The sequence below is a fragment of the Micromonospora sp. NPDC049645 genome (assembly GCF_040675155.1).
Taxonomy (GTDB): domain Bacteria; phylum Actinomycetota; class Actinomycetes; order Mycobacteriales; family Micromonosporaceae; genus Micromonospora.
This window is the reverse complement of sequence record NZ_JBFAOI010000019.1, coordinates 1-56,619: the sequence shown is the minus strand read 5'-3', so window position 1 is coordinate 56,619 and position 56,619 is coordinate 1. Positions and strand designations below refer to the sequence as shown.

The window sequence follows — 56,619 nt, the reverse complement described above, 5'->3', positions numbered from 1 at the left end:
GACTCACTGACCAGCAGCAGCCGGGCGATGTCGGCGGTCGGCACGCCGCAGACGGTGCGCAGCGTCAACGCCACCCGGGGTGAGCAGCGCCAGGTCGTGCAGCTTGCGGCGCTCGACGCGGGCCCGGCGCAGCACATCCATCGGCATGACGATCGGCCGGAGGCGTTCCGGACACCCTGCCCCGAGAAACTGCGGTCAGTCTCCGCTGGCGGCGCGGCGGCGGGCCTCGCGGGTCTTCATGGCGTGCTCCATCAGCGTGACCAGCACCTCCTTGCTGGACTCCCGCTGCCGGGCGTCGCAGAGCAGCACCGGCACGCCCGGGTCCAGGTTGAGCGCGGCCTGCACCTCGTCGAGGCGGTACGTCCGAGCGCCCTGGAAGCAGTTCACCGCCACCACGAAGGGCGTGCCCCGACCCTCGAAGTAGTCGATCGAGGGGAAGCAGTCGGCAAGCCGGCGGGTGTCGGCCAGCACCACGGCGCCGATCGCGCCCAACGCCAGCTCGTCCCAGACGAACCAGAACCGGTCCTGCCCGGGCGTACCGAACAGGTACAGCACCAGGTCGTCGCTGATGGTGATCCGGCCGAAGTCCATGGCCACGGTGGTGGTGGTCTTGCCCTCCACCCCGGACAGGTCGTCGATGCCGACGCCCGACTCGGTCAAGACCTCCTCGGTACGCAACGGCCGGGTCTCGCTGACCGCGCCGACCATGGTCGTCTTGCCCACACCGAAGCCACCCGCGACCAGAATCTTGATCGCGGTGGGCAGTGGGGTCGCTCCCGCCGGCCGGTCAGAGTGCCCGTAGTCCATTGATTACCGCCTCGAAGATGCTGTTGTCGGGAAGACCGGCCGTGGTCTGCGGCTCGCGGACCTGCACCAGGCTGCGGGCCGCCAGATCACCGAGAAGCACCCGGATGGTGCCCACCGGCAGGTCGAGATGGGCGGCGATCTCGGCGACGGACTGTATGCGCTGGCACAGCCCGACGATCGCCAAATGCTCGGGGCCGAGACCGACCTCGGGCGTGACCTCGGCTCGGGTCGCGGTGACCAGGGAGATCAGGTCGAAAGTGCCGGTGACCGGGCGGGCCCGACCGCGCGTCACCGCGTACGGGCGCACCACCGGACCCGCATGGTCATCCACCCACTGGTGGTCTGCGGACTCCCCCTGGACCGTCATCGCCGTTACCTCTCGCCGACCTGCTGGTCGGCGCCGCGCGACGGCGATGCGACGTACTTGCCGACGCGGGTGACCAGCATCGCCATCTCGTAGGCGATCAGACCGACGTCGGCGTCCTCGGTGGCAAGCACCGCCAGGCAGGCGTTACGGCCGGCCGCGGTGACGAACAGGAACGACGACTGCATCTCGATGATGGTCTGTTGCACCTGTCCACCACCGAAACGCTTACCGGCGCCTCGGGCGAGGCTCTGGATGCCGGCCGCCATCGCCGCGAGGTGCTCGCCGTCGTCCCGGCTCAACCCCTGGGAGGAGGCCATCAACAGGCCGTCGGTGGAGAGCGCGACCGCGTGCTCGGCCTGCTTCACCCGGCCCACCAGGTCATCCAGCAACCACGTCAGGTCGGCGCTCGAAGCCGTCTTCTGGGTCACTTCGTCGTCCTCTTCTCGCCCGGCTGTGCGCCGCGTTCGTCTGGGGCTTGACCGTCATATCGCGGGGAACCCGCGTCACCAGTACTCGGTCAGGTCGCTTGTGGATCCTCGTCGGTCGACTCGGACGGCGTCGCCGCCGGGGCGCCGGAGGCGCCGCCGAGCAGCCGGGCCGCGTCGGTTCGCCCACGACGGGTGCCGGTCTGGTAGGAGCTCATCATCCGGCGAACCTGCTCCGGTGGGCGCACCACATCCTCGTCCTCGGTCTCCGACACCGCCGGGTCGTCTCGCAACTCGGGAACGATGTTCGCTTGGCGGATCCGGACGGGCAGGCCGGAGTCGGTCCGTTCCGCCTCGGCGCGGGCGGGCACCGGACCACCGTCGCCGGCCACGACCGGCTCGCCGTCGCGTTGCTCCGGGCGGGCGCGGTCGACGGCGGGAAGGCCGGTGGGCACGGTCGGGGCTTCCAGGGCTGGCTGGCCCGGGCCCCGCCGGGCGCGAGTGGGCAGATCGGGTGTGCCGGTGGCCGGGGTCGTCCGCTGACGGGTGGGCAGGACGGTGTCGGCCTCGGGCTCCTCGGCCGTCGTCGGGGTGGTGGTGTCGGTCGACATCGGAAGCGCCTTCAGCGCCGGTGCGTCCGTAGCGGTGCTCGTCGGTGCGGCGAGCGCGACCGGCGCGAGGGAGGCCGGACGGCCGGTGTCCGTGGCGGGCGCCGACGGCATCGGGATGGCCGTGCCGGCCCGGAACGAACCCGAGTCCTCCGGGGACGCGTCGGCCTCGGTGACCAGCTCCAGCGGGATCAGCACGACCGCCGTGGTGCCGCCGTACGCGGACTCCTTGAGCCGTACCCGCACGCCGTGCCGTTCGGTCAGCCGGCTCACCACGTAGAGGCCGAGGCGGGCGGCGTTGGCGAGGTTCAGCTCGGACTGGTCGACGATCCGGTGGTTCGCCGCGGCCAGGTCCTCCTCGCTCATGCCGAGGCCCCGGTCCTCGATCTCGATGGCGAACCCGTTGGAGACCAACTGGCCGCGGACCTCGACGGTCGTGTGCGGCGGGGAGAACGACAGGCCGTTCTCGATCAGCTCGGCGAGCAGGTGGATGATGTCGCCGACCGCGCGGCCGGCGAGGGAGACCGGGCCGAGCGGCAGCACGTTGACCCGGGTGTAGTCCTCCACCTCGGCCACCGCGCCGCGCACCACGTCGACCATGGGGACGTTGCGCCGCCAGGCCCGACCGGGGGTGGAGCCGGAGAGCACGATCAGGTTTTCCGCGTTACGCCGCATCCGGGTGGCCAGGTGGTCGACCCGGAACAGGTCCTCCAGCTCCTCCGCGTCGTGTTCCCGGCGCTCCATGGCGTCGAGCAGGGTGAGCTGGCGGTGCACGAGCGCCTGCGTACGTCGGGCCAGGCTGAGGAAGACCTCACGGACGTTGCGGCGCAGGTCGGCCTGCTCGACGGCGGTCCGCAGGGCGGTCTCCTGAACGGCGTTGAACGCCTTGCCGACCTGGCCGATCTCGTCGGTGCCGAATTCCAGCGGGGGCGCCTCGGTGGCCACGTCGACCTCCTCGCCGCGCCCGAGGCGCTCCACCACCCGGGGCAGCCGCTCGTCGGCGAGCTGCCAGGCGGCCTGACGCAGCCGGTCCAGCTGGCGCAGCAGGTTCCGCGCGGTGGTGATGGAGACGACCACGGAGGCGATGACGGCGAGCAGGCCCAGGCCGGTGGCGAGCACCAGTCGCACGACGACCATCACGGCCACGCCGGTGGCCCGGCCCACGATGCCCTCGCCGCCTGCGGTGACGGCATCGTTCACCTCGGCCAGCACCGGCTCGACCGTGCCGCGCCACTGCTCGGAGCCGATCGGCAGCTGGGTCGACGGCCGGCCCTCACGGATGATGCTGTCCTGCACGGCGCGCAGCCTGGTGAACGCCTCACCCTCGACGAGCTGCTGGTAGCGGCGCTGGTCAGCGTCGGCGAGCCGGACGCGGGTCTCCTCACCGAGGAACCGCTCCGAGCCGACCAGTGCGACATAGCGGGCGTACTCGGCGCCGCTCATCCGGCCGTTGCCGAAGAGGCCGCTGAGCAGCGCGTCCTCCTGGGAGATGAGTTCCTTCATCCGGTTGAGCTGGATCAGGGCCGCCGCTTCGGCGGCGATCTGCTTGTCGTCCAGGCTGCCCGTCACGTCGTAGATCTGGAAGATCGACTCGATCGCGCCGGTGTACGCCTCCGCGGCGGCGATCCGGTCGATCTTGCGGTCCAGCACCTCGGCGCGGGTCTGCTCCAGCGCGTTGATCTGGGCGATCGTCGCGTCGAGCTGGGTGTCCAGGGCGGAGCTGCCGGCGACGTCGACCTGCCAGTTGCGGACCGAGTCACCGAAGTCGCCGGCCAGCTCGGCGGCCTTGCGCTGCTCGGCTTCCAGCGCCGACCGCTGCGCCGCATCGGGGTTGCTCAGGTACGCCTGGGTCAACCGTCGCTCCAGCTGGAGCTCCTGCAGCAGCGGCTCGCTCGGGCTGTAGACCTTACTGTTGAGCAACTGGACACCGAGCAGGTTGAAGCCGTCCCGCAGGGTCACCCACGCCGCGAACATCCACAGCGCGACCAGGGAGAGCAGCAGGGCGACAACCTTGGTGCGGATACTCGTACCGCGAGAACGCATTGAACCGTCCCAGGCCGGGCGTTGACTCAGCTCATCAACGGGTGATCAGAGGGGGCGACGTCCCACCGCAGCGGGGCATACGGGGCTGAGGCTCTGCGTACGCTAGCAGTGTCCACACAACCCCTCAAGTCGCTGTTTTTGTTGCCTGGTAACCGCAATCCACCACCGAACGGTCGGCGCCGCCGGTGCGGAGGCCGACCAGACGGCAGGCGGCCAGCACCGCGGCGCGAACGATGACGGTCGGACAGTACAGTTCCTTGCCGTACCACAGTGGAGGGTGTTCCCGGTCGGCGGCTTCGTGCAGGTAGGCGTGCCCCCGGGCCAGGGCGTCGTCGACCCGTGGCACCGTCGTCGGCACCGCCAGCAGCACCTGCAGGGCGTAGGCGGTCTCCTCGGCGGTGCCGTCCCACCGCCCCCACGAGCCGTCCGCGCGTTGACTGTTCAGCACCCAGCCGGCGGCCCGGTCGACCGCCTCGGCGGCTGCCGCGCCCCGCCCGAACTCCGCCAGCGCCAGCACGCAGCAGGCGGTGGCGTAGTACGGCGAGGCGTGCCAGCGGTCCTGCCAGGTGCCGTCCGCGCTCTGGTGCCGGGGCAGCACCTCGCTGAGCCGCTCGACCGCCCGGTGGTAGCGCGCGTCCGCGTCCGGGTGCCGGGTCAGGTGCTGACCGAAGGCGTCCAGCACGTGGGCGTTGGTGGTGACGGAGAAGCCGTCCTCTCCCGGCCAGGTGCAGAAGCCGTCCGCCGTCTCGTACGCCCACAGGCTGCCGGGGTCGGCCGGGCGGCCGAGCCGGGCCAGCGCGTCGAGTGACACCGACGTGGTGTCGGCGTCCGTCGGTAGGCCGTCGCCGGTGGCGATGCCCTGGCCGGTGGTGGCGGCGGTCAGGCTTTCCAGGACGGAGTTCGGCGGGTTGACCGCGATCCCGGCCCGGTGCAGGCCGCTCAGCACCCAGGCCCGCTCGAAGACGGTGATCGGGGCCGGGCAGGGCACCGGGCCGCCGCCCTCGCGCACCAACGTCTGCAGGAAGGCGTACGCGGTGGGACCGGCGGCCGGACCGGCCGCGCTCAGCCAGGCCGCCGTCGCGGCGGGCGAGGCGCCGACCGCGGTGAGCGTCGGACCCGCGTCCGGGGGTGTCGCGTCCAGGATCTCGTAGAAGTGGGTCAGTTTCGGCGGCAGCGCCGCCCCGGCGGCCACCGCGGCGCGCACCGCGCGCAGCCGGTCTACGGTGAGCCCGACGGGTAGCGGCAACGGCGGGCGGGGCAGCCGGTCGGCGGTGGCCCGCCCCAGGCCGGCGAGCCGGCCGTTGATCCGGTCGACCAACGCCGGGACGATGAGGTCCAGCGCGGGGGTGTCCGGCAGCGTCCGCGCGTCGGTGCGGAGCAGAGTGCCGACGAGAGCGTCGAGTCCACGGGCCACCGGGGCGAGCAGAGCCGTCCGGGGCTCCCCGTCGGCCAGCGCGGCGAGCAACGCTTCGGTGGCGCTCAACGTCGGCACCAGCGCGTACCCCTCGGGCGGGCCCCACGCCCCGTCCGGGCGCTGGCCGCGCAGCAGGAACGCGATCCGTTGGTGGTGCCCGTCCAGCCAGGGGGCGTCGGCGACCAGCCGCCCGGTCTCGTACACCGATGCGGCGACCTGCCCCCACGGCCGTAGGGCAAGGCCGGCGATCAGCTCGCGGGCGGCGTCGGCGGTCGGGTCGCCGGTGGTCTCCGTGTCGGCGAGCACCCGCGTGGCGCCGTCACTCATCACGCTCCCCCCAGAAGTCCGACAGTTGGTAGAAGCCGCCGGTGAAGGAGATCTGCCGGTTGAGGTAGTCCGCCTGCCGGGGGCACCGTTCGGCGAGGGCGGCCAGGTCCCCCCGGGACCGGGCGGTCAGTTCGGCCAGCCGGTCGTGCACCTGCGCCGGGTCGTCGACCAGCGACAGGGCGTTCAGGTCACCCCATTCGGTGTCCCGGCCGTGCGTGGCCAGGTCGTTGACCAGCCGCAGCACGCGTTGCACGCCCCGGCCGGCGTCGAGCAGGTCGGTCAGCTGGGCGAGCGTCCGGTCGTCCCCGGTGGCGATCCAGTGGGTGACGTTGACGAAGGAGCAGGCGAGGTTGTCGGCGTTGTCCAGGTAGCGGTCCAGGTCCGGCAGACGCCGCCCGGTGGTCGGATCGGTCGGCAGGTTCTTCCAGTCCCACTCCCGGGCCACGGCGGCGAGCATCCGGGCCAACTCGTCGCGCCAGATCGGCCGCAACCGGGCGAACGCCGGCACGGTCGCCAGTTCGTCACGCAGGTCGGCCAGCAGCCGGGCCAGGTGTCGCCCCGGTGGCGGCGCGGCGCCGTCGGCCACCGCGAGGCAGTCGGCCACCACCTCCCGGACGTCGTCGACCGACCGCGCGAGGTAGTCGACCTGCCAGTCCGCCGCGAAGACCCAGAGCAGGGTACGGGTGGTGACCCGCAGCTCCGCGGCGGTGTGCCACGGCGCGGTGAAGGCGATCGCGGTGGCCACCGAGCTGAGCAGAGCCGGGTCGAACGGCGCGGCGTCGAACAGCTCGGGGTGGGCGGCGGTGACCTTCTGCAGGTCGCGTACGCCGCGCACGGCGAGTGCGCACACCCGACCCTGCTCGGCGACCGCGTCCTGACCGGCCCGCGCCGGTCGCGGGGTCTCGGTCACGACGCGACCGGACGCTCGACCGGGGTGAGGATGAGCTCGGAGCGCTGCTTGGGTTGCAGCGAGGCGCCCACCCGGGGGGTGAGGTCGGCCGGTTCGCGGAGCCGGAAGCGGTAACGGCTCAACACGGTGCTGACGATGAGCTGGGCCTCCAGCAGGAACAGGTACTGCCCGAGGCACTGGTGCGGGCCTCCACCGAACGGGAAGTACGAGTAGCGGTAGCGCCGCCGGGGCGCCTCCGGCGCGAACCGCTCCGGGTCGAAGAGCGCCGGGTCGTCCCAGAACATCGACATCCGCTGGGTGACGTACGGGCTGACCAGCACCGTGCCGCCGGCCTTGATCCGCACCCCGCCCAGCACGTCGTCGCCGACCGCCGTGCGGGGGATCATCCAGCCGGCCGGGTAGAGCCGCAGCATCTCGTCGAGCACCATCCGCCCGTAGCGCAGCTGGGGCAGGTGCTCACGACCGACCCGTTCGCCGCCGACCACCCGCTCGATCTCGTCGGTCATCCGCTCGGCCACGTCGGGCCGGGACGCCAGCACCGGCCAGAGCCAGGAGAGCAGGGCGATGGTGGTCTCGGTGGCGGTGGAGAACATCGCGACCACGTCGCCGCGGATCGCGTACTCGTCGGGTTCGCTGCCGTCGGCGCGCGGTCGGCAGAGGGTGGAGATGATGTCGTCGCCGTCGGTGGGGCGGGCCCGGGCCTCCCGGATGATCGGCAGCACCACCTCGTCGATGGTGCGCACCGCCTCGCGGAAGCGCCGGTCGCCGGGCATCGGCACCGCGTACGGCACGGCGGGCATCAGCAGCCGTGGGAGCATCGCGGTGGTGACGGTGTCCAGCGCGGCGCTGATCCGCAGGGCGTCGGGCACCGAGATGCGGTCGGCGAAGAGCACCCGCATGGTGGTCCGCAGGACGATCTGGGTCAGCTCGGCGCCGCCGTCGATCGGGCGACCCTCGCGGACCGGTTCGAGCCACTCGTCGACCGCCTCGTTGATCGCCTCGGCCATCTTGTCGACGAGCGTCTCGGCCCGCTTGGCGGTGAACAACGGTTGCAGGGCGCCGCGGCTGGACTCCCAGATCGCGCCTTCGGCGACCAGGATGGCGTCACCGACGATCCGACGAACCGGTCGCCAGAGCAAGCCGTCGCCGTCGCGGGTGTAGTTGGCAACGTTGTCCCTGAGCACGCGTTGCAGGTGCTCGGGATGGCTGACGAGATAGGGGCGGAACGAGCCGAGGTTCAGCCGGATGACCTCGCCGTCGGCGGCCTGCGCGAAGTCGACGAGCGCACCGAGCGGATCGCGGACGAGCGCGGGCAGAGCGCGCCGCAGGGGGATCGTCCGGGGTTCGGTGCTGACGGTGGCGGGGCCTGCCTCGAACACCTGCGACATCGAACCACGTCTCCTCGTCGTCCCGGCGACCGTAGCGATCCACTTCGGTCGGGCAGGTTGATGAAACTTTCACCTTCTGGGCAGACGGAAGCATCTCACCAAACGCGGGGCACCTCCAGACTTGCGGACGGTGCAATTTCCATCCACATTCACGCACCTGCATCAATGTCCCGGTGCAAGCAATTCCTGAATGGATAGTCAGACAAGGCACCGTCGACCGGGCGAGGGCGCGGTGCCGGCGAACGGCCCGGCATCGCCGGGCGGGGCGGGGCGGCCGACAGGTCCACCGATCGGCGACGTCGGACCAACCGGCGCCCTCCGGTGACCGGGAACGCACCGGTACCCCCGAATCCGGGCGATGCCCGGCACCCTGTGCCAGGCTCTACGGCATGGACGACAAGACCATCCTGAACCGGATCTCCGAGCTGGTCGACGAGGAACACAAGCTGCGGGCCGAGGCCCAGGCCCACGAGTCGGGCACCGAGGGCGAGGCCAGCGAGCGACTGCGCGCCCTGGAGGAGTCCCTCGACCAGTGCTGGGACCTGCTACGCCGCCGCCGGGCCGCCCGGGAGACCCACGGCGACCCGGACGCCCAGGGTGAGCGCCCCAAGCCCGAGGTGGAGCGTTACCTGCAATAGCCGGCGCAGCGGGTCGGGCGGTTCTCCGCCCGACCCGCTCCGCTCAGCGGATGCCCGCCTCGCGCAGCAGCTCGGCGGTCAACGTGGCCGGGTCGACCTGCTCGGGAGGCAGACCACGAGCCGCGAACCAGGTCCCGACCACCCGCACGTCGCGGGCCAGAAACTCCGGCCCCTGCGGGTTCGCCACCACGTCGACCACCTGCGGCAGGTCGATCACGACCAGCCGGCCCTGGTGCACGAGCAGGTTGTACGGCGACAGGTCGCCGTGCGCGTAGCCGGCCCGAGCCAGCACCCGTAGCGCCTCCACCAGTTGGGCCCACAGGTCCCGCAGCTCGGTCGGGTCGGGCCGCAGCTGGGCCAGCCGGGGTGCCGCCTCCCCCGACTCGGCGTCACCGACGAACTCCAGCATCAGCTCGGTGCCCCGCAACTGCACCGGGTACGGCACGGCGATCCGGTCGTGTCCGGCGCCGATCTCCCAGAGCCGGGCCAGGGCGGCGAACTCCGCTGCGGCCCACTGCCCGGCGATCATCTGCCGGCCGAACGCCGTCCGGCTGGCCATCGCCCGGTTCTCCCGGGACCGGCGCACCCGACGGCCCTCCAGGTAGCCGGCATCCCGGTGGAACAGCCGGTGCTCGGGGTCGCGGTAGCGCTTCACCGCGAGCAGGCAGGACCGGTCGGTGTCGGGCACGGCCCGCCGGACCAGGTGGACGTCCGCCTCCTTGCCGGTCTTCAGCACACCCAGCTCGGTGTCCTTGGCGGCCAACTCGGTGATCAGCCAGGCCGGGTGCGGCTGCGGCCCGTGCTCGGCGTCGTCCCAGGACGACCAGCGCTCGCCGGTGTCCGGGTCGGGTTCGCTGTCCGGGTCTGCGAGCGGCTCGGTGGGCCGCCCGCGCTTCAGAAACCGCGGTTCGTCGTCGTCGAAGCGGCTCTTGCCGCGGCTCCGGCGCTCCAGCGCCGGAAGGTCGTGATCGCGCACTGTGGTGAGGTTCCCTTGGTCGAGGCTGAGATAGGCAGCTGGAAGCGACCTGCGAAGACGGCCATGACCGACCTCCTCTCCTCGACCGGGCGCACGCCCGGATGCACGATGCGCGGACAATGTTGGTGGCCGCACGGCTGCCGGTCAACCGAATAACCGCACCACCGCCCGCGGGCGACAGCCGACGCGGTGAACCTCAGCGGGCGAGCACGGTGGCGACCGCGGCGATCAACCCGTCCGCGGTGCGGCTCGGCGCGAACCGGACGTCCGACCAGGTGCGCCCCCGGTGCAACCAGACGCTGGGCAGCCCGACGGCGGCGGCGCCGCCGATGTCCGCCTCCGGGCTGTCGCCGATCACCCACGCGCCGCGTAGTGGCATCCGGACCCGCTGGGCGGCCAGCGCGAAGATCCTCGGGTTGGGTTTGCTCACGCCGGCCTCTTCGGAGATCACCCAGTCCGCGACGTACTGGTCCAGCCCGGTCCGGCGGATCTTGGCGTCCTCGACGCGTACCGTGCCGTTGCAGACCACCACCGGCACCCACCCGGCGTCGTCGGCGATCCGCAGCGCGCAGGCGGTCAGTGGGTCGAGCCTGGTCTGCGCCACCACTCCGTCGTGCAGCTCCTCGACCAGGTCGATCGAGGGGATGCGCAGCTCGTAGCGGTCCCGGATGGCGTCGGCGAGGTCCCAGCGGTCGGTCAGCCCGTCGGCGTCGATCGAGACAAGCCAGTCGATGTCGGTGTGGGGGGCGCCGATGCTGTCCAGGAAGCGCTCACCCCAGCGGCGGAACGGCCCAGCCCGATCCAGCAGGGTGTTGTCCAGGTCCAGCAGGAGCAGTGGCACTCGGGCACCCTACGGGACCGACGTGTCCGCCAACAGATCCAGCGGGTATCGGGCTGACGACGGGCTCAGCCAGGCATCGACGCCCGAGGGCCGCCCTGGTCCGGCAACCGATCGGCGAGCATCGAGTGGGCCGCCCGGGTGCTCGCGAGCACGGCGGGATCCAGCGTCGCCACGAGCACCGCCGTACCGTCGTCGGCGCCGCGGGCCAGCACCCGCCCCTCGGGGTCGTAGACGGCCGCGCCGCCGTTGAAGCGCCACGGGTCGACGCCCCCGACCGCGTTGGCGAAGACCACGAACATCGTGTTGTCCAGGGCCCGCGCCGCGTAGTAGAGATCCCGACGGTGCTCGGAGCCGGTCAGGTAGCCGCTGGGGCACAGGTAACCGTGTGCGCCGTCGAGGGCCGCGGCCCGGCCGTGCTCGGGGAAACAGCCGTCATAGCAGATGCCCAACCCGAGCCGCCAGTCGTCGACGAGCAGGGTGGCACCCCGATCGCCGGGGGTGAACAGGTCGCGCTCGTCGCCCCACAGCTGCTGCTTGTCGTACCCGACCCGGACCTCCCCGGACCGGTCGATGACCAGGGCGGCGATGGTCCGCCGGCCGTCCGGGTGCCGGGCGGCGGCGCCGACCAGCGCGGTGACGCCAGCCTCGCGCGCGGCGGCCCGCAGCGGGTCGAGCCGGGGATCCGCGACCATCCCGGCCGGATCGGCCGCGACGTCCGTGCCGGCCGGGTCGGCGGCGAGGGTTGGCGGGTGGTACGCGCAGAGGAACAGCTCCGGCAGGACGACCACCCGGGCGCCCTGCTCACCGGCTCGACGGACCAGGTCGGCCCCGGCGACCGCGTTGCCGGCGACGTCGCCGGGCGTGGGGGTGGCCTGAACGGTGGCCACGGTCAACGGCGAGCTGGGCAGGGTGCGGGGCGGAGTCACCGGGCGATGGTAAACGGCCAGGTCCCAAGCCGTACGTACGGTTTGCATGCCCCGGGGTGACCTGCGACGATCGACGTGTGCCCAGAGTAAGCCAGGACCAGCTCGACGCGCGCCGGCAGGAGATCCTCGCCGCGGCCCGGGCGTGTTTCGCCCGGCTCGGCTACGAGGGGGCGACCGTACGCCGCCTCGAGGAGGCCACCGGCCTGTCCCGTGGCGCGATCTTCCACCACTTCCGCGACAAGGACTCGCTCTTCCTGGCCGTCGCCGAGGACGACGCCGCGGCGATGGTCGAGACGGTGGCCCGCAACGGTCTGGTGCAGGTGATGCGGGACCTGCTCGCCCGCGCCGTCTCCCCGGACACCACCGGCTGGCTGGGCAGCCAACTGGAGGTCTCCCGGCGGCTGCGCACCGACCCGGCGTTCGCCAAACGGTGGGCGGAACGGTCCGCCGCGATCGCCGAGGCGACCCGGGACCGGCTGGCCCGCCAGCGCGACGCCGGGGTGCTGCGCGAGGACGTCCCGATCGACGTGCTGGCCCAGTTCCTGGAACTGGCCTACGACGGCCTGGTGCTGCACCTGGCCATGGGCCGACCCGCCGGTGACCTGGGCCCGGTGCTCGACCTGGTCGAGGAGGCGGTCCGCCGCCACTGACCACCGGGACGCCGGTCGATCAACCGTGGCGGGGCTGCTCCACAATGGGGCCGCCGATCCCCTCCGGTGACAGGAGCAGTCGATGATCGTCTACACCGCGTCCGGCGACACCTGGGGCATCCCCGGCCCGACCTTCCTTCGGTTCTACCTCGTGGCCGCCGCGGTGGTGCTGACCTTCGCGGTGTACGAGCGAGTCCGGATGGCGGCCGGGTCGAACGCTGCCATGACCGCCGACCCGCTCGGGCCGCAGCAGGTGGCGTACCTCAATGGTGGCCCCCAACTCGCCGTACACGCCGCGCTCGGCGGGCTGCGTGGCAGCGGCACGGTCGGCGTACGACCGGACCGCCGGCTGACCACAGTCGGCGCCGCGCCGTCCGGGCTCACCCCGTTGGACCAGGCCATCCACTGGGCCGCTCACCAGCACGCTCGCGTCCGGGACCTGCCGAAGGACGACCGGGTACGCGTCGCGTTGCACCAGATCCGCAACGGCCTGGAGCAGCGCGGGCTGTTGACGAACGACTCGCAGCGCGCCCGCGCCCGGTTCTGGAACAAGGTGCTGATCGCCCTGCTGGGCCTCGGCGTGCTCCGGCTGTTCTTCGGCTTGGCGAACGGCCACCCGGTGGGCTACCTGCTGCTCACCCTGGCCGTGCTCCTGTGCATCGCGCTGCTGATGGGCCGGGCACCCGTACGCACCCGGGCCGGGCGGGCGGCGCTGCGCGGTGTCCGCCGCGAACACGCCCACCTCGCCCCGGCCTCCGCGCCCGCGTACGCCACCTACGGGGCTGCCGGCGCGGCGATGGGCGTGGCCCTGTACGGCACCGCCGCGCTCTGGGCGCTCGACCCGGGCTTCGCCGAGCAGGCCGAGATCCAGCGCCAGGCGATCTCCAGCAGCGGCGGCTGGACGGGCGGCTCCGACGGTTCGTCCGGTGGCGGCGACAGCTCCGGTGGAGACGGCGGCGGCAGCTCCTGCGGCGGCGGAGGCGGTTGCGGCGGCGGGGGGTGCGGCGGATGACCGGCCCGTCCGGCGTGGGCATCGGCTGGCGTCCGGAGATCACCGGGTTCGTGGCCGAACTACCCGGCCTGCGCTTCGTCGAGGTGGTCGCCGAGGGAGTGCCCGCGTCCGGGCCGCTGCCGCTCGGTCTGGCGCAGCTGCGCGAACGCGCGGTGACGGTGGTACCCCACGGGGTGCGGCTCAACCTCGGCGGCGCCGAGCCGGTCGAATCGGCCCGGGTCGCCCACCTGGCCACCGTGGCGCAACGCCTGGACGCACCGCTGGTCAGCGAGCACATCGCGTTCGTCCGGGCCGGCGGCCTGGAGGCCGGCCACCTGCTGCCGCTGCCGCGCAGCCGGGAGGCCGTGGACGCGGTCTGCGCCAACGTGGCACGGGCACAGGCCGAACTTCCGGTGCCGATCGCGCTGGAACCGATCGCCGCGCTGCTCGACTGGCCCGACGACGAGCTGGACGAGGCGGACTTCCTCACCGAGATCCTCGACCGGACCGGGGCTCTGCTGCTGCTGGACGTGGCGAACGTGCACGCCAACGCCCGTAACCGGGGCGCCGACCCGCTCGCGTTGCTGGACCGCCTGCCGCTGGAACGGATCGCGTACGCCCACGTGGCGGGTGGCGCGGAACACGGCGGTTTCTACCACGACACCCACACCGACCCGGTGCCGAAAGCGGTGCTGGAGCTGGTCGGCGCGCTCTGTGCCCGACGGCGACCACCGGCTCTGCTGCTGGAACGCGACGGGCACTACCCGCCGGCCGCCGAACTCCGCGCCGAACTGGACGCCCTGGCCGCCGCCGCGGGCTTCCCGGCCGTGACATGACTGGCGCAGCCGAGCGCCACGCCGTGCCCGCGCCACACGCCGGGCCCGCGCCTCACGGCGGGCTCGCGCCACACGCCGGGCCCGCGCCACACGCCGGGCCCGCGCCACACGCCGGGCCCGCGCCACACGCCGGGCCCGCGCCGCGCGGCGGGCTCGCCGAGCGGCAGGCCGAACTGGTCGCGGCGCTTGTCGCCGGGGGTGCGCCACCGGCGGGGTTCGCCCCGGGCCCGCTCGCCGCCACCCGGGCGGCCCTGCTGCGCAAGCGGGCCAGTGAGGTGGCCCGACAATGGCCACTGCTCGCCGCCGGTCTCGGTGCCGGGTGGTCGAGGACCTTCGCCGACTGGGCCGCTCGGAGACCCACCGCCGGGTCGCTGCGCGACGGCTGGGACCTGGCCCGCGCGCTGCACGACCGGCGGGCGCTCCCCCCGGCCGCCGCCGAGGAGCTGGCCGTCCGGGAGGCACGCCTGCGCTACGACGGGCGTCGGGCGCCGCGTCCGCGCCGGTTGCCGGCGGTGGGCCGCGCCGCCGGCGCCGTGGCGGTCCAGATCGCCGGTCGGGTACGCCTGCTGCGCCCCGCCCCACGTCCACCGGCACCACCCACCTCTGCTGGCGACGGCACACCCGATGCGGCAGGATCGCCGTTATGGATCTCGGACTGAGCGACCGCGTCTACGTCCTCACCGGCGCCTCCCGCGGCCTGGGTTACGCGACCGCGCAGAGCCTGGTCGCCGACGGCGCACGGGTGGTGCTCTCCGCCCGGGACCAGGACGCGGTGGCCGCCGCCGCGCAGCGACTGGGCGGCCCGGAGCACGCCGTCGGGCTGACCGCCGACCTGGCCGACCCGGAGACCCCGGGGCAGCTCGTCGCCGCCGCCCAGGAACACTTCGGCCGGCTCGACGGCGCGCTGATCTCGGTCGGCGGTCCACCGGCGGGCAACGCCGCGGCGATCACGGACGAGCAGTGGCGGCTCTCCTTCGAAACCGTCTTCCTGGGCACCATCCGCGCGGTCCGCACGATCGCCGGCGTGCTGGGCGAGGGCGGCGCGATCGGGCTGGTGCTCTCCACCTCGGCCCGCGGCCCGGTGCCCGGCCTGGGCATCTCCAACGGTCTGCGGCCCGGTCTGGTCGGCGCGGCCAAGGACATCGCCGACGACTACGGCCCGCGCGGGGTCCGGGTGGTCGGGCTGCTGCCCGGCCGGATCCTGACCGACCGCAACCGGGAACTCTTCGCCGCCACCGGCGACCCGGACCGCGCCCGCACCGACGCGGAGGCCAGCATCCCGCTGCGCCGCCTCGGCGACCCCGCCGAGTTCGGCCGGGTGGCCGCGTTCGTGCTCTCCCCCGCCGCCAGCTACCTCACCGGGATCACGCTGCCGGTCGACGGCGGCGCGCTGCGCGGGCTGTGACCCCCGACGAGCGCCGACGATCCGCCCGCGCGGCGACGCCCCATGACCCCCGACCCGCCCACGCGGTGACGCCGCCCGAGCCGGCCGGGGCCGACTCCCCGGCCGTTGATCGACTCGACATCAAGAAAGTCGGGCTGTCGACGCGCCCAGGACACCCCGACTTCCAGGAACCCGAGTCGATCAGGGCGCGGCGTCCCGCGCCGACCCGGCCGACCCGGCGGGACGGACCGGCCCGCGCGGACAGCACGGCCCGGCCGGACGAACCGACCCGCGCGGACGAACCGACCCGCGCGGACAAACCGACCCGGCCGGACGGACCAGCCCGCGCGGACAGACCAGCCCGCGCGGACAAACCGACCCGACCGGACGGACCAGCCCGCGCGGACAAACCGACCCGGCCGGACGGACCGGCCCGCGCGGACAAACCGACCCGGCCGGACGGACCAGCCCGCGCGGACAAACCGACCCGACCGGACGGACCAGCCCGCGCGGACGGACCAGCCCGCGCGGACAAACCGACCCGGCGGGACGGACCGGCCCTGGCGGACGGGCCAGCCCGCGCGGACAGACCAGCCCGCGCGGACAGACCAGCCCGCGCGGACAGACCAGCCCGCGCGAACGGACCGGCCCGCGCGAACGGACCGGCCCGGCCGAACGAACCGGGCCCAGCCGGACTGGCCCGCACGGACAGAACAGCGCGGCCGAGCCGGGCGGAGCTGGCGGCGGCTGTGGACCGGACCATCCCCGATGTGCTCGCGCCAGGGCTGGCGGTGCTCTTCGTCGGAATCAACCCGGGCCTGTGGTCGGCCGCTACCGGATGGCACTTCGCCCGGCCCGGCAACCGGTTCTGGCCCGCCCTGCACCGGGGCGGGTTCACCCCGCGGCTGCTGCACCCCAGCGAGCAGGACGAGTTGCCGGCGCTCGGGCTCGGCATCACCAACATGGCCGCCCGGGCCAGCGCCCGCGCGGATGAGCTGAGCACCGAGGAATTCCTCGACGGCGCGGCGATTTTGACCGACAAGGTAGCCCGGTACCGGCCGCGCTGGGTGGCCGTGGTGGGGGTGACCGCGTACCGGATCGGTTTTCAGCGGCCGAAAGCCACCTTCGGGCCGCAGCCGGAGTCGCTGGCCGGCGCCCGGCTGTGGGTGCTGCCCAACCCGAGCGGCCTGAACGCGCATTTCACCCCGGTCGCCCTGGGCCTGGCCTTCGCCGAACTGCGGGCGGCGACCGATCTGCCGGACCGTCGAACCGTCGGACCATCCGACCGATGATCGACTCGGCTTCCAGGAAGTCGGGCTGTCAACGTGACCATGACACAGCGACTTTCAGGAACCCGAGTCGATCAACCCGCGTGGCCGTCAGTTGGCGGCGGCGGGCGGCAGCACCTCGTCGGCGCGGTAGGTGCCCAACGGCATGACCACCGGCTCGGGCCCGGTCGCGTCGACGAACGGGGTGGGCGAGTCGGCGACCGCGAACTGGGTCCGGTACAGCTCGGCGTAGAGCCCACCGACCGCGACCAGCTCGTCGTGCCGCCCCCGCTCGACGATCCGCCCGTCGTCGAGCACGAGGATCTGGTCGGCGTCGCGCACGGTGGAGAGCCGGTGCGCGATCACCAGGGCGGTACGCCCGGCCAGCGCCACCGACAGCGCCCGCTGCACCGCCGCCTCGCTCTCCGAATCCAGGTGTGCGGTCGCCTCGTCGAGGATCACGATCGACGGGGCCTTGAGCAGCAGGCGTGCGATGGCGATGCGCTGTTTCTCGCCACCGGAGAACCGGTAGCCGCGCTCCCCCACCGTGGTGTCCAGACCGTCGGGCAGCGCCCGCACCAGGTCGGCCACCTGCGCCCCGGCCAGTGCGGCCCAGATCTCGTCGTCGGTGGCGTCCGGCTTGGCGTAGCGGAGATTCTCGGCGATCGTCTCGTGGAACAGGTGCGAATCCTGGGTGACCACACCGATCTCGTCCCGCAGGGAGGCGAGCGTCGCGTCGCGCACGTCCACCCCGCCGACGAGGACCTGACCGTCGCTGACGTCGTAGATCCGGGAGATGAGCATCGACAGGGTCGACTTGCCCGCGCCGGACGGGCCGACCAACGCGACCATCTGCCCCGGCTCGACGCTGAACGACACTCCCTTGAGCACCGGCTCGTTGACCGTCCGGTCGAGGGTGGCGACCTCTTCCAGCGAGGCGAGGGAGACCTCGGCGGCGCTCGGGTAGCGGAATCGCACGTCGCGGAAGTCGACCCGACCGGCGTTCCGGGGCACCGGCACCGCGTCGGGCTTCTCCACGATGCCCGGCGTCAGGTCGAGCACCTCGAAGACGCGGTCGAAGGAGACCAGCGCGCTCATCACGTCCACCCGGACGTTCGAGAGCGCGGTGAGCGGCCCGTACAGGCGGGTGAGCAGCAGCGCCAGCGTCACCACGGTGCCGGCGCTGACGCCGCCGGTCACCGCGAGCCAGCCGCCGAGGCCGTAGGTGAGCGCCTGCGCCAGTGAGGCGACCAGCAGCATCGCCACGAAGAACGTGCGGGAGTACATCGCGGACTGGATGCCGATGTCGCGGACCCGCTCGGCCCGGCCGGCGAACCGGCGTGCCTCGATCTCGGGCTGGCCGAAGAGCTTCACCAGCAGCGCGCCGGCCACCCCGAACCGCTCGGTCATGGTGGCGTTCATCTTGGCGTCGAGGTTGTACGCCTCGCGGGTGATGTCCGCCAGCCGTCGACCGACCCGGCGGGCCGGAATGATGAAGATCGGCAGCAGCACCAGGGAGAGCGCGGTGATCTGCCAGGAGAGGGTGAACATCACCGCCGCGGTGAGCACCAACTGGATGACGTTGCTGACCACACCGGACAGGGTCGAGGTGAACGCCCGCTGGGCGCCGAGCACGTCGTTGTTGAGCCGGCTGACCAGCGCGCCGGTCTGGGTACGGGTGAAGAACTGCAACGGCATCCGCTGCACGTGGTCGTAGACCCGGGTGCGCAGGTTGAAGATGATGCCCTCGCCGATGCGGGCGGAATACCACCGCTGGGCCAGCGAGAGCAGCGCGTCGGCGACCGCCAGCGCGGCGATGAACAGGGCCAGCCGCACCACGAGTCGGCCGGCCTCGGTGCCGCCCCGGTTGATCGCGTTGATCACGTCGCCGGCGAGCACCGGGGTGGCCACGCCGATGACGGCGGCCAACACCACGGTGGCCAGGAAGACGACGATGTCGCGCCGGTAGGGCTGCGCGAAGGCGACGATGCGGCGGGCCACGCCGCGCTTGAGCCGGTGGGTGGAGACCTCGTCGCGGTTGCGCATCGACCGGAGCATGCTCCACCCGGCCATGCCACCGCCGGACATCGGGTTGGACATCGCTCACCTCCGGGTTGTCGGGCAGACCGCACCGTCAGGCCAATTCTCCCGACGAGTGTGACAACCTCAGTCGTAACCCGGATCTTCCCGTGCGGTCCTTACCTATTCTCCGCTGCCGGCGAGGTCGCGCAGCCGACGGGTCTGCGCCTCCCGCTCGGCACGCTGCTGGTCGGCGTGCGACCGGCCGGCCGCACCGGCAAGCAAAGCCTTGATCTCCACCACCGCGTCGCGGGCCCCGGAGAGCAGACCGGCGGTCAGATCCCGGACCGCGCCGTCCAACTCGGCCGGCGGCACGACCAGGGTGGCCAGCCCGATCCGGTCCGCCTCGGCGGCGTCCAACCGGCGGCCGGTGGCACAGATCTCCAGCGCCCGCGAGTAGCCGATTAGCTCGACGAGACGCTTCGTGCCGGCCAGGTCGGGCACCAGGCCGAGGGTCACCTCGGCCATCGACAGCTTCGCGTCCGTGGACAACACCCGCAGGTCACAGGCGAGCGCGAGCTGGAAGCCGGCCCCGATCGCGTGGCCCTGCACCGCCGCCACCGAGACCACATCCGGCCGGTGCAGCCAGGTGAAACCGGCCTGGAACTCCGCGATGCGCTCGGCGCACTCCTGCTCGGGCAGCGTGGCCAACTCGGCGAACGACCCCGGGCCGGAGGCGCCAGCCACCGCGAGATCGAGGCCGGCGGAGAACGCGCGGCCCTCACCGCGGACCACCACCACCCGCACGTCGCCGGGAAGGTCACGGGAGAAGTCGCTCATCGCTCGCCACATCGCGGGCGTCTGGGCGTTGAGCACGTCGGGCCGGCACAACGTCACCGTGGCGACCGGCCCGTCGCAAGTCAGCCGAACCCCGGTCGCCTCGGTGGTCACCGGACGTCCCGGGGAGCGGAGCTGGTGCACGACGCTGAGGGGCGGGTCACGCCTTCTTGCGGCGCCGGGCACCACCGCGCTGACGCAGCTGCACCCCGGACTCGGTGAGCACTCGATGGATGAACCCGTAGGAACGGCCGGTCGAGGCCGCCAACGCGCGGATGCTCTCCCCCGAGGTGTACCGCTTTACCAGGTCCTTGGCGAGCGTCTGACGCTCGGCTCCGACGATCCGGCGACCCTTCTCAGTGCTGGTGGCTGTGCCAGTGGCTGCCATGCTGTGTCCTCACGTCCCAGACTGTGCGGTTCGGATACGGTCCCACCTATTAGACCGCCTCGAACGATCATGCGCCAGATATCAACTCTTCGCCAACCGACACGCTATGCAATGTCAGTTTCCCGATAGAGTGATCCTGACGATCGGGCCCCGTCGTGGCGTCCGGGCGTACCACCGCTCGGCGCTCGCGGGCTGCCGACCCGTAGCCTTCGGTCGTGATCGACCTGCTGAGCACCGGAGCTGCGGCGGCCGTGGTCTTCGCCGCCACCGACATCGACGACATCGTCATCCTGACGCTGTTCTTCGTCGCGGCCCGCACCGCTGGCCGACCCCGCACCTGGGAAATTGTCGCCGGACAATACCTCGGCATCGGCGCGCTCGCGTTAGCGAGTGCGGTGATAGCGGGCGGACTCCTGGTGGTGCCGGACCCGTGGACCGGGCTGCTCGGCCTGCTGCCGATCGCGCTGGGCGTACGCGCGCTGCGCGGCTCGGGTGAGGAGGAGGCCCCGGCGGTCGTCACCGGAGCGCTGGGCGTGGCCGGGGTGACGATCGCGAACGGCGCCGACAACGTGGCCGTCTACGTACCCGTATTCCGGGCCCTCGGTGTGGCCGACAGCGCGGTGTTCCTGCTGGTCTTCGTGCTGCTGATCGCGCTGTGGTGCGCCGTCGGGGCATGGCTGGGCGGGCACCGGAGGGTGGTCCGGCTGGTCGAGCGCGCCGGCGCCTGGCTGGTGCCGGCGATCTTCATCGCCATCGGCGTGGTGATCCTGGTCAGCTCCGGCGTGCTCGGCCGACTGGTCGACCTGCTCGGCTGAACGCAGGCCGAGACCGGCGGGCGAGCCCGAACCGGACTCGGTCAGGCCAGCTTGAACCGAACCGGACTCGGTCAGGCCAGCTCGACCAGCTCGAGCAGGTCGTCGCTCCAGGCGTCCTCGTCGCCGTCGGGCAACAGGATGGCCCGGTCCGGCTTGAGCGCCAGCACGGCACCCGGGTCGTGGGTGACCAGGACGATCGCACCGGGGTAGTTGGCGATCGCGTCGAGGACCTGCTCCCGGCTGACCGGGTCGAGGTTGTTCGTCGGCTCGTCGAGCAGCAGCACGTTGGCGCCGGAACAGACCAGGGTGGACAGGGCCAGCCGGGTCTTCTCACCACCGGAGAGCACACCGGCCGGCTTGTTCACGTCGTCACCGGAGAAGAGGAACGCGCCCAGGATCTTGCGCAGGTCGGTGTCGGACTGCTCGACGGCGGCGGCCCGCATGTTCTCCAGCACGGTCCGCTCCACGTCCAGCGTCTCGTGCTCCTGGGCGTAGTAGCCCAGCCGCAGGCCGTGACCGGCGTGCACCTCGCCGGTGTCCGGGGTGAGCAGCCCGCCGAGCATCCGCAGCAGGGTCGTCTTGCCCGCGCCGTTGAGACCGAGGATGGCCACCCGGGAGCCCCGGTCGACCGCCACGTTGACGTCGGTGAAGATCTCCAGTGAGCCGTACGACTTGGACAGGCCGGTCGCCGTGAGCGGGGTCTTGCCGCACGGCGCGGGGCTGGGGAAGCGGACCTTGGCAACCCGGTCGGCGACCCGTACCTCCTCCAGGCCGGAGATCAGCTTCTCGGCACGACGGGCCATGTTCTGCGCGGCCACGGTCTTGGTGGCCTTGGCCCGCATCTTGTCGGCCTGCGCCATCAACGCGCCGGCCTTCTTCTCCGCGTTGGCCCGCTCCCGGCGACGGCGTCGCTCGTCGGTCTCGCGGGCCTCCAGGTACGCCTTCCAGCCCAGGTTGTACACGTCGATCACGGAACGGGTGGCGTCGAGGAACCAGACCTTGTTGACCACCGACTCCAACAGCGCGCCGTCGTGGGAGATCACGATCAGGCCGCCCTTGTGGTTGGCGAGGAAGCCGCGCAGCCAGGTGATCGAGTCGGCGTCCAGGTGGTTCGTCGGCTCGTCGAGCAGCAGGATGCCGCCGCCGTTCTCGCCCGCGTCGCGGAACAGGATCCGGGCCAGCTCGATGCGCCGACGCTGACCACCGGAGAGGGTGCCGATGGTCTGCGCGAGCGCCCGGTCCGGTAAACCGAGGTTGGCGCAGATGCGCGCTGCCTCGGCCTCGGCCGCGTACCCGCCCAGGGCGGCGAACTGGTCCTCCAGGGCGCCGTAGCGACGGACCAGCTTCTCGTCGGTGTCCTCGGCGAGGCGCGCCTCGATCTCCTGCATCTGCGCCATCAGGACGTCCAGGCCGCGGGCGGAGAGCACCCGGTCGCGTCCGGTCACCTCAAGGTCGCCGGTGCGCGGGTCCTGCGGCAGGTAGCCGATGGCGCTGCGCTGGTCGATCTGGCCGCCGTACGGCTGCCCCTCGCCGGCAAGCACCTTCAGCGTGGTGGTCTTGCCGGCGCCGTTGCGACCGACCAGGCCGATCCGGTCACCGGGCTGGACGCGCAGAGTGGTGTCGGACAGCAGGATGCGGGAACCGGCACGCAGTTCCAGGCCGGTGGCAGTGATCATGTTGGCGGGCTCGCTCTCGGGGTCTGGAAGGCTGACTCGGGGCACGCGAAACGGCCGGCGGGCTCGAGGGGCCCGACGGCGCGGGGCGGTTCAGCCTTCGCAGCGCAGCACCCGACAAGTGTACCGGGCGCCTCCGGACGGTCCGCCCGGATTACCGATCAAGATCATCGGGTACCGAACGGCTGTCCGGACCCCCTCCGGCAACTACGCGACGAACCGACACACAGACGACATTCACACCGGCATACGGCGATCGGGGTCAGCATGGAACTCAACGAGCGGGCCGAGCTCGACACCTCCCAGGCCAACGACCTGGGTCGGGGCGGCGGATCGGGCGGCGGCGGCATGGGCATCCCCATCCCCGGCGGTGGCGGCCGAGGCGGCATCATCGGCATCGTGGTCGCCGTCCTCGTCGCCCTGCTGGGCGGCGGGTTCGGCCTCAACGCCATGACCAACGGCGACGAGGGCGGGCAGGCCGGGGGCACCGACCTGGAGCAGCTGTGCTCCACCGCGAACCCCGACCGGCTCGACGACGCGCGCTGCCGCAACCTGCTCTACGTCAACAGCATCCAGGGATACTGGCAGAAGGCGTACCCGGAGCTGGGCGACGGGAAGTACGAGCCGACCGACACCAACTTCTTCCAGGCCGCCGTGAACACCGGTTGTGGCCAGGCCGACTCGGGTGTCGGGCCGTTCTACTGCCCCGCCGACAAGCAGGTGTACATCGACCTGAGCTTCTACGACGAGCTGGCGTCCCGGTTCGGGGCGAAGGGCGAGTTCGCCCAGCCGTACGTGCTCGCCCACGAGTACGGCCACCACATCCAGAACCTGCTCGGCACCAACGCGAAGGCCGGCCAGGGCGATCAGAGCGGCCCCCGCTCGGCGTCCGTACGACTGGAGTTGCAGGCCGACTGCTACGCCGGCGCCTGGGCCAAGCACGCCACCGAGAGCAAGGACAAGACCGGTCAGGAGCCGCTGTTCAAGTCGATCACCCAGACCGACATCAGCGAGGCCGTGCAGGCCGCCGAGGCGATCGGCGACGACAGCATCCAGGAACGCTCCGGCGGGCAGGTCAACCCGGACCAGTTCACCCACGGTACGTCCGAGCAGCGCAAGCGCTGGTTCACCCAGGGCTACGGCGGCGGTGACCCGAAGACCTGCGACACCTTCGGCACCGACCAGCTCTGACGTCGTGAACGATCGTGGCAGGCCCCTCGGCGGGCCTGCCACGACGTGCTTCGTGAGGTGCCCTTCCCGCCACCGTCGCCATCCGTACCGCCCGGGGCGAGCGGGGCGGACGGGTCAGGCGAGCCGCGAGACCTGGTAGTGGCCGATCAGCCAGTCGTCGTCGATCCGCCGCAGCAGGACGCCGAGGTTGACCATCAGGGCCGGCCGGTCGGTGAAGCCGAACTCCACCTCCAGGTAGCCGAGGACCAGGTCGTCCGCGAGACGGCGGATCTCCCGGATGTCGTACGCGGCGGTCAGGCCGAGCGGCTGGTGGGCGTAGTACGCGGCCACACCGGCACGACCGACGGTGTACGGCTGCAACCCCTGGAAGATCGCGTCGTCGGTGAAGCACGCCGCGACCCGATCGGGTTCGTGGGCGTCGACCGCCGACTTCCACCGGTCGAGGACGGTACGCAGAATCTGCGCCTCGGACATGACGATCTCCTTGCTGACGGCGGGTCCTTCCGGGCTCAACGAGGCGGCTGACCCGGGTCGTTCGGGTGCGGCGTCAACGGTGTCACGCTCTCGCGCCGCCATCCGCGCAGCGGCATCGACGCGAGGACGGCGTCCAACTCATCGGCGCCGTCGGCCTGGAACAGCCCCCAGGTACGCCACTCCCCCGGCGCCAGCGGCGGCCGCCACAGCCGCAGCAGACTGCCCTGCGCCGTCAGCTCGGCCGAGCGCGCCGCCTCACGCGCGCGCATGTCGGCGACCTCGTCCTCCGACGTGCCCGGCGGCACCGTCGTCACCATGTCCACCAGAAACTCCACGTGCCCATCCTCCGACCACCGGCGGGGCAACAGGCCGGGAACCCCGTTTCGGGTGGCGGTCGTCTCCCCGCCGACCCCGCCGACCACGCCGGGACCGCCGAGGTCAGTCGGGGTCGCGCACCAGGATCCGTACCGCGCGGGCGGCGCTCACCGCCGCGACCAGCACCGCGTGCCGGGGCTCCGGCACGTCGAGCAACCGCTGCGCCCGCAACGGCACGAGCGGGGCCAACCGCCGGTCGGCCAGCACCCCGTCCACCGCCCGCCGGTCACCACCGCAGACCAGCGCGGCCATCGTCGCCGCCTCCGGCAACAGCAGCCGTACGGCCAGGTCCGCCGCATCACCCAGGGCTGCCTTCGCCTGGTTGTCGCGTCGGCGGGCGAACCGGTGCTGCGACCATCCCCCCGCGGCGGTGCGCCCCTGCACGTACCGGGTGTCCACCTTGGAGACCACGAGATCGGCGCCCTCGGCCACCCCGAGAGCCACCGCGCCCTTGCGGGCCAGCAGCAGGCCGATTCGGCGGGGCAGCACGGCGGCGGCCACGAACCCGGCCACGTCCGTGCCGGCCGGCGCACCGGGTGGGGCGTACAGCTCGGCGGTTGCCCCGTCCGGGGCGGCCAGCAACAGGCCGTCCTCCCGCGCGCTGGTGGTGGGCGGGCCATGCCGGTCGGCGAAACCCTCGACCCAGCGGCCGACGCGGGCCGGGTCGACCTCGACCCACCGCCCTCCGCCGGCTGCGGGTCGACTGGTCACCGCCCGACCGTACGGCACGGCGGGCCGACTCGGGCCCCCGGGCAGCCTCCCGGGCCGACCTGGGGCCGCCGGGCAGCATCCCGGACCGACCTGGGGCGCCGCGCCGCATCCCGGACCGCCTTGACGCCGCCGGGCGGCACTCCGGGCCGGCTCGGGGGCCGCCGGGCGGCACCCGGGCCGGCTCGGGTCGCCCGGCGGCACCGCGCGGCCGCTCGGACCCGTCCGGGTGGTGGCCGCTCAGCCCGGCAGCAGCGCGACCACCGCCAGCGCGGCGATGAGCGCGCTGGAGACCAGGCCGGTGACCAGCCGACCACGCGGTCCGGTCAGCGCTCGACCGACGACCGTGCCTCCCCCGGCGATGAGCAGCTGCCAGCTCGCCGACGCCAGGAACACCCCGGCCACGAACAGCGCCACCGGAACCGCGCCCGGATCCGCCGTGTCCCGGCGGCCGAGCACCAGCGCGGTGAAGTACAGCACCGTCGTCGGGTTCAGCAGGGTCAACCCGAGCAGCGCCGCGTAAGCCCGCGCCGGAGTGCCCATGCCCTGCCCGGTCCGGGTCGTCGGCGGCAGCTGCGAGCGGTGCGCGGACCAGGTCCGCCAGAGGCCGTGGCCGGCAAGCCCCAACAGGACCACGGCAGCGGCCACCCGCAGCGGCCCGGCGGCCGGCGCGATGACATCGGCGAGGCCAGCCCCGCCGAGCGCGGCGACCGCGGCGTAGAGCCCGTCGGCCGTGGCAACGGCGAGCGCCGCGGCCGCACCGACCCGGAACGAGGTACGGGCACTGAGCCCGAGAATGAGGATGGCGATCGCTCCGACCGGAATGGCGACGCCGTAGCCGGCGACCAGGCCGGCGAGAAACGCCCCGCTCACGGTCGTCGGTGCCGGGTCGAGGCGCGTCCACGAATCGGCCGCTGTCGGCGCACGGCAGTCGCCGCACGGACAGGGACCTGCATCGGGTACGCCTCAATCACCCGCGCATCCTGCGCGCCGAACCTCGCCCCCGCCACCGAATTTCCCGCGCCCCGCGCCAAGATCGTGCTCGAACAATGATGTAGTGGCCTCGGCGACGCATCGAGGCCACTACATCAATGATCGAGCGCGATCTTGGGTGGTGCGGGGGTCGGTCGGCCGGTCAGGACCGCGCTCCGGACCACTGGGGGTCGCGACCGAGGTAGGAGAGCAGGGCACTGACGTCGTCGGCCTCCGCGCCGGCGTCGAGCGCCGGGGCGTACGCGCCGTAGTCGCGCAACGGTTCGACGATCCGTCGGGCGACCTCCAGCAGAGGGCGGGCCAGGTCGTGCAGCGGGGACGGTTGCCCGGTGGCCACCGCGATGTCCCAGGCGTGCACCGCCGCGTCGAGGGCGCACGCGACCGCTGCCACCTGCGCCGACAGCGCACCCAGGGGCAGCGGCGTACGCACCTGCGGGTCGTCGTCGGCGACGCCCGCCCAGGCGCGGGCGGACGCGTCGAGGGCGGCGCGCAGGCCGATCAGCTTGTCACCGTCGATCCGACCGGAGGGTGCGAACGGGTCCTCCTGCGGGCCTGCCCCGCCGACGATCGCCGCCGTGAAGGCGATCTGGTCGCCGGTCGCGTGCTGGAGGACCTGGGTGACGGTCCACCGGTCGCACGGGGTGGGCAGGTCCCAGCCGTCGGACGGGATTGCCTCGGCGGTCGTCCGGAGCGCAGTGTGCGCCTCGTCGAGCACGATCCGCCACTGCCCGGCTGCCATCTCGCTCATTGTCGCGACCCTCTCCGCCGACCCGGTCGAATGAGCGACTCCACCCACTCGTGAAACGGAATGTTCCGCTCCGTTCTGCAACCAGACTAGCAGACCGGAACGATCCGTTCCACCACTGATTCACGTCAACGTTCAACAGGACGTACAACAGATCGAGCGCGGCGCCCGAACGGGCACCGCGCTCGACGAACCGGGATCGGGTCAGACGTTGAAGCCGAGGGAACGGAGCTGGTCCCGCCCCTCGTCGGTGATCTTGTCCGGACCCCACGGCGGGAGCCACACCCAGTTGATCCGGATGTCGTTCACCAGGCCACCACCGGGGCCGGTGGTGAGCGCCTGCCGGGTCTGGTCCTCGATCACGTCGGTCAGCGGGCAGGCCGCCGAGGTGAGCGTCATGTCCAGGGTGGCGACGTTCTCGTCGTCGACGTGCACGCCGTACACGAGACCCAGGTCGACCACGTTGATGCCGAGCTCCGGGTCGACGACGTCCTTCATCGCCTCCTCGATGTCGGCGATCATCGCCTTGCTGACGCCGCCCGCAGGGGCGGCGGCGTCACCGGCGCCATCGGTCGTCGCGGCGTCGGTCTGCGGCACCGCGGTGGTGTCACCGGCCTCCGGCGTCGCCTCGGTAGCGGTGTTCTCGCTCATGCCGTCCCTCCGCTTCGCTCCGTGACGCCATGAGGCACCAACGCGTTGAACCACTGATTCACTCGCTGACGCTCGCTCATGCCGTCCCTCCGCATCGCTTCGTGATGCCACCAGGCACCACGGTGTCATTCGCTCGCTGACGCACGCTCACGCCTTCACCTCCGGGCTCACGCCCACCCCGGCGCGTGCCGCGGCGTCCTTGAACGCCATCCACGGCAGCAGCGCGCACTTCACCCGGGCGGGGTAACGGGCCACACCCGCGAAAGCAACCCCGTCACCGAGCACGTCCTCGTCCGGCGTGACCTGGCCACGTCCGGACATCAACTCCACGAACGCCTCGTGCACCTCGAATGCTTCCCCGGCGCCCCGACCGCGCAGCAACTCGTGCAGCACGCTCGCCGAGGCCTGGCTGATCGAACAGCCCATCCCGTCGTACGAGATGTCGTGCAGCACGGTGCCGTCGGTGGCCACCCGGACGGTGACCTCGTCACCGCAGGTGGGGTTGACGTGGTGCGCCTCCGCGACCTGGTCGCCCGGGTCGTCGGCGTCGCGTAGGCCACGCCCGTGCGGGCGCTTGTAGTGGTCCAGGATGATCTCCTGGTAGAGCTGGTCGAGTTGCACCATCAGTCGAACACCTTCCGCACCTGCTCCAGACCGGCCACCAGAGCGTCGATCTCCTCCGTGGTGGTGTAGAGGTAGAACGAGGCCCGGGTCATGGCCGGGACGCCGAACCGGCTGCACACCGGCTTGGCACAGTGGTGGCCCACCCGCACCTGCACGCCGAGCGAGTCGAGCACCTGACCCACGTCGTGCGGGTGTACGTCACCCAGCGCGAACGAGATGGTGCCGCCACGGCCGACGGGCACGGTCGGGCCGAAGATCCGCAGGTCGGGCACCGAGCCGAGGGCGTCCAGCGCGTACGCCGTCAGCTCCTTCTCGTGCCACTGGACGGCCCGCATCCCGATGCCGGTCAGGTAGTCGACCGCCGCGCCGAGCGCGACCGCCTCGGCGATCGGCGGGGTGCCCGCCTCGAACCGGGCCGGGGGCGCGGCGAACGTCGAGCGGGCCATGGTGACCGTCTCGATCATCGAGCCGCCGCCGAAGACCGGCGGCATGGCCGCCAGCAGCTCGCCCCGGCCCCAGAGCACACCGATGCCGGTCGGGCCGCACATCTTGTGCCCGGTGAACACGATGTAGTCGGCGTCCAGGTCGACCACGTCGATGGGCAGGTGCGGCACCGACTGCGAGCAGTCCAGCAGCAGCAGCGCGCCCACCTCGCGGGCCCGCGCGGTGATCCGGGAGGTGGCGTTGACCGTGCCGAGGATGTTGGACATGTGCACCAGCGAGACGATCTTCGTCCGTTCGGTGACCAGATCCTCCAGGCCCGACTCGTCCAGCCGCCCCTGGTCGGTGACCGGGAACCAGCGCAGGGTCGCGCCGGTCCGCTCGCAGAGCAACTGCCACGGGACGATGTTCGAGTGGTGCTCCATTTCGGAGATCACCACCTCGTCGCCGGGGCCGAGCCGGAACCGGGGGTCGGCGTCCGGACGCAGCGAGGCGTTCGAGAAGGCGTACGCCACGATGTTGATCGCCTCGGTGGAGTTCTTCGTGAACACCACCTCGTCGACGCTCGGCGCGTTGATGAACGCGGCGACCTTCGCCCGCGCCCCCTCGTACGCCTCGGTGGCCTCGGTGCCCAGGGTGTGCACCGAGCGCGACACGTTGGCGTTGTGCCGCGCGTAGTGCTCGTCGAGCACGTCGAGCACCTGCCGGGGCTTGTGCGAGGTGTTGGCGCTGTCGAGGTAGACCAGCGGGTGCCCGTTGATCTCCCGATCGAGGATCGGGAAGTCGGCGCGCACCCGGGCCACGTCGAAACGCGGCACGTCGTCGTACTGCGGCATCCCCGAGGGGATCGCGATGCTGGTCATCTCGGCAGCGCCTCTCTCGGTCAGGCCCGGGCCGTGCCGGCTCCGGCGGCGTACCGCTCGTAGCCCTCGGCCTCAAGCTTGTCGGCCAGCTCCGGGCCGCCCTGCTCGACGATCCGGCCGGCCACGAAGACGTGCACGAAGTCCGGCTTGATGTAACGCAGGATCCGGGTGTAGTGGGTGATCAGCAGCACGCCGGTGTCACCGGTGTCGCGGACCCGGTTGACGCCCTCGCTGACCACGCGCAGCGCGTCCACGTCGAGGCCGGAGTCGGTCTCGTCGAGGATGGCGATCTTCGGCTTGAGCAGCTCCAGCTGGACGATCTCGTGCCGCTTCTTCTCGCCGCCGGAGAAGCCCTCGTTGACGTTGCGCTGGGCGAACGCCGGGTCCATCTGGAGGCGCTCCATCGCGCCGCGCAGCTCGCCGCCCCAGGTGCGCAGCTTCGGCGCCTCGCCGTCGATGGCGGTCTTCGCGGTACGCAGGAAGTTCGCCACCGAGACGCCGGGCACCTCGACCGGGTACTGCATGGCCAGGAAGAGGCCGGCGCGGGCGCGCTCGTCGACCGTCATGGCCAGCACGTCCTCGCCGTCGAGGGTCACCGTGCCGCCGGTGATCTCGTACTTGGGGTGACCGGCGATCGAGTACGCCAGGGTGGACTTGCCGGAACCGTTCGGGCCCATGATCGCGTGGGTCTCGCCCGACTTCACGGTCAGGTCGACGCCGGCCAGGATCGGCTTGAGCTCACCCTCGGGCAGCTTGACCGACACCTTCAGGTCGCGGATCTCCAGGGTGCTCATTATCGGGTCACTCCATTACTCGGCGTCAGGCTGAGGTAGATGTCGCCGTCGCGGACTTCGACGGGGTAAACGGGAACGGGTTCGGTGGCGGGCAGCCCGGTCGGCTCACCGGTGCGCAGGTCGAAGCGCGAGCCGTGCAGCCAACACTCGAGCGTGCAGCCGTCGACCTCCCCCTCGGAGAGCGCGACCGAGGCGTGCGAGCACTCGTCGTACGCGGCGTAGAAGTTGCCGTCCTCGCCGTGCACCAGGGCGATCGGAGTGCCGTCGACGTCCGCGCTGATCGCGGTGCCCTTCGGCACGTCCTCGGTGGAGCAGAGTCGGATCATCAGGCGCCCGCCTTGGTCAGCCGGGCCTCGATCGCGTCGCCGAGGCGCTCACGCAGCGCCTCCACCGGGATCTTGTTGATCAGCTCGGCGAAGAAACCGCGGACCACCAGCCGGCGGGCCTCACTCTCCGGAATGCCCCGGGCCATCAGGTAGAACAGCTGCTCGTCGTCGAAGCGGCCGGTCGCGCTGGCGTGGCCGGCGCCGGCGATCTCGCCGGTCTCGATCTCCAGATTGGGTACGGAGTCCGCCCGCGCGCCGTCGGTGAGCAGCAGGTTCCGGTTGATCTCGTACGTGTCGGTGCCGGTCGCCTCGGCCCGGATCAGCACGTCGCCCACCCAGACGGTGTGCGCGCTCTCGCCCTGCAGGGCGCCCCGGTAACCGACGTAGCTGCGGCAGTCCGACACGGAGTGGTCGACCAGCTGCCGATGCTCCAGGTGCTGCCCGGAGTCGGCGAAGTAGACGCCGTACAGCTCGGCCTCGCCACCCCGACCGGTGTATTCCACGCTGGTGAACTGCCGGACCAGGTCGCCACCCAGGGACACCTGGATGTGGATGACCTTGGCGTCCCGGCCCAGCTTGATCTTCAGGTGCTGAGCCTGGACCGCGTCGTCGGCCCAGTCGGCGATGGTGACCAGCGTCAGCTTCGCGCCGTCGGCCACGGCCACCTCGACGTTGTCGGCCAACGTGGCCGACCCGACGTGCTCCAGGACCAGGGTCGTCTCGGCGAACCGACCCACCTCGACGAAGGTGTGACCGAACGCCGGCTGCCCGGCTCCCGTACCGACCACGCGCAGGCGCACAGCCTCGCCGACCACCGCGTCGGACGCCACCCGCACCAGCAGGGCGTCGGCGGCGGCGCCGTACGCCAGCGCGCTGACCCGGTCGACCGGGGTCAGCACACTGCCGAGCCGCTCGTCGTCGCGGCCGATCCGGGTGATGGCCACGCCCTCGGGCAGGTCGCCGTACTCGTGCCGGACCGCGCCGGTGCTGGCCGGCACGTCACCGGTCAGGCCGCGGAGGCGCTTGAGTGGGGTGAAACGCCACTCCTCCTCCAGGCCGGTGAGGGCCGGGAAGTCGGCGACGTCGTACGAGCGCAGCGCCTGCGACTTGGTGCTGGGCGGCGCGGAAGCCTGGGTAGTCATTTCTTCCTTGGTCTGTCTGTTCCGTGACGACGAGGTTGGGGCTGGTGTGGCGGACCGGCGTTCCGGCCCGCCACCTGGGAGCGGCGGCGTCAGCCGACCGCGCCCTCCATCTGAAGCTCGATCAGGCGGTTGAGCTCCAGGGCGTACTCCATCGGGAGCTCCTTGGCGATCGGCTCGATGAAGCCGCGCACGATCATGGCCATCGCCTCGTCCTCGCTCAGCCCCCGGCTCATCAGGTAGAAGAGCTGGTCGTCGCTGATCTTGGAGACGGTCGCCTCGTGCCCCATCGACACGTCGTCCTCGCGGATGTCGACGTACGGGTAGGTGTCCGAGCGGGAGATGGTGTCGACCAGCAGCGCGTCGCACTTGACCGTGCTCCGGCTGTGGTGCGAACCCTCCAGCACCTGCACCAGACCCCGGTACGAGGTGCGGCCGCCGCCACGGGCGATCGACTTCGACACGATGGTCGAGGAGGTGTGCGGCGCGGCGTGCACCATCTTGGCGCCGGCGTCCTGGTGCTGACCCTCGCCGGCCATCGCCACCGAGAGCACCTCGCCCTTGGCGTGCTCGCCGGTCATGTAGACCGCCGGGTACTTCATGGTCACCTTGGAGCCGATGTTGCCGTCGACCCACTCCATGGTCGCGCCCTCGTGGCAGACGGCACGCTTGGTGACCAGGTTGTAGACGTTGTTCGACCAGTTCTGGATGGTCGTGTAACGGCAGCGCGCGTTCTTCTTGACGATGATCTCCACGACCGCGCTGTGCAGCGAGTCGGAGGAGTAGAGCGGCGCGGTGCAGCCCTCGACGTAGTGCACGTACGCACCCTCGTCGACGATGATCAGCGTCCGCTCGAACTGGCCCATGTTCTCCGTGTTGATCCGGAAGTAGGCCTGCAACGGGATCTCCACGTGCACGCCCTTCGGCACGTAGATGAACGAGCCACCGGACCACACGGAGGTGTTCAGGGCGGCGAACTTGTTGTCGCCGACCGGGATCACCGTGCCGAAGTACTCCTTGAAGACGTCCTCGTGCTCGCGCAGCGCCGTGTCGGTGTCCAGGAAGAGGACGCCCTGCTCCTCAAGATCCTCGCGGATCTTGTGGTAGACGACCTCCGACTCGTACTGCGCCGCGACACCGGCGACCAGACGCTGCTTCTCCGCCTCCGGGATGCCCAGCCGGTCGTAGGTGTTCTTGATGTCCTCGGGCAGGTCCTCCCAGCTGGTGGCCTGCTTCTCGGTGGACCGCACGAAGTACTTGATGTTGTCGAAGTCGATCCCGGTGAGGTCCGCGCCCCAGGCCGGCATCGGCTTACGGCCGAACAGCCGCAGGCCCTTCAGCCGCAGGTCGAGCATCCACGCCGGCTCGTTCTTCTTGGCCGAGATGTCCCGCACCACCGCCTCGTTGATGCCGCGCTGGGCGACCGCCCCGGCGGCGTCCGGGTCGGACCAGCCGTACTCGTACCGGCCCAGGGCGGCGAGCTGCTCTTCCTGGGTCAGGGGCTGGACGATCTGCTCGGTCATCTATCTGTCCTCACAGTGGTGACGGGATTACCGGATTGAGCGCGGACCGGCTGGGTCGGAATGTGCGTGGTGCACACCCCGTCGCCGTGCGCGATGGTGGCCAGACGCTGCACGTGGGTGCCGACCAAACGGGAGATAACCGCGGTCTCGGCCTCGCACAGCTGGGGAAACTCGGCGGCCACGTGCGCCACCGGGCAGTGGTGCTGACAGAGCTGGCCGCCGGAGGCGATCGTGGTCGCGTTGGCAGCGTAACCCTCGGCCGTGAGCGCCGCGGCGAGTGCCTCGGCTCGGGCGAGAGGGTCGTCGCCGGCGTCCTCCATGGCCGTCCGACAACGGGACTCGAGGGCGGACACCTGCTCGGTGGCGAACGCCTCGACCGCGTCCGAGCCGCCACTGCGGGCGATCCAGCGCAACGCGGCGGTCGCCATATTGTCGTAGTGGTGTGTGCCACAGCGCACCCGAGCGGCCTCGGTCAGCAGGAACACCTTGGCCGGGCGCCCCCGACCACGGCTGCCCTGCACGGTCTGCTCGCGGGCGTAGACGTCACCGTCCGCGAGCATCGCGTCCAGGTGCCGGCGGATCGCCGCCGGGCTGAGCCCGAGAGCCGCGCCAAGCTGAGCGGCGGTGGTCGCACCCTGCTCAAGCAGCAGCTGAGTGACCCGGTCCCGGGTGGAGACCTCTGCCGCCGCCGCGCCGGCAAGGGTCGCCGGCGTGGCCACGACGGGCGCGGACGCGGACGCACCGACGGCCGGGACGGCCGCCGACTGGTGCCCGGAGAGCGCCGCCGCGTTTTTCACAACGCCAACGTTACGTAATTACCCGGAGGGTCGCAAACCCGGGCCCCGGTGATCCGAACCACCGAGCCGACGGAGTCGGACAAACCTCGATCACTACGGTGCGTAGGATTTGCGCCGTGAACCGAATCGTCCGTCCGGTCTCCGGCATCCTGCTGCGCCGCCTCGCGCTCGCCTCGATCATCGCGAACGTGGGCATCGTCGTCACCGGCGGGGCCGTCCGGTTGACCGCATCGGGCCTCGGCTGCCCCACCTGGCCCCGGTGCACCGACGATTCGTACGTCACCACCCCCGAGATGGGCATCTACGGGGTGATCGAGTTCGGCAACCGGATGCTGACCTTCGCGGTGGGCCTGATCGCGCTGGCCACCGTGCTGGCCGTACTGGCCCACCGGCCCCGCCGGCCCGGGATCCTCGCGCTGGCCGTCGCCGTGTTCCTGGGCATCCCCGCCCAGGCGGTGATCGGTGGCATCACCGTGCTGACCAACCTCAACCCGTGGGTGGTCGGGCTGCACTTCCTCGCCTCGATGGCGGTGATCGCCGCCGCGTACGCCCTCTGGCGGCGCATCGGCGACCCCGACGGCCCGGCCGTTGCCGTGGTGCCCGCACCGCTGCGCGCGCTGGCCCGCATCACCACCGTGGTCAGCGTCGCCGTGCTGGTCATCGGCACCTGGGTCACCGGCAGCGGCCCACACGCAGGCGATCAGGGCGCGGCCCGCAACAATCTGGACCCGGAGTCGATCTCCCAGGTGCACGCCGACGCCGTCTTCCTGCTGATCGGCCTCTCGGTGGCGCTCATCTTCGCGTTCCGGTCCGTCGGCGCGCAGCGGGCGACCCGCGCCGCGATCGTCCTGGTCGCCGTGGAGCTGAGCCAGGGCCTGATCGGCTTCGTGCAGTACCTCACCCACCTGCCGGCGCTCCTCGTCGGCGCGCACATGCTCGGCTCCTGCCTGGTGCTGCTGGCCACCCTGGCGGTGCAGTGGTCCACCCGGGAACGCCGCCCGGTCACGCCGTCAGCTACGGCCGCCCCGACCGACGCCGCCACCCCGGTACCAGTCACCGCCTGACCGCTCGACCAACGAGCCGCCCCCGCGCCCCACATCCGAGCGACTTCCCCGATGTTGCTGCCTCCGACAGGCGCGAGACGCGCCAAGATCGCGCTCAAACCAGGATCTAGTGGCCACTAAGCGCCGGGAAGCCACTTCAACCAGGATGTTGCGCGATCTTCCCGGTGCCGCGGACACGCCCAGCAGACCGCACGGCTGGCAGCTCGGGCGGGCGGCCCTGGAGGGGCGCTCGTGGTGGGTCAGGCGTTGCGGGCCAGGTGGGTGGTGATCGCGGTGGCGAGGCGTTCGGGGGCGCCGTCGGCGTACCCGATGAAGAGCGACGGTTCGGTCAGCTCCAGCTCGACCAGGACCGGCTCGCCGTCCGGGCCGGGGATGAGGTCGACTCGGGCGTAGAGCAGCTGCCGGGTGCCGCCGGGCACCATCGCGAGGGTCCGCTCGGCCACCGCCAGTTGTTCGGGTCGGGCGGTACGGGCGGTGATCTCTTCGGCCTTGTAGAGCCCGTCGGGGCCGAGGTCCGGCCCGGTCAGCATCGGGCCCTTGCGGATCGCGTGGCTGAACGTGAGCCCGTCCGGGCCGGCCAGGAAGAGCAGTGCCGTCTCGCCCTCGGTGTCGACGGCACGCAGGTACGGCTGAACCATGGTCACCCGGCCGGCCGCGGCGAGCCGGCGAACGTGTGCGGCGGCCAGGTCCCGGTGTTCCGGGTCGGCCAGGTCGTACCGGCCGGTGTCCTGGCTGCCGGCGCTGACGGCGGGCTTGAGCACGTACTCGCCGGTCTCGGCGGGCGGTTGCCAGCTCTCCCCCGGTTCGATCCACGACGTCGGCACGGTCGGCACCCCGGCGGCGCTCAGCTCGGCGAGGTAGCGCTTGTCGGTGTTCCAGCGGACCACGTCGGCCGGGTTGACCAGCGCCGGAACGGTGGCCGCCCAGGCCACGAACTCGTCGCGGCGCAGCGCGTAGTCCCAGGGTGAGCGGAGCACGACCAGGTCGTAGGACGACCAGTCGACGTCGGGATCGTCCCAGACCACCGTGGCGACGGCGACGCCGCGGGCGGCGAGCGGGGCGAGGACCAGCCGATCGTCCGGGTCGAGGTCGACCAGGTCGGCACAGGTGACGAGAGCGACCCGGGGTTTCCCCCGGGTCGACTGGTGATGAGTGGTCAATTCAGGTGTCTATTTCAGCGGGCCATCGTGCGCCGGGCCATCGACCGCCACAGGTCGTTGCTCGGACGCATCTGGTCCATCAGTTCACGCTCCCAGGCGTTCTCGACGGTGACTCCCGCCTGGGCGCACGCCTCCCGGGCGGTGACGGTGTCCTCGGCGAACTGGTCGCCCCACTCACCGTCCGAACCCACCAGCACGATTCGCGCGCCACGCTTGCCGACGTACTCGATGACCGCCTTCGCGCCGCCGTGCCCGGCGGCGAACGCCTTGAGGCCCGCGACCAGGCCGTGGTGCGCCTGCTCGTCGGCGGTCTGCTCGGCCGTCAGCGTCGTATCGGAACCATCTGCCATGACGCGAAGCCTAAGCAGACTCGCACCCCGTCGGGCGAGAACCATGAACCTTTTGTGATGCCAATTACCTACAGGTTTAAGGACGACCACAGGTTTGCTGTCCGTTTATATCAGGACTTTTGTGCTCAGAACACGTTGACAAAGCGCCTCGCAGCCGCCCCGAGTTGAGCCGATCCGACTCATGCCGAAAGTTACTCTGATGTGACGTTAAACCCGGACAACTCATCCACGTCCATGATTAGTCGTCAGATCTTGACGGGCACCCCGCTCCGAGCCGCCGTGCGGAACGGGTCAGATCAACGCGTCGAGCGCGACGGCCACGAAGACGATCGTCAGGTACGTCGTCGACCAGTGGAACAGTCGCATCGGCTTGACCGCCTCGCCGCGGGTGGCGCGCCGACAGAGCCGGTGCGCCTCGACCACGAAGATGGCGCCCACCACCAGCGTCGGCACCCCGTAGATCGCGCTCAGCCCCAGCGGCCAGACGGCCAGGGAGGTGAGCACGGTGAGCCACGCGAAGATCAGAATCTCGGCGTTCACCCGCCGGATCGAGGCGACCACCGGCAGCATCGGGATGCCAGCCCGGGCGTAGTCGTCCTTGTACTTCATCGCGAGCGGGTAGAAGTGCGGCATCTGCCAGAAGAACACCACCGCGAAGAGCCCCCACGCGGCCGGCGCCAGCGAGCCGGTCACCGCCGCCCACCCGATCAGCACCGGGGCCGCACCGCAGGCGCCGCCCCAGAAGGTGTTCGCCGGAGTGGAGCGCTTGAGCCACAGGGTGTAGACGAGGTCGTAGTAGGCGATCGCGGCGAGGGTCAGCCCGGCGGCCAGCAGATTGGTGAACGCCGCCATCAGCGCCACCGACACCGCCGCCAGCACCAGGCCGAAGATCAGTGCGCTTCGCGGTGACACGGTGTGCGCCGGCAGCGGCCGACGCTTGGTACGCCGCATCAACTGATCGATGTCCCGGTCGATGTAGCAGTTGAGCACGCTGGCCGCGCCGGCGGCGAGCGAGCCGCCGATCAGCACGACGGCCATCAGCCACAGCGACGGCAGCCCGCCCTCGGCGAGCATCATCGCCGGGATGGTCGTGACCAGCAGCAACTCGACGATCCGCGGCTTGGTGAGCGCCACGTACGCCGAGAGGACCGCGCGTACGTCCCGCCGGGCCACCGGGCCCTCGGCCGCCCGCGCCGGACGTTGCCCGGCCGGGTTGCTCGCGGGGCGCTCGGTGATCATGCTCACGGATTGCCACCTTCCGGCATCGGGCACGGGGAGAGTCGGATCGGCCGGGACCACTGCGGGTCCACATACCGCCCCACACACTACGCGTCGTCGTTTTGGCTGCCCGGCCGACCCGACAACGGTGCGGGCCGTCACACCACCGGGTTGAACCGCGCATCCGGATGGTCACGTAGCGCACACCATGCACAGATCCCCGGGCGCACGTTTAGGGACGCTCGATAAGGTCATCGGTGAGGGTTCCGCCCATCTGCCGAGGAGCACAACCATCGTGGCTGTTAAACGACCCGAGCACTCCGCACTGAACTGGTCCGACCTCGATCGCCGGGCCGTAGACACCGTCCGCGTGCTGGCCATGGACGCCGTAGAGAAATCCGGCAACGGCCACCCGGGCACCGCGATGAGCCTCGCGCCCGCGGCGTACCTCCTCTTCAACCGCGTCATGCGACACAACCCGGCCGACCCGAACTGGCCCGGCCGCGACCGGTTCGTCCTCTCCGCCGGGCACTCCAGCCTGACGCTCTACATCCAGCTGTTCCTCTCCGGCTACCCGCTGAGCCTGGGCGACCTGAAGTCGCTGCGGCAGTGGGGCTCGCAGACGCCGGGGCACCCCGAGCACGGGCACACGCCGGGTGTGGAGACCACCACCGGCCCGCTCGGGCAGGGTCTGGGCAACGCGGTCGGCATGGCCATGGCGGCCCGCCGCGAGCGCGGCCTGTTCGACCCCGAGGCCGAGCCCGGCGCGTCCGTCTTCGACCACGACATCTGGTGCATCGTCTCCGACGGTGACATCGAGGAGGGCATCAGCCACGAGGCCAGCGCCCTCGCCGGGCACCAGCAGCTGGGCAACCTCACGGTGATCTACGACGACAACGAGATCTCCATCGAGGACGACACCCGGATCGCCAAGAGCGAGGACGTGGCCGCCCGCTACGAGGCGTACGGCTGGCACGTGCAGACCGTCGACTGGCGCAGCGGTGACGCCGACCAGGGCGACTACCAGGAGAACGTCGAGGCGCTGTACGCGGCGCTGCTGGCCGCCAAGGCGGACACCGCCCGTCCCTCCTTCATCGCGTTGCGCACCATCATCGGCTGGCCCGCGCCCAACAAGCAGAACACCGGCAAGATCCACGGTTCGGCGCTCGGCGCCGACGAGGTGAAGGCCACCAAGCGGATCCTCGGCTTCGACCCGGAGCAGACCTTCCAGGTCGACGAGGAGGTGCTCGGCCACGCCCGCACGGTGATGGGTCGCGGCGACAAGGCCGAGCAGGAGTGGACCGCCGCGTTCGACGCCTGGAAGAAGGCCAACCCGGAGCGGACCGCGCTCTACGAGCGGCTGGCTGGCCGCGTACTCCCCGAGGGCTGGGCCGACGCGTTGCCGGTGTTCCCCGCGGACGCCAAGGGGGTGGCCACCCGGGCCGCCTCCGGCAAGGTGCTGGAGGCGCTCGCGCCGGTGCTCCCGGAGCTGTGGGGCGGCTCGGCCGACCTGGCCGAGAGCAACAACACCACCATGAAGGGCGAGCCGTCGTTCATTCCGGCCGCGCACGCCACCAAGGACTTCCCCGGACACGAGTACGGCCGCACGCTGCACTTCGGCATCCGTGAGCACGCCATGGGCGCGATCCTCAACGGCATCGCCCTGCACGGTGGCACCCGCCCGTACGGCGGCACGTTCCTCGTGTTCAGCGACTACATGCGTCCGTCGGTGCGGCTGGCCGCGCTGATGAAGCTCCCGGTGACGTACGTGTGGACGCACGACTCGATCGGTCTCGGCGAGGACGGCCCGACCCACCAGCCGGTGGAGCACCTGACCGCGCTGCGGGCCATCCCGGGCCTGGACGTGGTCCGGCCGGCGGACGCCAACGAGACGGCCTGGGCCTGGCGGCAGGCGCTGGAGCACACCGACCGGCCCACCGCGCTGGCGCTGAGCCGTCAGCCGCTGCCGACCATGGACCGCGACGTCCTGGGCAGCGCGGAGGGCGTGGCCAAGGGCGGCTACGTACTGGCCGAGGCGTCCAACGGCAAGCCTCAGGTGATCATCATCGGCACCGGTTCCGAGGTGCAGCTCTGCCTGACCGCCCGGGAGCGGCTGGAGGCCGACGGCACCCCGACCCGGGTGGTCTCGATGCCCTGCCAAGAGTGGTTCCAGGAGCAGGATGAGGCGTACCGGGAGTCGGTTCTGCCACGCGGGGTAAAGGCACGGGTGAGCGTGGAGGCGGGCATCGCGATGTCCTGGCGCGGAATCGTCGGTGACCACGGCGAGAGCGTCAGCCTGGAGCACTACGGAGCGAGCGCCCCGCACACCGTGCTCTTCGAGCAGTTCGGGTTCACCCCCGACCGGATCGTGGCGGCGGCACACGCCTCGCTGGCCCGGGTGGGCGACATCACCGGTTTCACGACCGGCAACTGAGGGAGCGTGGACGGCATGACGGACAAGCTGAATGAGCTCACCGCCGCGGGTGTGGCGGTCTGGCTCGACGACCTTTCCCGGGTGCGGTTGAGCTCCGGCGGGCTGGACCAGCTGCGCCGCGAGAAGCACGTGGCCGGCGTCACCACCAACCCGACGATCTTCGCGAAGGCGCTGAGCGACGCCGACGAGTACAACTGGCAGCTGCACGACCTCGCCACCCGTGGGGTGGACGTGGAAGAGGCCGTGCGGATGCTCACCACGTACGACGTGCGGTGGGCCTGCGACGTGATGCGCCCGTCGTACGACGGCAGCGACGGTGTCGACGGCCGCGTCTCGATCGAGGTGGACCCGCGCAGCGCGCACGACGCGGACAAGACCGTCGCCGAGGCCAAGGCGCTGTGGTGGCTGGTCGACCGGCCCAACCTCTTCATCAAGATCCCGGCCACCGAGGAGGGCCTGTCGGCGATCACCGACACCCTCGCCGAGGGGATCAGCGTCAACGTCACGCTGATCTTCGGTCTGGACCGCTACTCGGCGGTCATGGAGGCGTTCCTGGCCGGTCTGGAGCAGGCCAAGGCCAACGGTCACGACCTGTCGAAGATCGGCTCGGTGGCGTCGTTCTTCGTCTCCCGGGTCGACTCCGAGGTCGACAAGCGGCTGGAGAAGGTCGGCTCGGACCAGGCCAAGGCGCTGCGGGGCAAGGCCGCCGTCGCCAACGCCCAGCTGGCGTACGAGCGCTACACCGAGGTGTTCTCCTCGGACCGCTGGAAGGCGCTCGCCGCCGCCGGCGCGCACCCGCAGCGGCCGCTGTGGGCGTCCACCTCGACGAAGAACCCGGACTACCGGGACGTCATCTACGTCGAGGAGCTGATCGCCCCCGGCACGGTCAACACCATGCCGGAGTCGGTCATCCACGCGTACGCCGATCACGGCGAGACCCGCGGCGACACCATCACCGGCGCGTACGACGCGGCCCGGAAGGTCTTCGCCGACCTGGAGTCGGTCGGGGTGGACATGGCCGACGTGATCGCCACCCTGGAGCGCGAGGGCGTGGAGAAGTTCGAAGCCAGCTGGCAGGAGCTGCTCGACGGCGTCCGCAAGTCCCTGGGGGCGGCGGGCAGCGGTAAGGGCTCGCCGAACAAGGCGGCCAAGGGCAACGCCAACGCCGCCGAGAAGGCGGGCGGCGCATGAGCGAGCGAATCAGCAGGCTCAGTGCCGAAGTGCCTCATGACGGCACGCAGCGAAGCGGAGTGACGGCATGAGCGAGCGAAGCGAGCGAATCAGCAGGCTCAGTGCCGAGGTGCCTCATGACGGCACGCAGCGAAGCGGAGTGACGGCATGAGTGACCTGCTTGCCGGGCCGGTGGAGGCAGCCGCCGGGCTCGCCGTGTACGGCGCGGACGCGATCGACAAGTCCGCGCCGGCCTCGACCCGGGACGCGCTGGTCAAGGCCGGCGTCCCGGGCAAGCTGGCGGGCAAGGACGCGAGCCTGTGGGGTCCGGACGCCGAGGCCGAGGCGAAGATCCGGCTGGGCTGGGTGGACACCCACCGGCGTAGCCGTGAGCTGCTCGTGCAGCTGGCCGAGCTGACCGCGGAGCTGGCCGACCTGGACCACGTGGTGCTCGCCGGCATGGGCGGCTCGTCGCTCGCCCCCGAGGTGATCACCCAGACGTTGGGTCGCCCGCTGACCGTGCTGGACACCACCGACCCGGGCCAGGTCCGGGCGGCCCTCGGTGACCGGCTGGAGCGCACCGTCGTGGTGGTGGCCAGCAAGTCCGGGTCGACGGTGGAGACCGACAGCCACCGCCGTGCCTACTGGCAGGCGTTCCTGGACGCCGGGATGACCGAGGCGGAGGCCGGGCGGCACTTCGTCATCGTCACCGACCCGGGTTCGCCGTTGGAGGCCACCGCGACCGAGATGGGCGCGTTCACCGTGCTCGCCGACCCGAACGTCGGCGGCCGGTATTCGGCGCTGACCGCGTTCGGCCTGGTGCCCTCGGCGCTGGCCGGGGTCGAGGTCGCGGAACTGCTCGACCAGGCCGACGCGTTGGCCACGTCGCTCGGCGCGGATCAGAACAACCCGGCGCTGGCGCTGGGCGCCGCCCTGGGCGCGGCGGCCACGTTGGCCCGCGACAAGGTCGCCCTGGTCTCCGACGGCACCGGCATCGACGGGCTCGGCGACTGGGCCGAGCAGCTGATCGCCGAGTCGACCGGCAAGGCCGGGGTGGGCATCCTCCCGGTGGTCGTGGAGTCCCCGCAGAGCCCCGGCGCCACCGGCGCGGACGTCTTGACCGTCAGCTACGGCGGCGCGTTGGCTCCCGGTGACGTGCCGGGCGGCGGCGCGGCCCCGGACGTGGCCGTCAACGGTCCGCTGGGCGCGCAGTTCCTGGCCTGGGAGTACGCCACCGCGGTGGCCGGCGTGGTGCTCGGCATCGACCCGTTCAACCAGCCGAACGTCACCGAGTCCAAGGAGAACACCAACAAGATTTTGGCCTCGGGCCTGCCGGCGGAGACGCCGTCGTTCACCGAGGGCGCGATCGAGGTGTACGCCCCGCAGGGCGCCCCCGGTGACCTGGCGGGTGTGCTGCGCTGGCTGCTCGACGGGCTGGGCGACGACGGTTACCTCGCGGTGATGGCGTACCTCGACCGGTTCGCCGACGCCGACGCGGCCCGGCTGCGGGCGCTGCTGGCCCAGGCGAGTGGCCGGCCGGTCACCTTCGGCTGGGGTCCCCGGTTCCTGCACTCGACCGGTCAGTACCACAAGGGCGGTCCGCAGGTGGGCAGCTACCTCCAGGTGACCGGCGCGGTCGCCGAGGACCTGGCGGTGCCGGGCAAGCCGTACACCTTCGGTGAGTTGCAGGCGGCGCAGGCCGCCGGGGACCGGCAGGCCCTCGCCGGTCGGCAGCGGCCGCTGCTGCGGTTGCACCTGACCGACCGGGCCGCCGGTGTCGCCCAACTACTGGACGCGGCCGGTGATCTGCGGGCGTGAGGATGGACGACGTGACTGAAGCGGAGCGAGGAGGTGGCTCGGTGAACCCGCTGCGCGACCCGCAGGACCGCCGGTTGCCCCGGATCCCCGAGCCCTGCGCTCTGGTGATCTTCGGGGTGACCGGCGACCTGGCCCGCAAGAAGCTGCTCCCCGCGGTTTACGACCTGGCCAACCGGGGGTTGCTGCCGCCCGGTTTCGTGGTGCTCGGTTTCGCGCGTCGCGACTGGGGTGACGGCGACTTCGAGACATTGGCCTGTGAGGCTGCCCGCAAGCACGCCCGCACCCCCTGGCGGGAGGAGGTGTGGGCGCGGCTGGCTGGCAACATCAAGTTCGTCGGCGGTTCCTTCGACGACGACGCGGCCTTCGACCAGCTTGCGACGACGCTTGACGATCTGCGCCAGACCCACGGCATCGCCGGCAACGCGGCGTTCTACTTCTCCATCCCGCCGGCCGCGTTCCCCGTCGTACTCAAGCAGCTGGCCCGCACCGGGATGGCCGACAACGAGAAGTCCGGTGGTTGGCGCCGGGTCGTGGTGGAGAAGCCGTTCGGCAACGACCTGCCCTCGGCGAAGGCGCTCAACGACCTCGTCGACGACGTGTTCACCCGGCAGGACGTCTTCCGGATCGACCACTACCTGGGCAAGGAGACGGTTCAGAACATCCTCGCCCTGCGGTTCGCCAACAACCTGTTCGAGCCGCTGTGGAACTCCAAGTACGTCGACTCGGTGCAGATCACCATGGCCGAGGACGTCGGCATCGGCACCCGGGCCGGCTTCTACGACACCGTCGGCACCGCCCGCGACGTGCTGCAGAACCACCTCCTCCAACTCCTCGCCCTGGTGGCGATGGAGGAGCCGACCAGCTTCGACGCCGACGAGATCCGCGCCGAGAAGCTGAAGGTGCTCAAGGCCATCACGCTGCCCAAGGACGTCACCCGGGACACCGTCCGTGGTCAGTACCTGCCCGGTTGGGTCGGCGGCGAACGCGCGGTCGGCTACCGGGACGAGCGGGACGTCCCCCCCGACTCCACCACGGAGACGTACGTGGCGGTGCGGTTGGGCATCCAGAACCGCCGCTGGGCGGAGGTGCCGTTCTACATCCGAGCCGGCAAGCGACTGCCCCGGCGGGTCACCGAGGTGGCCATCATGTTCAAGAAGGCGCCGCACCTGCCGTTCAACGACGCCGACATGGAGTCGCTGGGCAACAACCAGCTGGTCATCCGGGTGCAACCGGATGAGGGCGTGGTGCTCAAGTTCGGCTCGAAGGTGCCGGGCACCACCATGGAGGTCCGCGACATCGCGATGGACTTCCAGTACGGCGAGGCGTTCACCGAGTCCAGCCCCGAGGCGTACGAGCGTCTGGTGCTGGACGTGTTGATCGGCGACCGCACCCTGTTCCCGGACGCGGCCGAGGTCGAGCAGAGCTGGCAGGTGATCGACCCGCTGGAGCACGCCTGGGCGGGCACCACCCCGGAGCCGTACCGAGCCGGTGAGTGGGGCCCCCGGGCCTCCGACGAGATGTTGGCCCGTGAGGGTCGCGCTTGGAGACGAGCATGATCGGGCTGTGGGACACCACCGGCAACGAGGTGGTCAAGGCGCTCGCCGCCGAGCGGCGCAGCGCCGGCGGGGTGGCCAGCGGAATGGCGCTCACCCTGATCGTGGTGGTCGACGAGAAGCGGGTCCGGGAGGCGGAGGCCGCGGCGACCATCGCCGCCGCCGCGCACCCGTGCCGGTTGGTGGTGGTGGTGCGCTCGGAGATCGAGCGGGACCGCAACCGATTGGACGCGGAGATCGTGGTCGGTGGCCGGCTCGGTCCCTGCGAGGCGGTGGTCACCCGGATGTACGGCCGGCTGGCCCTGCACGCCGAGTCGGTCGTGATGCCGCTGCTCGTTCCCGACGTACCGGTGGTCACCTGGTGGCACGGCGAGCCGCCGGCGGAGATCGCCACCGACTTCCTCGGGGTGGTGGCCGACCGGCGGATCACCGACTCCGCGCAGGCCGCCGACCCGGTGGAGGCGCTACGGCAGCGTGCCCGGGATTACGCCCCCGGTGACACCGACCTGGCGTGGACCCGGATCACCCCGTGGCGGACCCTGGTCGCCGGAGCGTTCGACACCACCAGCGCCCAGGTCACCGAGGCGACCATCGTCGCGCCGCCCACCGACCCGACGGCGACTCTGATGGCCGGTTGGCTGTCCAGCCGGCTCGGCATCACCCCGCGCCGGGTGGACAGCGACGAGTTCCCCCGGATGCGGGAGGTGCAGCTCAGCTGCGCCAACGGCGACCAGCTGACGCTGACCCGCGAGGACAGCATGGCCGTGTTCCGGCGTACCGGCCAGGACGATCGGGCTCTGCCGCTGGTCCGTCGTCCGCTCGGTGACGAGCTGGCCGAGGAGCTGCGCCGTCTGGACGCCGACCAGGTGTACGCGGAGGCGCTGGGCGCGACGGTCGGCCTACGCGGGCTGGAGCAGCGTCCCGCGCAGCGGGTCCACGTCTGGAAGGATCCGGCCACCGCGCAGCGCGCCGAGGCCGGGGTCACCGCACACACCGGCACGAGCAGCCAGGGCTGAGCCCAGCCGGGTACGACGTTGGGGCGGGGTCGGTACGCACCGGCCCTGCCCCGAAACACCCCACCTCGGTCACAACGGCCCGGGCAACGACGCGACAGCGACCGCCTCGCGGTCGGGAAACGAAGGCGCAACCCATGAGTGAGGCGAGTGTCGCCGTCCACGCCGACGCCGACCTGCTGGCGCAGGCCGTGGCGGCCCGGTTGCTGGTGAAACTGCTCGACGCCCAGGCCGACCGGGGTGAGGCCTCGGTGGTGCTGACCGGAGGTCGGATCGCCGCGGCCGTGTACCGGGCGGTGGCGACGCTGCCGGCCCGCGACGCGGTGGACTGGTCCCGGGTCGACGTGTGGTGGGGTGACGAACGGTTCCTGCCCGCCGGTGACCCCGACCGCAACGAGACCCAGGCCCGAGCTGCCCTGCTGGACGTGGTTCCGCTGAACCCGGCCCGGGTGCACGCCATGCCGGCCTCGGACGGCCCGGCCGGCAACGACCCGGAGGCGGCGGCAGCGGCGTACGCGCAGGAGCTGGCGCGCGCCGCCCGGCCCGGGCACGCCACGCTGCCGCACTTCGACGTGCTGATGCTGGGCGTCGGCGAGGACGGCCACGTGGCCTCGGTCTTCCCCGAGCACCCGGTGAGCTACGAGACCCGTCCGGTCAGCGCGGTGCGGGGCAGCCCCAAGCCGCCGCCGGTGCGGACCACCCTCACCCTGCCGGCGATCAACACCGCCGAAGAGGTCTGGCTGGTGGCCGGCGGCGCCGACAAGGCTCACGCGGTGGGGATGGCGTTGGCCGGCGCCGGGCCGGTGCAGTTGCCGGCCGCCGGGGTACGCGGCGTGGACCGCACCCGCTGGCTGCTGGACCGGGCGGCGGCAGCCGACGTGCCCGCGCGGCTGCGCAGCCTGCGCTAAGCGCGGAGCCGTCACCCGTCGCGTCGGCGGCGCAGACCCGTCACCCGTCGCGTCGGCGGCGCAGACCCACTACTCGCCGCGTCGGCGGCGCAGCGCGGCGAGCGCCTCGTTCAGCAGGGCCTCGCCCTCCTCGGCGGTGCGCCGCTCCTTCACGTACGCCAGGTGGCTCTTGTACGGCTCGGCGCGGACCCGCCCCGGCGGGTTCTGCGCGTCCCGGCCGGCGGGCAGGCCGCAGCGGGGGCAGTCCCACACGGGAGGGGGCTCGACGTCCGCGGCGATCCGGATGTCGACCTGATGGTCGTTACGGCACCAGTAGGTGACGTCCTGTCGGGGGGCGGGTTGGTGCCGCTCGTCCGGGCGCATGGGTGCGGACCCGACCCGGGCTCCCCGGATAACGTTGCCACTCGGCACGGCTGCTCGCTCCTGTCGTCGGAGGGGACCCGCCGTCTTCGGGGGTGCAGCGGCGGGCGACGCGGTGCAGCGGAGAAAAGCCTGCGCGCGGCCCGTCGAGTGACGAACCGCGCGCAGATTGTACGACTTACTGAGCCTGCTCAGGCGCCGCTGTTCAGTTGGAGGCGCAGCCAGAGCCCGAGCCCGACGATGGCGGCGAACCAGACGACACTCACCAGAACGGTGTAGCGGTCCAGGTTTTTCTCCGCCACCGAGGAGCCGGCAAGGCTGGAGCTGACGCCACCGCCGAACATGCTCGACAGACCACCGCCCTTGCCGCGGTGCAGCAGGATCAGCATGGTGAGCAGAATGCTCGTGATGACCAGCAACACGATCAACGTGTATGCGAACCAGATCGGCATGGCTGGGGTCAGTTCCTCTCGTAGCGATCCTCGCCCGGTCTGATCGGGCACGGCGGCACCGACCGTCGGACGGGCGGTGTCCAGGATACCGAGCGATCAGCGAGCAAGGTGCTCCGGGAACCGGCAGATCTGAGCGAATTCCTCCGCGTCCAGGCTGGCGCCCCCCACCAGGCCCCCGTCCACGTCCGGCTGGCCCATGATCGAGGCGATGTTGGACGCCTTGACCGAGCCGCCGTAGAGGACCCGAACCTGGTCGGCGGTCTCCTGGTCGTAGCGCTCCGCCAGCCGCTGACGCACCGCCCCGCAGACCTCCTGAGCGTCCTCCGGGGTGGCGGTCTTGCCCGTGCCGATCGCCCAGACCGGCTCGTACGCGATCACGACCTGCCGCACCTGCTCGGGGGTGAGCCCGGCGAGGCCCCCGTCGAGCTGCTCGGAGCAGTGCGCCACATGGGTGCCCTGCTCGCGGATGTCCAGCCCCTCCCCCACGCAGAGGATCGGCGTCAGGCCGTGCGTTAACGCCGCCTTGACCTTGGCGTTGACCAGGGCGTCGTCCTCGTTGTGGTAGGCCCGCCGCTCGGAGTGCCCGACCACCACGTAGGTGCAGCCGAGCTTGGCCAGCATCGGCCCGGAGATGTCCCCGGTGTACGCGCCGGACGCGTGCGGCGACAGATCCTGCCCGCCGTAGCCGATCAGCAGCTTGTCCCCGTCCACCGCGGTCTGCACGGTTCGCAGATCGGTGAACGGCGGCAGCACCACCGTCTCGACGTCGGTGAGCTGTTTCTCGGTGAGGCTCGCCGCCAGCTTCTGCACCAGCAGGTTGGCCTCGAGGTGGTTGAGGTTCATCTTCCAGTTGCCGGCCATCAACGGCCGGCGGGTGGTGCTCGACATTCAGTTCTCCAGGGCCGCGATGCCGGGGAGGGTCTTGCCCTCGAGGTATTCCAGGGAGGCGCCACCACCGGTGGAGATGTGCCCGAAGGACGACTCGTCCAGCCCCAACGCGCGGACCGCCGCCGCCGAGTCACCGCCGCCGACGACGCTGAACGCGTCGGCCTTGGTGATCGCCTCGGCGATCCCCCGGGTGCCCGCCGCGAAGGCCGGCATCTCGAACACGCCCATCGGACCGTTCCAGAAGATCGTCTTCGCCTGGGACAGCGCGGCGCTGAAGCCGGCCACCGTCTCCGGCCCGACGTCCAGGCCGAGCCGGTGACTCGGGATGCCGTCGACCCGCACCGTGTCGTGCGCGGCGTCCGGGGCGAACGCGTCCGCGACCACCACGTCGACCGGGAGCATGATCTTGCCGCCGGAGCGCTCCAGCAGGTTGCGGCAGGTCTCGACCATGTCCTTCTCCAGCAGGGAGGTGCCCACCTCCAGGCCCTGGGCCTTGAGGAAGGTGAAGCACATCCCGCCACCGATGAGCAGCCGGTCGACCGTGGGCAGCAGGGCCTCGATCACCGCGAGCTTGTCGGACACCTTCGACCCACCGAGCACCACCACGTACGGGCGCTCGGGGTCACCGGTGAGCTTGGAGAGGACCTCGACCTCACGCAGCACCAGCCGGCCCGCGACGTGCGGCAACCGGGCCGGCACGTCGAAGACACTTGCGTGCTTGCGGTGCACGGCGCCGAACGCGTCGTCCACGTACGCGTCGCCGAACGCGGCGAGCTGGTCGGCGAAGGCGCCCCGCTCGGCGTCGTCCTTGCTGGTCTCACCGGCGTTGAAACGCAGGTTCTCCAGGAGGGCGACCTGGCCGTCGGCCAGGTCCGCGACGGTGGAGCGGGCGGAGTCACCGACGGTGTCGGTGGCGAAGTGCACCGGCGCGCCGAGCAGCTCACCGAGCCGCCCGGCGACCGGGCCGAGGCTGAACTGCGGGTCCGGGGCGCCCTTCGGGCGGCCCAGGTGCGAGCAGACGACCACCTTCGCGCCGGCCTCGACCAGCGCGCCGAGGGTCGGCAGCACCGCCCGGATCCGCCCGTCATCAGTGATGGCGCCGGTCTGCTTGTCGAGCGGGACGTTCAGGTCGGCGCGCACCAGCACGCGCCGACCCGACACCCCCTCGGCGAGCAGGTCGTCGAGGGTCCGGATGCTCACAGCGACGAACCGACCAGCTTGACGAGGTCGACGAGCCGGTTGGAGTAGCCCCACTCGTTGTCGTACCAGCCGACGACCTTGACCTGGTTGCCGACGACCTTGGTCAGCGGCGCGTCGAAAATGCACGACGCCGGGTCGGTCACGATGTCGGTGGAGACGATCGGGTCCTCGTTGTAGACCAGGATGCCCTTGAGCGGGCCGTCCGCGGCGGCCTTCAGCGCGGCGTTGACCTCGTCGACGGTGGTCTCGCGACCCACGTTGACGGTGAGGTCGGTGACCGAACCGGTCGGGATCGGCACCCGCAGGGCGTACCCGTCGAGCTTGCCCTTGAGGTCCGGCAGGACCAGGCCGATCGCCTTGGCGGCGCCGGTGGAGGTCGGCACGATGTTCAGCGCGGCGGCCCGGGCCCGACGCAGGTCCGAGTGCGGTGCGTCCTGGAGGTTCTGGTCCTGGGTGTACGCGTGGATCGTGGTCATCAGACCGTGCTGGATGCCGAACGTGTCGTGCAGCACCTTCGCCATCGGGGCGAGGCAGTTGGTGGTGCACGAGGCGTTGGAGATGATGGTGTGCTTCGCCGGGTCGTAGGTGTCGTGGTTGACACCCATGACGACGGTGACGTCCTCGTTCTTCGCCGGGGCGGAGATGATGACCTTCTTGGCCCCGCCGTCGACGTGCGCCTTGGCCTTCGTGGCGTCGGTGAAGAAGCCGGTCGACTCGATGACGACGTCGGCGCCGACCTCGCCCCACGGCAGCTTCGACGGGTCCTTCTCGGCGTACGCCTTGATGGTCTTGCCACCGACGGTGATCTCGTCGGCGGTGGCCTTGACCTCGTACGGCAGGCGGCCGAGGATGCTGTCGTACTTGAGCAGGTGGGCAAGCGTGCCGTTGTCGGTCAGGTCGTTCACCGCCACGACCTCGATGTCGGCGTCAGACGCCAGCACTGCCCGGAAGAAGTTACGGCCGATTCGGCCAAAGCCGTTGATGCCAACCCGGATGGTCACAGGTCCCATCTCCTCGCGTTCTGGTCCGCCGGCTACAGACAACGGGCCGGCGGGAATGGTGTGCGCCGACCGTTGGAGCCGGCCGTCGACGGTTCATCTCGGCCACCCCGCCGCGCGGTCTGAGGACCTGACCGCCCGAGGCGGTGGGCACGACGAGAAGTGCCGGTGTCGGCCCCCTTGCCGTACTCAGCGACCATATCCGAGCGTGCGAGACCACGCTGCGCCGGGTCGTGCTCCCGGGCGCACCGTGCGGCCCCACCGTCCTATCAGACCACGAGCATGTCGGGCGTGACGGCTGCTTCCGTATCCGGGATGCCGAGGTCGCGGGCCCGCTTGTCGGCCAGCGCCAGGAGCCGGCGGATTCGCCCGGCGATGGCGTCCTTGGTCAGCGGGGGGTCGGCCAGCGCGCCCAGCTCCTCCAGCGAGGCCTGCCGGTGCTCCAGGCGCAGCCGCCCGGCGTCGGTCAGGTGGTTGGGCGCCTCGTCGGCGAGGATCTCCAGGGCACGGGTGACCCGGGCGGCGGCGGCGACCGCCGCCCGCGCCGAACGGCGCAGGTTGGCGTCGTCGAAGTTGGCGAGCCGGTTCGCGGTGGCCCGCACCTCGCGGCGTACCCGACGCTCCTCCCAGGCCAGCACGCTGGAGTGCGCGCCGATCCGGGTGAGCAGCGCGGCGATCGCGTCACCGTCCTTGACGACCACCCGATCCACCCCGCGTACCTCGCGGTTCTTCGCGGTGATGCCGATGCGGCGGGCCGCGCCGACCAGTGCCAGCGCCGACTCCGGCCCCGGGCAGGTGATCTCCAGGGCGCTGGATCGGCCGGGCTCGGTGAGCGAGCCGTGCGCCATGAACGCGCCCCGCCAGGCGGAGACCGCGCAGCAGACGTTCGCCGCCACCACGTGCGGGGGCAACCCTCGCACCGGGCGGCCCCGCACGTCGAGCAGGCCGGTCTGCCGGGCGAGGGCCTCGCCGTCCTTGACCACCCGCACGATGAAGTGGCTGCCCTTGCGCAGCCCACCGGAGGCCAGCACGTGGATCTCGCTGGGGTACCCGTAGACCTCGGCGATCTCCCGGCGCAGTCGCCGGGCCACCGCCCCGGTGTCCAGTTCAGCCTCCACCACCACGCGGCCGGAGACGATGTGCAGCCCGCCGGCGAAGCGCAGCAGCGCGGCCATCTCCGCCCGCCGACAGCAGGGCTTGGGCACGTCGACCCGACTCAGCTCGTCCTTGACCGCGGCCGTCATCGCCATTGTGCGTCCCCTCACGGACCTGTTCCGGCGTGTCGCCGGAGATTACGTACGTGTCTAACGATCGGCGCCCAGGACAGGCACCAGCGCGGCGCCCAGGGCAGCCGGATCATGGCGGGGAGTGCCGTCGGTGACGGCGACGGGGGCGAGGACCAGGCGGGCACCCAGCGATTCTGCCGCACGTTCGACCGGTTCGGGGTCACCCACCGCCTTGGCGTCGGCGAGCACGAAATCCGCCTTGAGCTCGGGCAGGTACCAGTGCAGAGCCGCGAGGTGGTCGGCGACGGAGAGCCCGAGGGTCTCCTTCTCCGCGGCGAGGTTCAGCGTGACCAGGCGCCGGGCCGAGGTGGAGACGATCGCGTCGGCCAACTGCGGCACCAGCAGGTGCGGAAGCACGCTGGTGTACCAGCTGCCCGGCCCGAAGATCAACCAATCGGCGGCCCGGATCGCCTCGATCGCCTCGGCGCAGGCCGGTGGGGCGCCCGGGGTGAGGCGCAGCGACTCGACCCGCCCGGTGGTGACGGCCACCTGGTGCTGGCCGCTCACCGTCCGCACCTCGTCCGGGGCGGCGGGGTCGACCCCGCGTACCCGTGCCTCGATCCCGACCGGTTGGCGGGACATCGGCAACACCCGGCCGACCGCGCCGAGCATCGCGCCGGCGTGCTCCAGCGCGGCCACCGGGTCGCCGAGCAGCTCCATGAGACCGCAGAGCACCAGGTTGCCCACCGCGTGCCCGGCCAGGCCGTCGCCGCCGGTCGCCGCCCCGTCGGCCCCGGCCCAGGTGGTGTCGGTCCCGGCCCAGCTGGTGTCGGTCCCGGCCGACGCTCCGTCGCCGCCGCGGTGGGCGGCGCCGCGGTGGGCGGCGCCGTCCCGGTCCGGGTCGTCGCCCGCGGTCGCGCCCGGGTCGGCGTCGGCGGACCGGGGTACGCCCACCGGCAGGGCGGCGAAGCGGTGCTGGAACAGCCCGGCGCTGCGCCGGGTGGCCGGGTGGTCCCCGGCCAACGCCACCAGCGCCTGACGCAGGTCCCCCGGGGGCAGGCCACCGCGCTCGGCGCGCAGCCGACCACTGGAGCCGCCATCGTCACCCACCGTGACTACCGCGGTGATGTCGAGGTCGAGTTCGGGAGCGCAGTGACGCAGCGCGCGCAGCGAGGCGGAGAGGCCGTGCCCGCCGCCGAACGCCACCACCCGCCGGGCCGTCATTCCCGCCCCAGGTCGCGGTGCTGGGCGTTGGCGGCGAGCCCGGAGTGGCGCAGTCGGCTGGCCAACTCCTCGGCGATGGCCACGCTGCGGTGCTTGCCGCCGGTGCAGCCCACGGCGACGGTGAGGTACCGCTTGCCTTCCCGCTCGAAGCCGGTCGTGGTGGCGTTGACCAGGTCGGCGTACGACGCGACGAAGGCGTCCGCGCCCTCCTGACCCAGCACGTACGCGCTGACCGCCTCCTCCCGCCCGGTGTGCTCCCGCAGCTCCGGCACCCAGTACGGGTTGGGCAGGAAGCGGGCGTCCAGCACGAAGTCGGCGTCCGGCGGCAGGCCGTACTTGAAGCCGAACGACAGCACGGTGACCCGCAGCCGGCGGGCGTCCTCGCCGCCGAACAGCTCCTCGATGCGCCGCCGGAGCTGGTTGACGTTCAGGTGGCTGGTGTCGATGATCACGTCGGCCTGGTCGCGCGCCTCCTCCAGCAGGCCACGCTCGACGGCGATGCCGTCGGCCAGCCGCCCGTCACCCTGCAACGGGTGCGACCGGCGAACACTCTCGAACCGCCGGATCAGCACCTCGTCGTCGGCGTCGACGAAGACCACCCGGGGCGAGAAGCCGCGCTCCTTGAGCTCCCGGATCGCCCCGGCCAGGTCGGTGGAGAAGGCCCGGGACCGCACGTCCAGCACCATCGCGGTACGCCTGGCCGCGCCCCCCGCCTTGAACGCCAGCTCGGCCATGTCCAGCATCAGTGCCTGCGGCAGGTTGTCGACGACGTAGTAGCCGACGTTCTCCAACGCCCGGGCCACCGTGCTGCGGCCACCACCGGAGACGCCGGTGACCACCACGAGCGTGGTCTCCGACTCGGCCGCCACCTGCTCGTCATCGGCATCCGGGCCGTCGATCCGGTCACCGGCTGTGCGCGCCTCGCTCACCCGTACCCCCAAGCCGTGGCGCCGCGGCCGCCCTCGGCCGCGATTGGTCAATCAGCGACTCTATCCCGCCACCGGGTCGAGTCCCGGCACCCGTGGCCGGGCGGCGTCCGCGGGCCGCTCGACGGTCGCCCTCCCGACAGCGCGCGCACTTGATGACGATCAGTAATCGTCAATATGCTCAGCGTGATCGTCGCAGGTCAAACCGACATCTGGAGGCGCGATGCACGACCTGGCGGACAAGAACAAGTACGTCGGTTTCCTGTTCATGCGGATCAGTCCCGAGTATTTCGCCCTCGGCCGCGAGGGCATCCACGAGGTCTCCGCCGAGCACGCCCGCGACCTGGGCCGCTTCGCCAAGCAGCTCACCCACGTCGTCTGCACCGGCGTGAACGGCAGGTACGACCAGGTCACCATGGTCGAGGCCGACACCCTCGAAGAGATCAACGCAGCGGCCACCGCCTTCCGAATGGGCAACAAGGCCCGCTACATCGAAATCGTCGACATCGTGGTCGGGATGAAGGCCCCGCCGCGCGGCCTCGCCAACCGGTCCAACCAACCCGGCTGACCGCGGCACCCGGCGCCCCCGCCCGGGTGCGCCGGGCGGGCGCTGTCGGCGTCGGCTCGTAGACTCCCCGGATGGCTTCTCCCACCGACCTGCGGACCGAGGGCGCGCTGCCGGTGCTGCGCCGGGTGTTCGGCTACGACGCCTTCCGTGGTTTCCAGCAGGACGTGATCGACCATGTGGTCGCCGGCGGCGACGCGCTGGTGTTGATGCCCACCGGTGGCGGCAAGTCCCTGTGCTACCAGATCCCGGCTCTGGTCCGCGACGGGGTCGCGGTCGTCGTGTCCCCGCTGATCGCGCTCATGCAGGACCAGGTGGACGCCCTCACCGCCGTCGGCGTACGCGCCGGGTTCCTCAACTCGACCCAGACCCTGGACGCCCGGCGCCGGGTGGAGGCGGCCTTCGTCGCCGGCGAGTTGGACCTGCTCTACCTCGCCCCGGAGGCGCTCGGCGTCCGGTCCACCCTCGCCCTGCTGGACCGGGGGCGCATCTCCCTGTTCGCGATCGACGAGGCGCACTGCGTGTCCCAGTGGGGGCACGACTTCCGCCCCGACTATCTCGCGCTGTCGATGCTGCACGAACGCTGGCCGCAGGTGCCCCGCATCGCCCTGACCGCCACCGCGACCAGCGCCACCCGCACCGAGATCGCGACCCGGCTCAAGCTCGACGACGCCCGGCACTTCGTGGCCAGCTTCGACCGACCCAACATCCAGTACCGGATCGTGCCCAAGCGGGAGCCGCGCAAGCAGCTGCTGACCCTGCTGCGCGACGAGCACCCCGGCGACGCCGGCATCGTCTACTGCCTGTCCCGGGCCTCGGTCGACAAGACGGCGGAGTTCCTCACCGCCAACGGGGTCGCCGCCCTGCCGTACCACGCCGGGTTGGACGCGGGCACCCGCGCCGCCAACCAGCAGCGCTTCCTGCGGGAAGACGGCCTGGTCATGGTGGCCACCATCGCCTTCGGCATGGGCATCGACAAGCCCGACGTGCGCTTCGTCGCCCACCTCGACCTACCCAAGTCCGTCGAGGGCTACTACCAGGAAACCGGGCGCGCCGGCCGCGACGGCCTGCCGTCCACCGCCTGGCTGGCGTACGGGCTGCAGGACGTCGTCCAGCAACGCAAGATGATCGAGACGTCGGACGGTGACCTCGCCCACCGCCGCAACCTCGCCGCGCACCTGGACGCGATGCTCGCCCTCTGCGAGACGGTGCGCTGCCGGCGGGTCCAGCTGCTCGAATACTTCGGCGAGACGACGACGGCCGCGTGCGGCAACTGCGACACCTGCCTCACCCCACCGGAGTCCTGGGACGGCACCGTCGCCGCCCAGAAGCTGCTGTCCACCGTCTTCCGGCTCGACCGTGAACGCAACCAGCGGTTCGGTGCCGGGCACTGCATCGACATCCTGCTCGGCAAGCAGACCGACAAGATCAGCCAGTACGGTCACGACTCGCTGACCGTCTTCGGCATCGGCCCCGAGCTGACCGAGGCGGAGTGGCGGGGCGTCGTCCGGCAGCTACTCGCCGAAGGGCTGCTCGCCGTCGAAGGCGACTACGGCACCCTGGCGCTGACCGAGGCGAGCGCCGACGTCCTCGGCCGCCGCCGCACGGTCACCATGCGGCGCGAGCCGGAGAAGCCGGCATCGAGTCGCTCGTCGAAGCCGCGCGGCTCGTCCACCGTCGTGGCCGAGCTGACCCCGGCCGCCGCGTCGCTGTTCGAGCGGCTGCGCGGCTGGCGCGCGGCCACCGCCAAGGAGCAGGGCGTCCCGGCGTACGTGATCTTCCACGACGCCACTCTCCGACAGATCGCCAGCGACGCGCCGGGCACCCTCGCCGAGCTGTCCCGGATCAGCGGGGTCGGCGAGAACAAACTCGCCAAGTACGGCGAGCAGATCCTGGCCGTCCTCGCCACCGACTGAC

The 56,619-nt window shown here is 71.7% G+C and carries 57 protein-coding genes (1 of these 57 only partly in view); 18 read left to right on the top strand and 39 right to left on the bottom strand.

Annotated elements, in window-relative coordinates:
- The 8 genes from AB0J33_RS28580 to AB0J33_RS28545 all read right to left on the bottom strand — a co-directional run.
- Positions 1–68, bottom strand: the beginning of a protein-coding gene (locus tag AB0J33_RS28580; protein ID WP_363617750.1) for a DUF6596 domain-containing protein. The gene continues 316 nt to the left of window position 1, outside the view; the window shows 68 of its 384 coding nt (coding positions 1–68); the start codon lies at positions 66–68; its stop codon lies off the left edge, out of view.
- 127 nt (positions 69–195) lie between these two features.
- Positions 196–807 (bottom strand): ATP/GTP-binding protein, encoded by a 612-nt coding sequence (locus AB0J33_RS28575; protein WP_030337265.1) that lies wholly within the window; start codon positions 805–807, stop codon positions 196–198.
- On the bottom strand, positions 788–1,174 hold the full coding sequence (locus AB0J33_RS28570; RefSeq protein ID WP_030337267.1) for a DUF742 domain-containing protein: 387 nt from the start codon (positions 1,172–1,174) through the stop codon (positions 788–790). Before AB0J33_RS28570 ends, AB0J33_RS28575 begins: the two co-directional genes overlap by 20 nt.
- Positions 1,175–1,179: 5 nt before the next feature.
- A complete protein-coding gene (locus tag AB0J33_RS28565) occupies positions 1,180–1,602 on the bottom strand; it encodes a roadblock/LC7 domain-containing protein (protein ID WP_363617747.1) in 423 nt (140 codons plus the stop codon).
- An 89-nt stretch (positions 1,603–1,691) separates the two neighbouring features.
- Positions 1,692–4,250, bottom strand: a complete 2,559-nt coding sequence (locus tag AB0J33_RS28560; RefSeq protein ID WP_363617745.1) for a nitrate- and nitrite sensing domain-containing protein — start codon at positions 4,248–4,250, stop codon at positions 1,692–1,694.
- Positions 4,251–4,374: 124 nt separating this feature from the next.
- Entirely contained in the window at positions 4,375–5,991 is a 1,617-nt protein-coding gene (locus AB0J33_RS28555; protein WP_363617743.1) for a prenyltransferase/squalene oxidase repeat-containing protein, read from the bottom strand.
- Positions 5,984–6,901 carry a terpene synthase family protein gene (locus tag AB0J33_RS28550; protein ID WP_363617741.1) on the bottom strand — a complete coding sequence of 306 codons (918 nt, stop codon included), beginning with the start codon at positions 6,899–6,901 and terminating at the stop codon, positions 5,984–5,986. Before AB0J33_RS28550 ends, AB0J33_RS28555 begins: the two co-directional genes overlap by 8 nt.
- Complete coding sequence (locus tag AB0J33_RS28545; RefSeq protein ID WP_363617765.1) at positions 6,898–8,235, bottom strand: cytochrome P450; 1,338 nt, start codon at positions 8,233–8,235, stop codon at positions 6,898–6,900. The genes AB0J33_RS28550 and AB0J33_RS28545 overlap by 4 nt, the downstream gene beginning before the upstream one ends.
- Before the next feature lie 443 nt (positions 8,236–8,678).
- On the opposite strand from AB0J33_RS28545, the gene AB0J33_RS28540 reads away from it, so the two are divergent.
- Positions 8,679–8,927 carry a DUF2630 family protein gene (locus AB0J33_RS28540; RefSeq protein WP_285797710.1) on the top strand — a complete coding sequence of 83 codons (249 nt, stop codon included), beginning with the start codon at positions 8,679–8,681 and terminating at the stop codon, positions 8,925–8,927.
- 43 nt (positions 8,928–8,970) lie between these two features.
- Here the strand turns inward: AB0J33_RS28540 and AB0J33_RS28535 are convergent, their stop codons facing one another.
- The 3 genes from AB0J33_RS28535 to AB0J33_RS28525 all read right to left on the bottom strand — a co-directional run bounded on the left by AB0J33_RS28535 (position 8,971) and on the right by AB0J33_RS28525 (position 11,670).
- On the bottom strand, positions 8,971–9,903 hold the full coding sequence (locus AB0J33_RS28535; RefSeq protein ID WP_363617739.1) for an RIO1 family regulatory kinase/ATPase: 933 nt from the start codon (positions 9,901–9,903) through the stop codon (positions 8,971–8,973).
- 196 nt (positions 9,904–10,099) lie between these two features.
- Entirely contained in the window at positions 10,100–10,744 is a 645-nt protein-coding gene (locus tag AB0J33_RS28530) for an HAD family hydrolase (RefSeq protein WP_363617737.1), read from the bottom strand.
- 65 nt (positions 10,745–10,809) lie between these two features.
- Complete coding sequence (locus tag AB0J33_RS28525) at positions 10,810–11,670, bottom strand: carbon-nitrogen hydrolase family protein (RefSeq protein WP_363617735.1); 861 nt, start codon at positions 11,668–11,670, stop codon at positions 10,810–10,812.
- A gap of 77 nt (positions 11,671–11,747) precedes the next feature.
- On the opposite strand from AB0J33_RS28525, the gene AB0J33_RS28520 reads away from it, so the two are divergent.
- The 6 genes from AB0J33_RS28520 to mug all read left to right on the top strand — a co-directional run bounded on the left by AB0J33_RS28520 (position 11,748) and on the right by mug (position 16,823).
- On the top strand, positions 11,748–12,320 hold the full coding sequence (locus tag AB0J33_RS28520) for a TetR/AcrR family transcriptional regulator (RefSeq protein ID WP_030337284.1): 573 nt from the start codon (positions 11,748–11,750) through the stop codon (positions 12,318–12,320).
- A gap of 82 nt (positions 12,321–12,402) precedes the next feature.
- Positions 12,403–13,332 (top strand): TIGR04222 domain-containing membrane protein, encoded by a 930-nt coding sequence (locus tag AB0J33_RS28515; RefSeq protein ID WP_363617733.1) that lies wholly within the window; start codon positions 12,403–12,405, stop codon positions 13,330–13,332.
- Positions 13,329–14,147, top strand: a complete 819-nt coding sequence (locus AB0J33_RS28510) for a DUF692 domain-containing protein (protein WP_363617731.1) — start codon at positions 13,329–13,331, stop codon at positions 14,145–14,147. Before AB0J33_RS28515 ends, AB0J33_RS28510 begins: the two co-directional genes overlap by 4 nt.
- Positions 14,148–14,320: 173 nt before the next feature.
- Complete coding sequence (locus tag AB0J33_RS28505) at positions 14,321–14,806, top strand: hypothetical protein (protein WP_363617763.1); 486 nt, start codon at positions 14,321–14,323, stop codon at positions 14,804–14,806.
- Positions 14,791–15,552, top strand: coding sequence for an SDR family oxidoreductase (locus AB0J33_RS28500; protein WP_363617728.1), 762 nt, complete (start codon positions 14,791–14,793; stop codon positions 15,550–15,552). The genes AB0J33_RS28505 and AB0J33_RS28500 overlap by 16 nt, the downstream gene beginning before the upstream one ends.
- 674 nt (positions 15,553–16,226) lie before the next feature.
- Complete coding sequence (mug, locus tag AB0J33_RS28495; RefSeq protein WP_363617761.1) at positions 16,227–16,823, top strand: G/U mismatch-specific DNA glycosylase; 597 nt, start codon at positions 16,227–16,229, stop codon at positions 16,821–16,823.
- Positions 16,824–16,910: 87 nt separating this feature from the next.
- On the opposite strand, the gene AB0J33_RS28490 is transcribed toward mug, so the two are convergent.
- The 3 genes from AB0J33_RS28490 to AB0J33_RS28480 all read right to left on the bottom strand — a co-directional run bounded on the left by AB0J33_RS28490 (position 16,911) and on the right by AB0J33_RS28480 (position 20,043).
- Positions 16,911–18,887 carry an ABC transporter ATP-binding protein gene (locus AB0J33_RS28490; protein WP_363617759.1) on the bottom strand — a complete coding sequence of 659 codons (1,977 nt, stop codon included), beginning with the start codon at positions 18,885–18,887 and terminating at the stop codon, positions 16,911–16,913.
- Positions 18,888–19,001: 114 nt separating this feature from the next.
- Complete coding sequence (locus tag AB0J33_RS28485; protein ID WP_363617726.1) at positions 19,002–19,769, bottom strand: enoyl-CoA hydratase/isomerase family protein; 768 nt, start codon at positions 19,767–19,769, stop codon at positions 19,002–19,004.
- A gap of 46 nt (positions 19,770–19,815) precedes the next feature.
- Positions 19,816–20,043 carry a helix-turn-helix domain-containing protein gene (locus tag AB0J33_RS28480; protein WP_007462679.1) on the bottom strand — a complete coding sequence of 76 codons (228 nt, stop codon included), beginning with the start codon at positions 20,041–20,043 and terminating at the stop codon, positions 19,816–19,818.
- A 215-nt stretch (positions 20,044–20,258) separates the two neighbouring features.
- Here AB0J33_RS28480 and AB0J33_RS28475 point away from each other — a divergent pair, with 215 nt between their 5' ends.
- Positions 20,259–20,858: a cadmium resistance transporter gene (locus AB0J33_RS28475; RefSeq protein WP_363617724.1), complete on the top strand. Its 600-nt coding sequence runs from the start codon at positions 20,259–20,261 to the stop codon at positions 20,856–20,858.
- 71 nt (positions 20,859–20,929) lie between these two features.
- Here the strand turns inward: AB0J33_RS28475 and AB0J33_RS28470 are convergent, their stop codons facing one another.
- Complete coding sequence (locus AB0J33_RS28470; protein ID WP_363617722.1) at positions 20,930–22,534, bottom strand: ABC-F family ATP-binding cassette domain-containing protein; 1,605 nt, start codon at positions 22,532–22,534, stop codon at positions 20,930–20,932.
- Between the two features lie 264 nt (positions 22,535–22,798).
- Between AB0J33_RS28470 and AB0J33_RS28465 the strand changes: the two genes are divergently transcribed.
- Positions 22,799–23,722 (top strand): neutral zinc metallopeptidase, encoded by a 924-nt coding sequence (locus AB0J33_RS28465; protein WP_363617720.1) that lies wholly within the window; start codon positions 22,799–22,801, stop codon positions 23,720–23,722.
- Positions 23,723–23,836: 114 nt separating this feature from the next.
- Here AB0J33_RS28465 and AB0J33_RS28460 read toward each other — a convergent pair whose 3' ends face one another.
- The 13 genes from AB0J33_RS28460 to AB0J33_RS28400 form a co-directional block, all read right to left on the bottom strand.
- Positions 23,837–24,196: an SgcJ/EcaC family oxidoreductase gene (locus AB0J33_RS28460; RefSeq protein WP_363617718.1), complete on the bottom strand. Its 360-nt coding sequence runs from the start codon at positions 24,194–24,196 to the stop codon at positions 23,837–23,839.
- A gap of 35 nt (positions 24,197–24,231) precedes the next feature.
- The gene (locus AB0J33_RS28455) at positions 24,232–24,531 is read right to left on the bottom strand and encodes a muconolactone Delta-isomerase family protein (RefSeq protein ID WP_363617716.1); all 300 of its coding nucleotides are present in this window, start codon (positions 24,529–24,531) and stop codon (positions 24,232–24,234) included.
- 103 nt (positions 24,532–24,634) lie between these two features.
- Positions 24,635–25,282 carry an acVLRF1 family peptidyl-tRNA hydrolase gene (locus AB0J33_RS28450; protein WP_363617714.1) on the bottom strand — a complete coding sequence of 216 codons (648 nt, stop codon included), beginning with the start codon at positions 25,280–25,282 and terminating at the stop codon, positions 24,635–24,637.
- Between the two features lie 237 nt (positions 25,283–25,519).
- Entirely contained in the window at positions 25,520–26,152 is a 633-nt protein-coding gene (locus AB0J33_RS28445; RefSeq protein ID WP_363617712.1) for a LysE family transporter, read from the bottom strand.
- 262 nt (positions 26,153–26,414) lie between these two features.
- On the bottom strand, positions 26,415–27,020 hold the full coding sequence (locus tag AB0J33_RS28440) for a TIGR03086 family metal-binding protein (RefSeq protein ID WP_363617710.1): 606 nt from the start codon (positions 27,018–27,020) through the stop codon (positions 26,415–26,417).
- A gap of 201 nt (positions 27,021–27,221) precedes the next feature.
- Positions 27,222–27,668, bottom strand: a complete 447-nt coding sequence (locus tag AB0J33_RS28435) for a metal-sulfur cluster assembly factor (protein WP_363617708.1) — start codon at positions 27,666–27,668, stop codon at positions 27,222–27,224.
- A 147-nt stretch (positions 27,669–27,815) separates the two neighbouring features.
- Positions 27,816–28,289, bottom strand: coding sequence for a Fe-S cluster assembly sulfur transfer protein SufU (sufU, locus tag AB0J33_RS28430; protein ID WP_091403700.1), 474 nt, complete (start codon positions 28,287–28,289; stop codon positions 27,816–27,818).
- Positions 28,290–28,291: 2 nt separating this feature from the next.
- Entirely contained in the window at positions 28,292–29,596 is a 1,305-nt protein-coding gene (locus tag AB0J33_RS28425) for a cysteine desulfurase (protein WP_363617706.1), read from the bottom strand.
- 20 nt (positions 29,597–29,616) lie between these two features.
- Complete coding sequence (gene sufC / locus AB0J33_RS28420) at positions 29,617–30,390, bottom strand: Fe-S cluster assembly ATPase SufC (RefSeq protein WP_355594376.1); 774 nt, start codon at positions 30,388–30,390, stop codon at positions 29,617–29,619.
- Positions 30,390–30,716, bottom strand: coding sequence for a non-heme iron oxygenase ferredoxin subunit (locus tag AB0J33_RS28415; protein WP_363617703.1), 327 nt, complete (start codon positions 30,714–30,716; stop codon positions 30,390–30,392). The genes sufC and AB0J33_RS28415 overlap by 1 nt, the downstream gene beginning before the upstream one ends.
- Entirely contained in the window at positions 30,716–31,858 is a 1,143-nt protein-coding gene (sufD, locus tag AB0J33_RS28410) for a Fe-S cluster assembly protein SufD (protein WP_363617701.1), read from the bottom strand. The genes AB0J33_RS28415 and sufD overlap by 1 nt, the downstream gene beginning before the upstream one ends.
- A gap of 89 nt (positions 31,859–31,947) precedes the next feature.
- Complete coding sequence (gene sufB / locus AB0J33_RS28405) at positions 31,948–33,378, bottom strand: Fe-S cluster assembly protein SufB (RefSeq protein ID WP_074312771.1); 1,431 nt, start codon at positions 33,376–33,378, stop codon at positions 31,948–31,950.
- Positions 33,375–34,175 (bottom strand): ArsR family transcriptional regulator, encoded by an 801-nt coding sequence (locus AB0J33_RS28400; protein ID WP_363617699.1) that lies wholly within the window; start codon positions 34,173–34,175, stop codon positions 33,375–33,377. The genes sufB and AB0J33_RS28400 overlap by 4 nt, the downstream gene beginning before the upstream one ends.
- A 98-nt stretch (positions 34,176–34,273) precedes the next feature.
- Here AB0J33_RS28400 and AB0J33_RS28395 point away from each other — a divergent pair, with 98 nt between their 5' ends.
- Positions 34,274–35,239: a COX15/CtaA family protein gene (locus AB0J33_RS28395; RefSeq protein ID WP_363617697.1), complete on the top strand. Its 966-nt coding sequence runs from the start codon at positions 34,274–34,276 to the stop codon at positions 35,237–35,239.
- Positions 35,240–35,478: 239 nt separating this feature from the next.
- Here AB0J33_RS28395 and AB0J33_RS28390 read toward each other — a convergent pair whose 3' ends face one another.
- The 3 genes from AB0J33_RS28390 to AB0J33_RS28380 form a co-directional block, all read right to left on the bottom strand.
- Positions 35,479–36,399: a hypothetical protein gene (locus AB0J33_RS28390; protein WP_363617695.1), complete on the bottom strand. Its 921-nt coding sequence runs from the start codon at positions 36,397–36,399 to the stop codon at positions 35,479–35,481.
- Between the two features lie 14 nt (positions 36,400–36,413).
- The gene (locus AB0J33_RS28385) at positions 36,414–36,749 is read right to left on the bottom strand and encodes a hypothetical protein (RefSeq protein ID WP_363617693.1); all 336 of its coding nucleotides are present in this window, start codon (positions 36,747–36,749) and stop codon (positions 36,414–36,416) included.
- 291 nt (positions 36,750–37,040) lie between these two features.
- Complete coding sequence (locus AB0J33_RS28380; protein WP_363617691.1) at positions 37,041–37,994, bottom strand: heme o synthase; 954 nt, start codon at positions 37,992–37,994, stop codon at positions 37,041–37,043.
- Between the two features lie 268 nt (positions 37,995–38,262).
- Here AB0J33_RS28380 and tkt point away from each other — a divergent pair, with 268 nt between their 5' ends.
- From tkt to pgl, 6 genes are all read left to right on the top strand, one after another.
- The gene (gene tkt / locus AB0J33_RS28375) at positions 38,263–40,401 is read left to right on the top strand and encodes a transketolase (protein WP_363617689.1); all 2,139 of its coding nucleotides are present in this window, start codon (positions 38,263–38,265) and stop codon (positions 40,399–40,401) included.
- A 15-nt stretch (positions 40,402–40,416) separates the two neighbouring features.
- A complete protein-coding gene (gene tal, locus AB0J33_RS28370) occupies positions 40,417–41,592 on the top strand; it encodes a transaldolase (protein ID WP_363617687.1) in 1,176 nt (391 codons plus the stop codon).
- Between the two features lie 147 nt (positions 41,593–41,739).
- Positions 41,740–43,389, top strand: coding sequence for a glucose-6-phosphate isomerase (locus tag AB0J33_RS28365; protein WP_363617685.1), 1,650 nt, complete (start codon positions 41,740–41,742; stop codon positions 43,387–43,389).
- Between the two features lie 2 nt (positions 43,390–43,391).
- Positions 43,392–44,945: a glucose-6-phosphate dehydrogenase gene (gene zwf / locus AB0J33_RS28360; RefSeq protein ID WP_363617683.1), complete on the top strand. Its 1,554-nt coding sequence runs from the start codon at positions 43,392–43,394 to the stop codon at positions 44,943–44,945.
- Positions 44,942–45,958: a glucose-6-phosphate dehydrogenase assembly protein OpcA gene (locus AB0J33_RS28355; RefSeq protein ID WP_363617681.1), complete on the top strand. Its 1,017-nt coding sequence runs from the start codon at positions 44,942–44,944 to the stop codon at positions 45,956–45,958. The genes zwf and AB0J33_RS28355 overlap by 4 nt, the downstream gene beginning before the upstream one ends.
- 134 nt (positions 45,959–46,092) lie before the next feature.
- Positions 46,093–46,863, top strand: coding sequence for a 6-phosphogluconolactonase (gene pgl / locus AB0J33_RS28350; protein ID WP_363617679.1), 771 nt, complete (start codon positions 46,093–46,095; stop codon positions 46,861–46,863).
- A 69-nt stretch (positions 46,864–46,932) separates the two neighbouring features.
- Here pgl and AB0J33_RS28345 read toward each other — a convergent pair whose 3' ends face one another.
- The 8 genes from AB0J33_RS28345 to rapZ form a co-directional block, all read right to left on the bottom strand.
- The gene (locus AB0J33_RS28345) at positions 46,933–47,274 is read right to left on the bottom strand and encodes an RNA polymerase-binding protein RbpA (protein ID WP_363617677.1); all 342 of its coding nucleotides are present in this window, start codon (positions 47,272–47,274) and stop codon (positions 46,933–46,935) included.
- Between the two features lie 140 nt (positions 47,275–47,414).
- Positions 47,415–47,675 (bottom strand): preprotein translocase subunit SecG, encoded by a 261-nt coding sequence (gene secG / locus AB0J33_RS28340; protein WP_363617675.1) that lies wholly within the window; start codon positions 47,673–47,675, stop codon positions 47,415–47,417.
- Positions 47,676–47,771: 96 nt separating this feature from the next.
- Entirely contained in the window at positions 47,772–48,563 is a 792-nt protein-coding gene (gene tpiA / locus AB0J33_RS28335) for a triose-phosphate isomerase (RefSeq protein WP_363617673.1), read from the bottom strand.
- Positions 48,564–49,763, bottom strand: a complete 1,200-nt coding sequence (locus AB0J33_RS28330; protein WP_363617671.1) for a phosphoglycerate kinase — start codon at positions 49,761–49,763, stop codon at positions 48,564–48,566. It lies immediately after the preceding gene.
- On the bottom strand, positions 49,760–50,764 hold the full coding sequence (gene gap / locus AB0J33_RS28325; protein ID WP_088988543.1) for a type I glyceraldehyde-3-phosphate dehydrogenase: 1,005 nt from the start codon (positions 50,762–50,764) through the stop codon (positions 49,760–49,762). The genes AB0J33_RS28330 and gap overlap by 4 nt, the downstream gene beginning before the upstream one ends.
- Positions 50,765–51,030: 266 nt before the next feature.
- Positions 51,031–52,011 (bottom strand): DNA-binding protein WhiA, encoded by a 981-nt coding sequence (gene whiA / locus AB0J33_RS28320; protein ID WP_030337350.1) that lies wholly within the window; start codon positions 52,009–52,011, stop codon positions 51,031–51,033.
- A 54-nt stretch (positions 52,012–52,065) separates the two neighbouring features.
- The gene (locus AB0J33_RS28315; RefSeq protein ID WP_363617666.1) at positions 52,066–53,211 is read right to left on the bottom strand and encodes a 2-phospho-L-lactate transferase CofD family protein; all 1,146 of its coding nucleotides are present in this window, start codon (positions 53,209–53,211) and stop codon (positions 52,066–52,068) included.
- Positions 53,208–54,110, bottom strand: a complete 903-nt coding sequence (gene rapZ / locus AB0J33_RS28310) for an RNase adapter RapZ (protein WP_354947724.1) — start codon at positions 54,108–54,110, stop codon at positions 53,208–53,210. Before rapZ ends, AB0J33_RS28315 begins: the two co-directional genes overlap by 4 nt.
- Before the next feature lie 250 nt (positions 54,111–54,360).
- Here rapZ and AB0J33_RS28305 point away from each other — a divergent pair, with 250 nt between their 5' ends.
- On the top strand, positions 54,361–54,705 hold the full coding sequence (locus AB0J33_RS28305) for a hypothetical protein (protein WP_363617664.1): 345 nt from the start codon (positions 54,361–54,363) through the stop codon (positions 54,703–54,705).
- Positions 54,706–54,776: 71 nt separating this feature from the next.
- Entirely contained in the window at positions 54,777–56,618 is a 1,842-nt protein-coding gene (gene recQ / locus AB0J33_RS28300) for a DNA helicase RecQ (RefSeq protein WP_363617662.1), read from the top strand.
- Position 56,619: the final 1 nt, after the last annotated feature.

Excerpts from the sequence above, each read along its gene's own strand:
- AB0J33_RS28575 (WP_030337265.1), bottom strand. The coding sequence starts at position 807 with ATGGACTACGGGCACTCTGACCGGCCGGCGGGAGCGACCCCACTGCCC.
- AB0J33_RS28570 (WP_030337267.1), bottom strand. The coding sequence starts at position 1,174 with ATGACGGTCCAGGGGGAGTCCGCAGACCACCAGTGGGTGGATGACCAT.
- AB0J33_RS28560 (WP_363617745.1), bottom strand. The coding sequence starts at position 4,250 with ATGCGTTCTCGCGGTACGAGTATCCGCACCAAGGTTGTCGCCCTGCTG.
- AB0J33_RS28555 (WP_363617743.1), bottom strand. The coding sequence starts at position 5,991 with ATGAGTGACGGCGCCACGCGGGTGCTCGCCGACACGGAGACCACCGGC.
- AB0J33_RS28540 (WP_285797710.1), top strand. The coding sequence starts at position 8,679 with ATGGACGACAAGACCATCCTGAACCGGATCTCCGAGCTGGTCGACGAG.
- AB0J33_RS28515 (WP_363617733.1), top strand. The coding sequence starts at position 12,403 with ATGATCGTCTACACCGCGTCCGGCGACACCTGGGGCATCCCCGGCCCG.
- AB0J33_RS28510 (WP_363617731.1), top strand. The coding sequence starts at position 13,329 with ATGACCGGCCCGTCCGGCGTGGGCATCGGCTGGCGTCCGGAGATCACC.
- AB0J33_RS28500 (WP_363617728.1), top strand. The coding sequence starts at position 14,791 with ATGGATCTCGGACTGAGCGACCGCGTCTACGTCCTCACCGGCGCCTCC.
- AB0J33_RS28490 (WP_363617759.1), bottom strand. The coding sequence starts at position 18,887 with ATGTCCGGCGGTGGCATGGCCGGGTGGAGCATGCTCCGGTCGATGCGC.
- AB0J33_RS28480 (WP_007462679.1), bottom strand. The coding sequence starts at position 20,043 with ATGGCAGCCACTGGCACAGCCACCAGCACTGAGAAGGGTCGCCGGATC.
- AB0J33_RS28470 (WP_363617722.1), bottom strand. The coding sequence starts at position 22,534 with ATGATCACTGCCACCGGCCTGGAACTGCGTGCCGGTTCCCGCATCCTG.
- AB0J33_RS28465 (WP_363617720.1), top strand. The coding sequence starts at position 22,799 with ATGGAACTCAACGAGCGGGCCGAGCTCGACACCTCCCAGGCCAACGAC.
- AB0J33_RS28460 (WP_363617718.1), bottom strand. The coding sequence starts at position 24,196 with ATGTCCGAGGCGCAGATTCTGCGTACCGTCCTCGACCGGTGGAAGTCG.
- AB0J33_RS28440 (WP_363617710.1), bottom strand. The coding sequence starts at position 27,020 with ATGAGCGAGATGGCAGCCGGGCAGTGGCGGATCGTGCTCGACGAGGCG.
- AB0J33_RS28435 (WP_363617708.1), bottom strand. The coding sequence starts at position 27,668 with ATGAGCGAGAACACCGCTACCGAGGCGACGCCGGAGGCCGGTGACACC.
- AB0J33_RS28425 (WP_363617706.1), bottom strand. The coding sequence starts at position 29,596 with ATGACCAGCATCGCGATCCCCTCGGGGATGCCGCAGTACGACGACGTG.
- sufC (WP_355594376.1), bottom strand. The coding sequence starts at position 30,390 with ATGAGCACCCTGGAGATCCGCGACCTGAAGGTGTCGGTCAAGCTGCCC.
- AB0J33_RS28415 (WP_363617703.1), bottom strand. The coding sequence starts at position 30,716 with ATGATCCGACTCTGCTCCACCGAGGACGTGCCGAAGGGCACCGCGATC.
- sufD (WP_363617701.1), bottom strand. The coding sequence starts at position 31,858 with ATGACTACCCAGGCTTCCGCGCCGCCCAGCACCAAGTCGCAGGCGCTG.
- sufB (WP_074312771.1), bottom strand. The coding sequence starts at position 33,378 with ATGACCGAGCAGATCGTCCAGCCCCTGACCCAGGAAGAGCAGCTCGCC.
- AB0J33_RS28385 (WP_363617693.1), bottom strand. The coding sequence starts at position 36,749 with ATGGCAGATGGTTCCGATACGACGCTGACGGCCGAGCAGACCGCCGAC.
- tal (WP_363617687.1), top strand. The coding sequence starts at position 40,417 with ATGACGGACAAGCTGAATGAGCTCACCGCCGCGGGTGTGGCGGTCTGG.
- AB0J33_RS28365 (WP_363617685.1), top strand. The coding sequence starts at position 41,740 with ATGAGTGACCTGCTTGCCGGGCCGGTGGAGGCAGCCGCCGGGCTCGCC.
- zwf (WP_363617683.1), top strand. The coding sequence starts at position 43,392 with ATGGACGACGTGACTGAAGCGGAGCGAGGAGGTGGCTCGGTGAACCCG.
- AB0J33_RS28355 (WP_363617681.1), top strand. The coding sequence starts at position 44,942 with ATGATCGGGCTGTGGGACACCACCGGCAACGAGGTGGTCAAGGCGCTC.
- pgl (WP_363617679.1), top strand. The coding sequence starts at position 46,093 with ATGAGTGAGGCGAGTGTCGCCGTCCACGCCGACGCCGACCTGCTGGCG.
- secG (WP_363617675.1), bottom strand. The coding sequence starts at position 47,675 with ATGCCGATCTGGTTCGCATACACGTTGATCGTGTTGCTGGTCATCACG.
- tpiA (WP_363617673.1), bottom strand. The coding sequence starts at position 48,563 with ATGTCGAGCACCACCCGCCGGCCGTTGATGGCCGGCAACTGGAAGATG.
- whiA (WP_030337350.1), bottom strand. The coding sequence starts at position 52,011 with ATGGCGATGACGGCCGCGGTCAAGGACGAGCTGAGTCGGGTCGACGTG.
- AB0J33_RS28315 (WP_363617666.1), bottom strand. The coding sequence starts at position 53,211 with ATGACGGCCCGGCGGGTGGTGGCGTTCGGCGGCGGGCACGGCCTCTCC.
- AB0J33_RS28305 (WP_363617664.1), top strand. The coding sequence starts at position 54,361 with ATGCACGACCTGGCGGACAAGAACAAGTACGTCGGTTTCCTGTTCATG.
- recQ (WP_363617662.1), top strand. The coding sequence starts at position 54,777 with ATGGCTTCTCCCACCGACCTGCGGACCGAGGGCGCGCTGCCGGTGCTG.